A 57,671-nucleotide genomic window follows, 5' to 3' on the forward strand; every position below is an offset into this window, starting at 1 on the left:
ACGCCTTTTTCACGAAAGCGGGCTTCGATTTCCGGGCTGATCCTTGCTTTCACCGCGCGGGTCGAACCAATCGGGGTTTCGCCGCCGGTTTCGGATGGGGTCTGGCAGTAAAAGAACAACCGCAGCGGGAAACGTGGCGAGTACGAATGCTCGTTGTGCGGAAATATCATCTGGTCGGCCGGGTAATCGGTCGAGGTGTAGATGTTGCCGCCAACCCGGGTGCGCGGGGAGGCACGAAACATATACTCCAGCGCCCCAGGGGAGAGTGCGGCGATCACCTGATCAAACTGTTCCACCGACTGCACCGAAAACCCGCGAAACAGCAAGGCGCCGTATTGCAGCAGCTTGCTCTCCAGACTTTCACGTTCACCGGCCGCCCAGGCGGCCAGATCGACACCGCTGACACTCGGCTCAATCACCAACGGCAAGGCATGATCCGGGCTGAGCAGCCGCTCGCTGACCAACTGTTGCGAGACATTCATGGCTTTACGGCGCACGCCGCCAAGAGCGCGAGACGGTGGGGGCACGATAGACATAAAGGCATCCAACTCGGTTAGAGGGTCAAGGAGCGGCGTTTGGCTTGCAGCAACGAGCTGCGGCCGGCTAGCGCACGGGATTGCTGTTGTTCACGCTGGAATTCTTGATCCCAGTTGGCGAGTCGGTCAGCCACTTTCGACAATGGCTGGTCCAGCAGCTTGTGGCTCTCATCCAACAGGCGTGTCCACAGCTGTTGCAGGCGCAGGGCCCGGTTCTGATCGAAGAACTGAGCGCGGAACTTTAGTGTCGCCTCGATACCCTCGCTGCCATGGACCAGGTCAAGCACCAGATGGAAATCTCCCGGCGCTTGCGCCACTTCAAGCCCGGTCATCTGTGCACCGGCGATAGCAGTCGGTGTCACTCGGGAAGGCTGGTAGTTAAGCTTGACTTGAAACAGCGGCGAATGACCGGGACGACGTTGCGGTGCCAGCGCCGAAACCACCAGGTCGAATGGCAGGTCCTGGTGGGCATACGCCAGTCCCGCCTGATCGCGGACCTGCTTGAGCAAGGCTGCGAAAGTCGGATCGCCGCGCAGGTCGCAACGCAAGGTCAGCTGGTTGACGAAGAAGCCAATCACCTCGTTGTGCTCGGCCAATGGACGCCCGCTGACATCAGTACCCAGCAGGAACTGTTGCTGTCCACCTAATTGCTTGAGCACCAGTTGATAGCTCGCCAGCAGCAACATAAACAAGGTCATGCCTTGCTCACGGGCGAGGGCTGAAAGGGTTTCGCAACTGGACTGAGCGAGTATGAAGTTGAGGCTGTGGGCGCCATGGCCCGATCCAGTTCCGCCCAGTTCGATGCTTTGCGGTATATCCGCCAGATGTTCGCGCCAGAAGTCTTGTTCCGCCGCGATCCGTGCGTCGCTCCAGTGTTCGGCTTCCCAAAGGGCGAAATCCAGGTACTGCGGCGGCAACTCGGCAGTGGATGTACCGGCCAGTTCCGCCAGCAGCAGTTGCGCCGAGCGTCCGTCGAAGGCGATGTGATGCAGGCTTAGGAGCAGGTCGTGCTGTTCATCGTCGCGGCTGAGCAATTGCGCGCGTAACAACGGCCCGTGCTCAAGATCAATCGGTGTCGCCTGTTCCCGGGCCAGGCAATCAGTGAGCGCTTGTTGTTGCAGCGCTGCGGGTTGATCGCGCAGGTCGTGCCAATTGAGCGCCACAGCTTCAGTCGGCAAAATCCGTTGCTGCGGACCCTTGACCCCATCGTTATAGACGGTGCGCAATACGCGGTGGCGATTGACCAGCGCATTGAGTCGCGATGCCAGGGTTTCGGTGTCAAGGGCGCCTTGCAGGTTCAGGTGCAATACCAGGTTGTGTTGGGTATCGCCGGGATTCAGTTGGCGCAGGAACCACAGACGGCTTTGGGCAAAGGATTGACGGCCTTGCTCTTGGCTGGCGTGGCGGCGTTCTGGCAAGGTGTTTTCAGGGGGCGACGTGGGTTCGGCGAGGAAGTCCAGCAGTTCCTGCGCCCAGTCGGCCAGGGTTTGCTCGCCGAACAGTTGTTGCGTGTTCAGGTTCCAGCCCAGATCCTTGTGCAAGCGCGCGGTGAAGTCGGCAATGCTGATGGAATCCAGGCCCAAGCCGATCAAACTCTGGTTGAAGTCGACCGCCAGATACGGATTGACCTCGCGCAGTGTCTGTTCCAGCCATTGGCGGCAAACGGGCAGGGCGGGAGTAGACGCATTGGCAACAGACTCGAAAAGCTGTGCAAGGCTGAGGCGCGCGCAAGTGTCCGAGGTTTGGCCGCCGTGCTGGGCAATAATGGACAAGGTGCCCGCGGCCAACTGCTTGCGGGCGCCTTGCCGGGCGATCTTGCCGCTGGTGGTCATCGGGATGGTGCCAGCTTCCACTAACACGATCTGATCGATGCCACATTCGGCGGCGTCACGGACTGCGTTTTGCATCGAAGCAAACAGCGCCGGGTGATGCGCAGGATCGACGAATTTGCGTTGCGGTTCGGCGACAATCACCAGTTTTTCGCGGCCCAGGTGCGGGTCCATCTCTGAGAAAGCGGCAATGCGCCCGGTGCGGATGCCCGGCTCGGCATCGGTAATGGCAAATTCAATATCGTGAGGATAGAGGTTGCGGCCATTAAGAATCAGCAGGTCCTTGAGCCGGCCGCAAATCACCACTTGGCCTTCATGCATAAAGCCCAAGTCGCCGGAGCGCAGATAATGCCCGGATTCACCGATGATGCGCGCTTCAAATGCCTCGCGACTGGCCTCTGGGTTTTTCCAATAGGCTTCAGCATTGCTCGGCCCGCTTAGCCAGACTTCGCCGATGCAATCAGCGTCGCAGCGCTCATGGCTCTGTGGGTTGACGATGGCGATATCGTGCAGGGCTTGCGGATAGCCGCAGGCAACAAATTCCACAGCCGGAGCTTCGCTTGTCGCCAAGGCGACGCGGCCGGTTTCCAGCACGGACTTGTCCAGGCGCAGCACCACGGGCGCGGCATCGGCGGGTGTGGCGCTGACACACAGAGTGGCTTCAGCCTGACCATAACCGGGACTGATCGCCAAGGGGTTAAGGCCGCAAGGGGCGAAGCGCTGGGCGAAGGCTTCCAGTGTAGCGGGGTGAATGGGTTCGGCGCCGTTGATCGCATGTTTCCAAGTGCTGAGGTCAAGCTGAGCGATCAGGTTGTCGCTGACAACACGATTGCACAGTGCATAGGCGAAGTTGGGGGCAAAACTGGCGGTGGCGCGGTAACGGCTCAAGGCCTGCAACCAGGTGGATGGGGCGTTGACAAAGGTTTGTGAGGCCAGCAGATAGCAAGGCATACCGCTATACAGCGGCGCCAACAAACCACCGATCAAACCCATGTCGTGGTACAGCGGCAGCCAGTTGACCATGCCGCCATGTTCATCAAAGCCGTAAGCCTGGCGCATCAGTTCAACATTGGCGATCAGGTTGCGCTGGCGTACTTCGACACCCTTGGGCGTGCCGGTGGAGCCGGAGGTGTATTGCAGGAAGGCGACAGTTGCACCGTCAACATAGGGGCGCTTCCAAGCACTGGCTGGCGGTGTGCCGAGATCCTCGACCGTCAACACATCAATCCGGTTTTCGACCAGCTCCCGCAGGCTCTGGCAGTGATCGGGCGGAGCAAGAATCAGCCCAGGTTCGGCGTCGATCACAACATTGCGCACGCGATCCAAGTGGCGCGGTTTACGCGAAGGTGGCGGAAACAGCGGCACAGCGATCATGCCGGCATACAGGCAGGCGCAAAAGGCGCGGGCGTAGTCGAGGCTGCTGGGCAGCATCAACAATACGCGTTCTCCCGGCGCATAGCGCGACTGCAGCGCAGCTGCCAGAGACTGGCTCTGTTCATGCAACTGGGCAAAGGTCAGGGACTGGCCGATCTCGATACCGTCGGGCAAGAAATGCAAGGCTGCGCGCTCGCCGAAATCTGCAGCATTGTTTTCCTGCACTTCGATCCAATGATTAAAAGAGAACATATGCAATTCACGCCATGGCAACGATGACTTTGCGGTCACCGGTGTAAGGATTACGGCCGTGTGCGACCAATCGATTGTCGAGCATCAGGATGTCGCCGGGCTGCCAGGGGAAGCTGATGGCGGTCTGGCGATACACCTCGCGCACGCTGTCGAGCACTTCGTCAGGGATGGGTGAGCCATCACCGAAATACACGTGACGTGGCAAGTTTTCTTCACCTACGGCTGCGAGCAGACTGGCGCGCACACTGGGCTCGATGGCCGATACGTGGAACAGGTGCGCCTGGTTAAACCAGACCCATTCACCCGTCTCGGGATGCTGCAGCACGGCGGAACAACGCTGGCGGGTGCGCAGTTCGCCGTCGTCTTTCCATTGCCACTCGATGTCGTTATCAAGGCAGTAACGTTCGACCTGAGCGCGATCCTCGGTGTTGAATACTTTCTGCCAGGGCAAATCCAGTGCGCCGCTGTAGTTGCGCACGTACAGCAGATCGCGGCTGGCAAAGAGTTCGCGGATCTCGCTTGGCATGCGCTGATAGACCAAGCGGCTGTCCGCTATAGGCGTTTCGCCACCGGTTTCACTGGCCTTGATGCAATGGAACCAGATGCGCGAAGGCCAAGGCCGGGTGTAGGCCTGCTCGTTGTGCAAGGGGATAAATTGATGAGCCGGATATTCGGTGGAGCTGTACACACCGGCGAAGACCTTGCTGCGCGGCGTGGAGCCAAACTCATAGCTGGCCAGCGGGGCGCCGAAGCTGGCGGCGAAACGCTTGAAATCAATGGGAGTGGGGACGTTAAAACCACGAAACAGCACACCGCCAACGGTGCTCAAACTGTGGTCTAGGGTATTGCGAATCGATGCATCCAGATCCTGAATAGACTGTCCAGCAGTTGCCTGTATCAGTACTGGCAGGCTCGCAACCGTCGCAGTTGTGGATAAAGGTTCGGAACGCCTGCTCAGGTGTTCGATTGAAGTCATCCTCGCGCATCCTTTTTGTCTTATCGCAGTCAGGCACGGTGGCGTTGGCAAACCTAGAAAACTTGGCAGAGGTCGCTACGCTTAATGCGGCTGATATGTATTCTCACCGATCCAGGGTGGCATATTTATTACAAATGAGATTAATTATCAATCTTGTTAGTGTCATTTTTTAGGATTAGACTGGCGACAGCTGGGGGGCATCAGCGTTCAAGACAAAAGAAAAAATACTTATGTTTGCCAAAGGAGAACGGGGCGTGAATTTCAAGAAAAATACAATCGCACTGGCTGTGGGGTCGGCCGTATGCCTGGCCAACAGCGGCGTATGGGCGGCCGAGGAGACTAACTCGGTGGAGTTGGCTCCAGTCACTGTTACAGGTGAAAAAATCAACCGCAGCCTGGAGCAAACCCAGTCGAGCGTGGCGGTGTTTACCGAGCAACAACTGCGCGAGAAGCAGGATCACGACCTGATTGATGTGTTCGCTCGTACACCGGGCGTCTACAACCAGTCCGGTAACGAAAACTGGGGTATCCGTGGCGTACCTGTTTCTGGTTTCGATGACCAGGGGCCAGCCGCTCTAAACGGTGCGGTTTCGGTGTTCGTCGACGGCGCCGTGCAACCGAACCGCACACTGACTCTCAGCCCCGTACCGCTGTGGGATGTGGAGCAAGTCGAAGTGTTTCTCGGCCCGCAGTCCACCACCCAAGGCCGTAACTCCTTGGCCGGCGCGGTCGTTATCCAGACCAAGAACCCAACCTTTGAACCGAGTTTTTCCGCACAAGCCAATGGCGGTAACTATAACGAGCGGGGCGGGGCGGTCGCAGGGGGCGGTTCGATCATTGACGGCAAGATTGCCGGCCGTATCGCCGTCGACTATCAGGAAGGCGATGGTTATATCGAGAACCTGTTCAATGGCGATGATGCCAACAAGACTCGCACCGCAAACACGCGCGGCAAGTTACTGATCTTGCCCAACGATGATACCGACGTGCTGTTGACCTATGCCCACGGTGAAAGCCGCAAGGGCGACAATTCAGTCATCCGTCAGGGCGACAGGGTTCGTTATTACAAAATCGACTCCAACACCGAGGCCTACGACAAGCTCAAGCAAGACACCTTCAGCGCCAAGGTCGATTACCGCCTGGATAATAGCTGGTCCATTACCAGCCTCACGGCCAATACCGATTCGGACTACGACGCTCGCCTGGACTTTGACCAGTCGTCCTCCTCGGACCAATTCGTATTGCGCCAGCAGGAGGGTGGCCTGTTCAGTCAGGAACTGCGCCTGAACTACGATGGCGACACGGTGAAAAGTTTTGCTGGCCTCTATTACGGCCACAACACCAACGACTTCCACGACCGTTTGTTCTTTGGTGATAGATTGTTCGGCGTCGTCAAAGGTGACACCACCATCGAAAACAAGGCCGTGTTTGGTGAAGTCAACTGGACCTTCGTTCCGCGCTGGACCTTGATCACCGGCCTGCGCTACGACCACGAAACCAACGATACCAACGTCAAGCAAGATGACTTCTCCGAGCCAGGCAAAGACAAGCAGACCGCTGATGCAGTCCTGCCGAAACTCGGTCTCGATTATGAGCTGGCTGCCCACCAGTACCTGGGGTTCATGGTGCAGCGCGGCTATCGCGGCGGTGGCGTAAACGTTCGCGCTGGTAGCGGTCACGAAGCCTACGATCCGGAATACACCACCAACTACGAGTTGTCTTACCGGGGTTCGTTCATGAATCAAACCCTGCGTACCCGCGCCAACCTGTACTACACCGAGTGGAAAGACCAGCAGGTCAGCGTGCTCAATCCACAAACCGAGTATCTCGACGTATTCAACGCCGGTCGCAGTGATATCAAGGGCTTGGAAGTTTCTGTCGAAAAAGACTTCGGCGAACAGTTGACCCTCAACGCCGGTGCCTCCATCACCGATGGCGAATACAAGGACTTTGTCACCAGCGACGGCCGCGACATGAGCGGCGAAGACTTTCTGTTTTCGCCTAAGTACAAGATGACCATGGGCGCCACCTATCGCTGGAATGATCGCGTGACCCTGAATACCGACGTTGTCTATCAGAGTACCTCGCCTTCGGAATATGAGTTCGACGCCGCCGGTAAGGTCATTGACGAATACAAGAGCGACAACTATTGGCTGGCTAACGTCAATGCCGAGTACAAAGTCACCAAGAACGTCGCAGTTTCGGGCTACGTGAAAAACGTCTTCGACAAGGAATACATCACCAACAATCGTAATGACGACATCATTGATGCCGGCGCCCCGCGAACGCTGGGTGTGATTCTACGTTACGACATGTAAAACCCTGGACGCGGGGAAGCCAATTCTCCGCGTCCGCTTTCACCGCAGTCTGAATTCCTCTGGATTTCCCCGGCAGCTTTCAAGCTCAATCAGGCTTGCTTTCAGAATCATCATCTCGGTGCGATAGAGCACTGCCGTGCACTTGAACCACTCCCGCCTCAGTGCCAGAAACGATGCGCGCTGTTATGACCATTGCCACCTCGGCTGTTAACCAATCATTCGATCCGATCACAGCCATAGCCAGTCTGTCGGCGAGGGTTGCGCATTCGCCTGTGGTGGGCTTTTAGCGCACTTGATGATGCATAGAAAGCGTTCTATCGAACCCTTGATCTAGATGATTCGGCAGTAGAAGCGGGGGATTCGCGTTAAATTATTATTTAAAACGAATGATAGGTATTATCATTCGCATTAGATTGTGTTTAGATTAGGCATACGCTCGGGCGAACCATCAACTGCCTGCCAAATTAAGGACGCAAATGCCTGCTTCCCCCAATCCTTGGTTTTCGCTGTTGCGCGGCGCATCTGCAGCCAGAATACGACTGTATTGCTTCCCTTATGCAGGGGCCGGGCACACTGTGTATCAGCATTGGCGGACTCAGTTGCCAGCGGAAATCGAGTTGGCCCTGATTAAGCTGCCGGGGCGCGGCGAGCGCTTCGGTGAACATCCGGCCACATCGCTTGATGCGTTGGTCAGCATGCTGGCTCAGGCAATAGAGCATGCAGAGCAGGGGCCAGAACACTTTGCCTTCTTTGGCCACAGCATGGGCGCTCTGTTGGCCTTCGAGACCGCACGAACCCTGCAAAAGCGCGGCTTGTCGCCCAGTACGTTGCTGGTTTCCGCACGCACCGCACCCTCGGTTCATGGCTGGCGTGAGCGCCTGTCCGATCTGCCGGATGCGGCCTTTCTTGAGCATATCCGCAGCATGAATGGCCTGCCTGAAGAGCTGTGCGACAACCCGGAATGGCTGGCGTTATTCCTGCCGATCATTCGCGCCGATTTCGCCCTCTGCGAGAACTACAGTTATCGCCCCGAACAAGCTTTGACTTGTCCGATCAGCGTACTGGCCGGTCGCGACGATGCCAACGTGCCTCTGGCATTGCTTGATGCCTGGGCAATCGAAACCCAGGCGGGCTCTCAGACCCAGCTGTTCGAGGGCGGACACTTCTATCTATTCGAACGCGAGGCAGAACTGCTGAACCTGATTCAACACCAACTCGGCCCACAACGCCGGTCCTGGCATGCGGCTGTGTAAAGCCATGGGCTATCGCCCAGAAATCTTGCCACTCCCAAGGGAAATTTATCGTGGAATCTATCCAGAACCTGCCTCCGTCCAGCGCCACTTTTAACCTTGAACACTTCCGCCAACAAGGCCCGCGCGAGTTAAACAACAACGCTTACTTGCAGCGCCAGGCCGCCCGCGAATCCAATGCGCGCTCTTACCCGCGACGAATCCCGCTGGCGCTAAAGGAAGCCCACGGCCTTTATGTGCAGGACACTCAAGGGCAACTGTTTATGGACTGCCTGGCCGGAGCCGGAACCCTGGCACTTGGGCACAATCATCCGCAGGCTATCGCAGCCATGCGGCAGACTTTGGATTCTGGTTTGCCCCTGCATACCCTGGACCTGACTACGCCAGTCAAAGATAGCTTTGTCGAAACTTTATTCGCTGCCTTGCCCGCCAGCTTTGCCCAGCACGCCCGCATTCAGTTCTGTGGCCCGACCGGGGCCGATGGCATAGAGGCGGCGCTCAAATTGGCTCGTACTGCAACTGGGCGCAACCCGATATTGTCCTTCTCCGGCGGCTACCACGGCATGACCCATGGCGCATTGAGCCTGATGGGCAATCTGGGGCCCAAGCTGGCCTTGGGCGCAGCGATGGCGGAAGTGCAGTTCTTGCCTTATCCCTACGATTATCGCTGCCCCTTTGGCCTGGGTGGCGAGGCTGGGATAGACGCAGGTTTGCACTATATAGAGCAGTTGCTGAGCGACCCGGAATCCGGTGTATTACCCCCGGCAGCCGTGGTCGTCGAAGTCGTCCAGGGGGAGGGCGGTGTGATTCCCGCACCGCTACGCTGGTTGCAAGGCTTGCGCCACCTGACCCGCAAGTACGGGGTCACACTGATCATCGACGAGGTGCAAACGGGCCTGGGTCGAACCGGCAGCCTATTTGCTTTCGAACAAGCCAATATCGAGCCCGATATTCTGGTGCTGTCCAAGGCAATTGGTGGTGGCTTGCCGTTATCCGTACTGGTTTACCGGGAGGAACTGGACAGCTGGAAACCAGGCGCCCATGCAGGCACATTCCGTGGTAATCAAATGGCCATGGCTGCTGGCACAGCAACCTTGCGCCACATTATTAGCGAGAATCTGCCAGTCCATGCAGCCGCTATGGGCGAACGCTTGATAAACCAGCTGCGGCAATTGCAGGCTGACTATTCATGCATCGGTGATGTGCGTGGCCGTGGATTGATGGTTGGTGTAGAAATAATCGCCGCCGCTGATGGCAGTCGTGTGCCGCCGGCAAACTCGGCACTGGCCTCAGCCATACAGCAACAGTGCCTGCGCCTGGGCATCATCCTTGAGCTGGGCGGACGTCACGGTGCTGTGGTGCGTTTCCTGCCGCCGTTATTGATTCAGGCTGAAGAAATAGATTTGCTGGTGGAGCGCTTCCAACAGGCTTTGGATCAGGCGCTGGAAACAACCACGAGCAAAACACTGCAGATGGTTTAGTGTTTATGACAGGCAGCTCATGAGAGCTGCCTGTTGCCAGTCATATCCAAAAGCTACGATTCGCTGATGTACCAGGTTGCCAAGAGTCATCGTTCGCAAGCGGACAGACTCAAGAGCTTGAATCAATTGTTTGTTGTTCTTTAAAAATCAAAACAATGCTTAGCAGCAGACGTGAATTTGGCACGAGAGTGGCCTTCATTGAATATCTGTCACTTCGCATAATGTATATTATGTTAAATCAAGTATTCTGCTGCTATGTCATGACAGCCTTGTAACGACGCCTCCGCCTAGTGTGGCTTTCAGATCAAATACATCCCAGTATGGGTCATCAAGATTTACAGGCTCCGTCGTTCAGCCTTCAAGCTGCGCTGTCATCTCGTTGATGACGATTGCATTGATACCTCGCAGCAGCCGAATCTCGCCGGCTAAGGTAGGCCCAAGTTCAGGTCTGTTACGCAGCAGTTGTTCATTCTCTTGGATGACCTCATCCAACAACTTCGGGGCTTCTATGTCCACGCGCTCTACCAGCTTTTGAATGTTGTCACGCGCAGTTGTTGGCTTGATTCCCATGGATTCGCCAGCACTGACTAATAACGGCACGGAAATATCCAGCAGACGCTGCGCTCCATTAATTGGCCAGGCCAGCTCAGAATGAGCTGGCCACTGATCCTTCTCAAAAGCACGTGTGCCATACACCGCTGTGCACAGCAAGTCGTAGAACGGCGACAAATGCACAGTCTTTGCGGAGAGCAGGAAACTAAGGTTTTTCAGGTGTGCATCTTCATTGCCTACCAGCACGTTAAAGATCAACCATTGGAACAGCCGCAGCCTGGCCAGCGCTGCAGGCCTACACTGGTCGGCCAGATCTGCAATGCGCTCCATGCTTCCAGCGCTGTATTTGAATTCTCTGGAAAGCCCGGTTAATTGGCAGGCGTCGATACAGTGCAGGCGCGCCCATCCGTGCTCTTGTTCAAGCCGGTCAAAACGCGCAATAAGGTACACCGGTTGTGGTACATATAAGCGATGCACGCTAGGTACAGGTAACCCAACCCGCTCAGCCAGCTTCATCACGAACCATTCGTTGATTACGCTGTGTGGCCAGGAATCATCGGGGTGATCGGGCTTGAGTATATGGGTCGATGGCTCGCTCCCGGTTGGCTCAAATATCTGGCCATCTCTGTAAATGACAGCCACCTTGTGTTGCGCGCCCGCCAGGGACATCTTTTTGGCTGCCTGCTCGGCCAGGGGGATTCTAGGCATCGCCGTGATGCGTTTCGACAGTTCGGCGTCGGGCAGCGCCGCCATGCTTCCAGGCCCGGGCTTTTGCCCATGTGGTAAAAGCGTCAGGGAGCCGGCTGACTCAGCGCCGAAATGCTGCAGTAAGGCGAAGGCATCCTCAATTGCAACATGTGCGACTTTGGCGATGAGTTGCCGTTGCCCCTCCTCTGGCAACAGATTATCGAAATACCACTGCACTGGACGAGTCGTCGCACCGTCGCAATGCTCTTCGCTCTGGAGAGGAAGCAGTGGACACAAAGGATGACTAAACGGATCGGCCAGCCACTGTTCGCTGTAGCAAAAGGCCCATAAACCGTTGCTTTCACGCAGTGTGCCGACAAGCGTCTGGTTGATCCAGGCATTAAGTGCACGCTCCATCAGCCCGCCTCAGGCTTATTGAACTGGGCACTAGCTGCGGATTGAGCCGCTTTCTTCTGCGTGTCGGTGAGCACCTTTTGAATATCGTCAGCGAACTGCTCCGGGACCTCGATCGTTATCGACAGACCAAGCCCCTGCATCACTTGAAACAGCTTGCCCCACTGGACTGTTTCACCGCCACGCTCAACTTTTCCGAGGAAGTTTTCCGAGACGCCGATAATGCCTGCCGCATCGTCTTGGCGGATCTGCATGGCCTTGCGGCTGGCTCGTATGAGCCGCCCTACTTGCTCAGCAGATTCGATGTCGATTTTCATTTGAAGAACCTCTGGTCGCAGTCTTCTTACTGGATGCGGAAGGACAAAAAGTCCACACGCTTGTGTGGACTTTAGTCGAGCGGACCGCAGTTTTCAATAATTCCGCACGATCATGAGGTTTTATTTGACTTGCGACCAATAAAAACAATAATCCTCACGAATGTGAGGATTATTTGGCTGAACACTGAAGCAGCTGAATTTAAGCAAACTCAGGCTCCACTGCCCTCTTCGCACCATTACTGCCGCGAAGGCAAGGCACGCAAAAAACAGACGGCGTAGTCAAGCCTAAACCTGTCCATTAAAAGTCCGAAAATCGGGGCGCCTGCGGTCTGCCCGATAGCGATGCAAAGGAATCCAATCATCAGTCCCGTTGTGGGATGCTCAGGTAAAACCGAAACACCCCGAACCAGATAAACACCTGTAAGCATGATGTAGGCCGCCCCGAAAGCACAACTCCCGCACCTGTACCGGAATTAATAACAGTGTTGGTAGCTTCCTATCGCTCTGGTTCGACGACAGCGGCCACTGCGGCTCCCATGGGAGGCGAAGCCAAGCCGGTACATGATCCCACCAGCGTCACGGCACATGCGAGCCAAAGCGGAGATGGAGCCGTTGCAATGCCGGGCATGCCAATCACCGCAACGAGCGCTGCACCGACTGCAACGGCACTAGCAGCGAAGTGCTCAGTTAGATAGGCGGATAGCGATGCAATACGAGAATGGTTTTGCAGCTTGATCAAGTGTAAAAAAATATGACTGCAGCTCGGTGGTTGCCCACGAGTCAATTTTGAGCTTCGCTCAAGCTGGTGCAGGGGTTCAGCCCAAGCCCCTTCTGCAAACTGCAACCTATGTTCCAGTCTTCAATTGATCTGGCCGCTGTTAAATCATCCGAATCAGGTTGGCGATCGAACCTTTTGATTGCTTGAAGCGTCCGAGATAGAGCCTTGCATCGATGCTCAACACAGACCTGAGGTTTCAGTTTGAAAGCTGCCATCGCCAAAAAATATCGCCTGATTATCAAAACCCTTGGCTATGTAGGTTGGTCACTATTTTGGTTGTTGCTTTGGGACATCGCAGTCACTGTCGACTTCATGCTGTTTCTCGACAGCAAGATCAAGTTGCCGTTGATGCCTCTCAGCTTATTAGGCTCTGCACTGGTCGTGCTGATCAGCTTTCGCAACAGCAGTGCCTACAACCGCTGGTGGGAGGCGCGGACCTTGTGGGGCGCCATGGTCAACAGTTCACGCAGTTTTGCTCGCCAGGTTCTGGCGTTGCTGGATGACCTCGGCGATGAGGTCAACCCGATAAAATCAACGTTGCTGCGCCGCCATGTGGCCTATGTGAACTGTTTGGCAGCTCACTTGCGGGGCAAGCCATGCCCCAAAGAGGTCAATGCATTTATTCCTTTTGAAGAGTTTGCCCGCTGTGGCACCACCAACAACTTTGCCAACGATATTCTGAATGGCTCAGCAGCCTTGCTCGCTAAGGAATATAAGGCCGGGCGCCTGGATAGCATTCGCTTGGCGCGTTTGGAGTCGACTCTGGTTGATCTGTCCAACAGCCAAGGCGGAATGGAGCGGATTGCCAATACACCGCTGCCCTACCCTTATGTTTACTTTCCACGGCTGTTTATTTCGCTATTCTGCGTGATAGTGCCAATAGGCTTGGTGGAGTCGTTAGGCTGGTTCACGCCTGTGGCCTCCACTGTGGTGGGATTTATGTTGCTGGCAATTGAACAAATCGGTACTGACTTACAAAGTCCATTTCACAACAGCGAGCACCAGATCCAAATGGAATCCATCTGCGAAACCATTGAGATAAACCTGCAGTCAATGCAGCGTGATGCATTGGCAGGCCGGTATTGCTCGCTCACTGATACAACACTTGCTTAAAAGTCAGGCGGCTAAGGAACCTCTGAAAAACTACTGCGCTCGATATTACTGCGTTAAAAAACTGCTCAAAATGCTCATTTAGGCCAACTAAACTCCGCTTTTTCGCATTTTTTTGCCTTGTACTCTCGTCGCTCGCTACCTTTTTAAGAGGTTCCCTAAAGAGTTAGCGAGACTGAATAACATCCGCGCCCGCTAAGCAACCGCTGAAAACTACGGTGCTGGATATAACTGTGTTGAGGCGAAAACCCAAGGCAGCGATCATTAGCAGGCGTCGCAATAAAAACGCAAGAACCGTTTAATAGTTTCTGGCGATTATCGAACACTTGATTTTATGGCCATAAGGCGCATGTTAATAAAATAAGAGTGCATCCTGACGAACAATTCTTACTGCAGCAAACCACTGAGCCAAAAGAAAAAAACCGCCTGTTAAGGCGGTTAAAAAAACAAAGGATTGATGAACGGAGCACGCTGCACCGCTGATGCAAAGCAGTGCAGGTTCGTAAATTCATCAGCGACAGAATACAGAGCCAAAGAGACAAGCAACCATCATAGTTGCTGATAGTAAATATCATGTTCATCGAATAGATCGATTTTTCAATAAATGCTATTTATTTTCCGTCGCAACGAACGACCCGTAATTATAAAGATCAATGTGCAACTCCCCTGCCTTTTATGCCTAATGATATCAACCGGACCACGGGTGATGTTATGGGCCACACTGTGAACAACTATTAGAAGATCGCTAGGAGCAGCTATGTTCAATAAAACACTCATTGCAATCGCCTGTGCATGCAGCGCGATAGGGACCAGCGCTGCGTACGCCAGCGAGCAATCGGAATCCAAAGGATTTGTCGAAGACAGCAGCCTCAATGTGTTGCTGCGTAACACCTATTTCAATCGGGATTACAAAGACGGGGTCAATGACGCCAAAACCTGGGGCCAAGGCTTTATCGGCACCTTTGAGTCAGGCTTTACCCAGGGAACCGTTGGCGTTGGTGTCGATGCTTTCGGGTTGCTCGGTATCAAACTGGACAGCGGTCGCGGTCGTAACTATGGCGCAATGTTCGACACCTACAGCGACGGTCGCCCGGTTGACGATATCTCGCAAGCTGGCGCTGCAGTCAAACTGCGATTCTCCAACACCGTGATCAAGTATGGTAACCAGTTCCCTTCCCTGCCCGTTCTGGCCTATGACGACAGCCGCTTATTGCCACAGTCTTTCACCGGTACATTGGTGACCAGCAACGAAATTGAAGGCTTGGAACTCAATGCCGGGCGCTTTACCGCTGACAGCCCAATGGCTGACTCGTCACGGGACCCGAATCACTTGAAAAGCATTGATGTTGTCGGCGGCACTTACGCTGTGACCGAGAATATCGTCACATCGCTGTATTACTCCGATGTCGAGGATGAGTTCGAGAAATCCTACGTCAACCTCAACTACAACCTGCCGATCGCGGCTGAGCAGGCATTGAATTTCGATTTCAACCTGTACCACACCAAATACGATGACGGCTCGATTGCCGCCGCCGATTTTGGCGGTGATGGCGATAACGACCGCAATACCATCTGGAGCCTGGCAGCAAAATACAGCATCGGCGCCCACGCATTTATCCTTGCCCATCAGCGCAGCTCTGGCGATGCCGGTTACGCCTATGACTACGGCGATGGCGGTAGCACCATCTATTTGGCCAACTCTTACTACTCTGACTTCAACCTCAAGGACGAAAACTCCTGGCAGGCCAGCTACGAGTTGGACTTCAGCGAGTACGGCGTACCGGGCCTGCGCTATAAGTTTGCCTATGTACGCGGCGATAACATCGACAGCGGCACTGGCAGCGATGGCACTGAGCGTGAAATCTTTAACCAGGTCAGCTACGTGCTCCAAGATGGCCCGGCCAAGGATCTCTCCTTTCGTCTGCGCAACTCTATCTATCGCGCCAGCAACGACGTAGGGCCGGATCTGAACGAGGTTCGTGCCTTCATCGAATACCCGCTTAGCATCCTGTAAATGGTGTTCTGAGCCGTGGTACCCGGGACAGCCTGTTTAGACTTTAGGCTGTGAACTCGTTCCAAACTAAGTCACGAGACTGTACCCGGCATATACTAATGCCCAGTTCGCGGATTTTTCGTCTGCGACTTGGGCATTAGTTTCTTAAACGCTTTCGCTTGTCATCCCACTGGCAACTCACCAGTAACAATAGCTGTCACGATAAATATCCCGAACATCGGTAGCGACCATTTAAAAAACTCTTTCTGGTATTGGCCGAAGGTCATCTCTGTGCGATTCATCAGCAAGAACAGCCACGCCACTGTCGGGCTCGCGTAGCGCAGTGCCTGCCCCATAAACGAAGCGACACCAATCTCGGTCGGACTGATCCCGAACTGATACGCGATTGGGGCTACTACCGGAAGAATGCCAAAATAATAGGCATCCACTGGCAAGGCGTAGCAGGCAATTGCACCCAAGAACGCGAACATCAGCGCTGTGTGGCTACCCATTGACTCAGGGATCATCCCGGCAATGCTTTGGGCAACCGCAGCGGCCATGCCACTGCCGTTAAATACTCCCAAGAAGCAACCAGCGGCCATAATGATCGACGCGACGGCAATGGCGTCACCACCATTTGCAGTAATGCGGTCACGCTGTTCAGTAGCGCTGTAGTTCACTGCCAAAGCGATTGCAGTGCCAAGCATGAAGATGATTGCGCCACTTGCCCAACCGGCTAGCAAAACGACCAGCATTGCGATGGTCAAGGCCAGATTGAACAGGAACAATTTGGGGCGCTTGAATTCCTTGTCGTTCTCTTCGATGACCGTAACCATTTCCTCCACTTGTTGCGGAGTCACAATAGCCCGCTTGCCAGGCACATAGCCGAGACGCTCACGCTCCTTGCGACCCATGAGGTACGCCATGAAGAAAACATAAACGAACGACACCCCAAGAATCGGCAGAATCGCCACGAACAGGCTATTCACCTCTAGGTTGAGTACCGCAGCCGCACGTGCCAGCGGCCCTCCCCAAGGCAGGCAGTTACCCAAGCCACAAGGCAAGATAATGAGCATCGCCAGATTCGAAAGCTTCATTCCCATCTGTTTGTAAAGAGGCAGGAAGGCACTGGTGATGATCAAGATAGTCGTAGTGCCATCACCGTCGAGGGTCACTACAGATGAGGTGAACGCGGTGACCAGAATAATCTTTAGTGGGTCACCGTTAGCCTTGCGTATCAGGAAAGTACACAAGGGGTCGAACAGTCCAACGTTCATCATCAGACTGAAATACAGGATGGCGAAGAGAATCATCACCGTCGGATTAATGGTGCCCAGCGACACCTTCCCCTCTGTATCGGTCGAGTAGAAAAGACCGTTTTTAACCCAGGTGATCAGGGTTTCGATGGGAACGCCGATGGCCAGACAGGTCAAAACGCCAACGACCAATGAAACGACGATAAGGCCTGTAAAAGGTGAAAGCTTTTGCTTAATGACCAAGATCAGAAACGAAACGATCAATAAATAGCCGAGAGCAGTTAGCATCCATGTATCTCCCAATTTTATTTTTATAGGGCGCAAGCAATTGAACTGGAAGCCGAGCAATACGGCTTCCGCAAGGCATTAACTGTGTTTGAGAAGCGCTGTCACCCAGGCGGGTGCCAATTCAGGCAGCGGCTCACCATTGGTGCGGCAGCGGGCATATTGGTCGATGACTTCTCGGCGTTGTGCTTCATAGGCATCCTTCTTCTCCGATGCTTCGAGCACTTCAAGCAAACGGGCACGAGGCACCACAGTCACGCCATCGTAATCGCCAAACACTAAATCACCAGGCGCGACCTCAACACCGGCGCAGAATACAGTGACGTTTATCTTGCCGGGACCTTGCTTGGCCGGGCTGCGCTGCATAAAGCCCTTGGCGTACACCGGAATATTCAGATTCGCTAATGGCACCTTGTCACGCACACAACCATCAATAACCAGACCGTTTAACCCGACCGCTTGGGCCGCGCCTGCCATCAGATCACCAATATAGGCACGGTCACGGCAGTCTTTCCCTGCCACCACTAGCACATAGCCTGGCTGTCCTTGGTAGATGGCCAGGTGAATGGGGAAATTGTCACCCTCTTCGGTATCGACCGTACAAGCCGTGCCAAGCATGATCTTGCCTTCATCCAATGGCATGAGGTTGTTATCCATGCAGCCATTACGCGGGATGCCAAGGCTCTGCATGCCGTCACAAAGTTGTGCCGGGCTGAGCTTGCGAAAGCGGTTCAGGATATCTTCGGGAATTAATTCTGGCAGCGCTAAATAATGCTCTGTATTCACGTTAGGAGACCTCAGATTTACGGGTGAGATGGGCAATGGCATCGCGATAATTCAGGTCACTGCCGCCCGGCCCCAGCAGACTGGCCCAGTCACGCGTGGCGAGCTTTTCCAGTTGATTACGGGTCGCAATGGACATGCTGGCATCAACACCAACGGACTCGAGGGTCGCCACCACATCGTCGAGTTCGGCACCACGACGCTTGGCATGGATCAAGGTGCGGGCGGTGAAGGTCGTGGCCAGTTGTTCAACGGTTTTACCGTTGAGTGAGTCGCCCAGCGAGGCAATTAGGGTATCGAGCACACCGAATCGCTCGGCGCCTTGAAAGGACTCCAAAAGCAGTTGCGGTAGGCCTTTCATAACTACACTCTTGAGCATTTTGATGGCCGACGCTGCACCAGGCGCAGCATCCAGTACGGTAAGGCGCATTCCGCGCGGCGTGAAAGCCTGCTCGAACGCTTGCGCCGCACTCCCCGCCAACAGCATTGGGACACGATGGTTATTGCCAGGCACTGTGCCCATTACCGCGATATCGCAGAAACCGACACCAGCGGCGCGCGGTAATTGCTCGATGGCTTGTTTGACGGCAGGTGCAGCTGAGTTCATGTCAACATAATGTTGCCCCGACTTCAGCAGTGGGAGGATGCGCTCGGCTAATGCAAGTGCACTGGTGGCACTGGTCAGGCAGATGATGAAGCGTGCATCACAGCAGGCTTCTTCCAAGGTATCGAACAAGGTGATCTGTGCCTGTGCAGCTCGCTGTTGGATCAAAGGTCCGGTTTTTGGGTCATCCTTGTAGGCGTCGAATGCCCCAAGACGGATATTTCCTTCTGCGCTCAGGCCCATCGCAATATGGTAAGCAGCTTCGCCGAAACCGATGAATACCAGTTCCATAAATGATCTACCTCTTATTTGATCTTATTTACCATGAGGTAGAGCAAGGCATATGCCAGCGAAATGCATACAGGCTTCGCTGAACCATAAAAAAATAAATAATCTTTTAAAATCAGATATCTATTGAGGCTTTTGAGGTTTGCATATTGTTTGAGCGGAGTAAAAGCGTAGGCTTGGATATTTCATATCACTTCATTTCATTAACCCCCAATGAAACAAATAAGAATTAAATGAAATCTGAAAACCCTGCGTTGTTTCTGAAATCTGTGGCTGATCGTATTGCTGTGATTGCACCTTCCAGCACCATGACAAAGGTGATGCATGACAGCTTGCGGGCACGTCAGTTAACGCTGCCTATAGTCGAAGCAGCCCAAGATGATGCTATTCGAGCTGCGCGACAATTGATCGATAACGGCGCCGTGGTGCTAATCAGTCGTGGCAAGACAGCTCTTATGCTTCGCGAGCATTTTCGCGTCCCGATCGTTGAGGTCAAACACACCTTCTTCGATTGCATCAACACTTACGAAAGAGCTTCGCGAATCTCGACAAAGATTGCATTTCTAGCCACGTCTGAGGGCTATGCCAGAATTCTGGAGAAATCACGCCCTTTTATGCCGGGCGCTTCGATCTGCCTCATCGACCCGCTTGGTAGTACACAAAGTACCGAATCCATGCTTGATGAGTTGCTAGCGCAAGGCATCGAAGTCGCAATTGGCGGGCTATCCCTCGAACAGCCGGTCAAGTCGCGCGGTATGCATTACGTCATGTCAGACTCCGACAGTGACTCTGCTGTCGAGGCCATAGATGAGGCACTTCACCTGTTACAGATAGAAGATGAACGCCAGGTCCAACGTCAGGAGTTGCAACGCCGCTACGAGATGATCCAGTCCATTCTCGATTGCGTAACCGAGGGCATATTCAGCATCGACAGCACGGGCGTGGTGACTCGCATGAATAGTGTCGCCAGAACGTACCTGAGCACAGTCAACTGCGGCGATGCAGTTACCGAGTTGCCGTTTCATAGCTACTTCGAACAGGCACTGCTGCAGGGTAAAGCGGTGCGAGGCGCGCTGATAGAAGTCGGTCGGTTATCCCTGACACTGAGCATTGCGCCGATCATGTTGGACAGCCACGTAATCGGCGCCGTCGCTACATTGCAAAGCCAGACGGATATCAAGGCGATTGAACGGAAAATGCGTCTCGCACTGGCTGGCCAACACATGGCCGACAGCAAGTTTTCCGACATTATTGGCAGCAGCCCGGCGTTGCAAAAGGCCAAACGCCTGGCGATCACCTATGCAGGTGTCGACAGCACCTTGATGATCGAAGGTGAAACGGGCACCGGCAAAGAGCTGTTCGCTCAGGGCATTCACAACGCTTCAAAACGTCGTAATGGCCCTTTCGTTGCAATCAACTGCGCTGCGTTCGCCCCAGGTGTGCTGGAAAGTGAGTTATTCGGCTATGTCAAAGGCGCCTTCACCGGTGCCTCCAACGACGGCCGTGCTGGCGTTTTCGAACTGGCGCATACCGGTACGCTGTTTCTCGATGAGATCAGCGAAACTTCTGTAGATATCCAATTGAAACTCTTGCGCACGCTGCAAGAACGCAAGGTTATCCGCATGGGTGACGACAAGGTTACGCCAGTGGATATCCGCATCATTACAGCAAGCAACAAGCCTTTACCGGCATTAATCGCCAAAGGCCTGTTCCGTGAAGACTTCTACTACCGTATTTGCGTACTGAAACTCAGACTGCCGACCTTAAGCGAGCGCCGCGAGGATATTGCTGACCTGGTACAGCACCTGCTGCAAGACGCACCGGGTGACTTGATTGGCACCTGGCCTGAGTTGCTTCCTAGACTCTGCAATTACGATTGGCCCGGCAATGTTCGCCAGCTCAGTAATATCGTTGAGAGGCTGCGAGTGATGAGTCAGTGCAGCCCATTGACGCCCGATTGGCTGGAGGAAGCGCTTGATGACATCGCGCCTACGCCATCAACCATAGCCCCCACCACTCCAACACAGCGTATTCTCACGGAGAAAGAGATTCTATTCGCCGCGTTGGCTACATCCGCAGGAAATCGCCAAACCGCCGCTGAGCGGCTTGGCATCAGCACCACAACACTCTGGCGACGAATGAAAAAATACCTGGATGAGGATCCAGCCTGCTTTGATTCGGTTCGCTACCCGCAGGGCTAGGCAATGCATCTTAAATATCGCGCCTAGTGACGTCATTACAGTGACGAACCACCGTACTAAGCAACCAAGTCGGTTTCAGGACGTGAAAAGTCGCTCAGGCGCTATTTCCGGCTCACGTCAGTGGCAAGCTTAAAGCCAGCCTCGGACCAGGTGCACTCAAGATACTTGGCCGAAGCACATAGATGGCGATTCTTTTGACCGAATGCCGTGAAAAGGTCAGTTCGCCGTAGCCAATGACTCCGAACGTCTAATCTTTAGGTTAGTGCTGTTCGTGATGCCAAGGTACCTTTGTATGCCTGATGAAGCGTTGCACCTGCCCCTGATCAACCGCGTTTTGGCCCAAGAGAAAGACACGCCGGGCGCTTTGTTACCGATCCTCCATGCGATCCAACAGGGTGCGGGCTACATTCCGAGCATCGCTGTTGCCCATATCGCCAGAGCGCTCAACCTGAGCAAGGCTGAGGTTCAGGGCGTTATCAGCTTCTATCACGACTTCCGCACGACGCCTCCAGCACCGCACACCTTGAGACTGTGCCAGGCCGAATCCTGTCAAAGCATGGGATCTGAACAGTTGGCCGCGCAACTCAAGGAGCGACTATCACTCAATGAGAATGGCGACAGCGCCGACGCTCAGGTCAGTTTGCAGACGGTGTACTGCCTGGGCGCTTGCGCCTGTTCGCCCGCCATGGAAATAGATGGTCGATTGCATGCTCGCCTGACACCAGAGCGCTTGGATGATCTGCTTAGCCGCTGTTTGGAGAGTCAAGCATGCTGAAGCTCTTTATTCCCTGCGATTCACTGGCCCGTGCGGTTGGCGCCGATGAGGTGGCGAACGCCTTGATTCAAGAAGCGCAGCAGCGCGGATTGGCGCTTGAGTTGCAACGCACCAGCTCACGAGGCCTGTACTGGCTTGAACCCATGCTGGAACTCGAAAGCGCCAATGGTCGTCTCGGCTTTGGCCCAGTCACCCGTGCGGATGTGCCCAGCCTGCTGGATGCGTTGAGTGCTGACTCAAACGAACATCCACGGGCATTGGGCCTGGTTGAAGATATTCCCTACCTGAAAAGCCAGCAACGCCTGCTTTTTGCCCGCGCGGGTATCACGCGGCCGCTGTCACTGGATGACTATCTGGCTCACGACGGCTTCAAGGGGCTAGAACAAGCCATCAAGCTCGATGGCGCCGATGTAGTGGCCGTCGTACTGGATTCAGGCCTGCGCGGTCGCGGCGGCGCCGCCTTCCCCGCCGGGATCAAGTGGCGCACAGTGCGCGATGCACAAGCCGCGCAAAAATACATCGTCTGCAACGCCGATGAAGGTGATTCCGGTACTTTTGCCGATCGCATGCTGATGGAAGGCGATCCGTTTCTATTGATTGAAGGCATGACCATTGCTGGCCTCGCCGTTGGCGCGAGCAAGGGTTACATCTATGTGCGCTCGGAGTATCCGGACGCAATCAATACCTTGAATCATGCACTGGAAATCACTCGACTGGCAGGCTACCTGGGCGCGGATATCTTTGCCAGCGCACGGCAGTTCGACATTGAAGTTCGCGTCGGTGCGGGTGCCTATATATGCGGTGAAGAAACCGCTCTGCTTGAGTCGCTTGAAGGTAAGCGCGGCACCGTTCGTCCCAAGCCACCGCTGCCGGCGTTGGAAGGTTTGTTTGGTCTGCCGACGCTGGTCCATAACGTACTGACCCTAACCTCTGTGCCCGTGATCATGGCCCGTGGCGCACAGTTTTATCGCGACTTTGGTATGGGCCGCTCCCTGGGCACAATGCCTTTTCAGCTGGCTGGCAACGTGCGTTATGGCGGCTTGGTGGAACGCGCTTTTGGCCTGAGCCTGCGTGAACTTATCGAAGGTTATGGCGGCGGCACAGCCAGCGGTCGGCCGCTTAAAGCCGCTCAGGTTGGCGGCCCTCTGGGTGCCTGGATACCGCCCGCCCAGTTTGACACACCGCTGGACTATGAAGCCTTGGCCGGCATCGGTGCCATGCTTGGTCATGGGGGTGTTGTGGTCGCTGACGAAAGCCTGAACATGGCGCAAATGGCCAGGTTTGCGTTGCAGTTTTGCGCAGAAGAATCTTGCGGTAAATGCACCCCGTGCAGGATAGGCTCGACCCGAGGTGTTGAAGTGGTTGACCGGCTGATAGCCAGCACGGCACCCGCCGCCCGAGAGGAACAGTCCCAGCTGTTATGGGATCTGTGCGACACCCTTCAATACGGCTCGCTTTGCGCACTCGGCGGGATGACGTCCTACCCCGTGACCAGCGCACTCAAGCACTTCCCCGCCGACTTCGGCTTGGCCACCACGGAGGCCGTCAAATGATTAGCCTGTTCGATCCGAAAACTGATATCGACCTTGGCACGCCTGAGCGCCAAAGCGCTGTAGAAGTCAGTCTGACTATTGACGGTCGCGAGATCCGCGTGCCTGCGGGCACCTCGGTGATGCGCGCTGCGGCACTGCTTGGCAGCCAAATCCCCAAACTCTGCGCCACCGACAGTTTGGAAGCCTTTGGTTCGTGCCGCATGTGCCTGGTGGAAATCGAGGGCATGCGCGGCTACCCCGCTTCATGCACCACGCCGGTGGCCGAAGGAATGCAGGTGCGCACCCAGACCAGCAAACTCGCCGTGCTGCGTCGTAATGTGATGGAACTGTACATCTCTGATCATCCGCTCGATTGCCTGACCTGCTCGGCCAACGGCAACTGCGAACTGCAAACCGTGGCAGGCCAGGTTGGCCTGCGCGAAGTGCGTTACGGCTACGACGGCGCCAATCACCTGGATGACAGCAAAGACCTGTCCAACCCCTACTTTGACTACGATCCGAGCAAGTGCATTGTCTGCAACCGTTGCGTGCGCGCCTGTGAAGAAACCCAGGGCACCTTCGCCTTGACCATCAGCGGCCGTGGCTTTGAATCGCGAGTGGCTGCAGCAGGTGGCGATAACTTCCTTGACTCGGAATGTGTCTCTTGCGGTGCCTGCGTACAGGCTTGTCCAACCGCTACGCTGATGGAAAAAAGCGTGGTGCAACTGGGTCAACCTGAACGCAGCGTGATTACCACCTGTGCTTATTGCGGCGTGGGTTGTTCGTTCCGCGCAGAAATGAAAGGCGATCAACTGGTACGCATGGTTCCGGACAAGAATGGTCATGCCAACCACGGCCATTCTTGCGTCAAAGGGCGCTTCGCCTGGGGCTATGCCACCCACCCGGACCGCATCACCAAACCGATGATCCGCAAACATGTCGACGACCCTTGGCAAGAAGTCAGCTGGGATGAAGCGGTCAATTACGCCGCTAGCGAATTACGCCGCATACAACTTCAATACGGGCGTGACTCCATTGGTGGCATCACCTCCAGCCGCTGCACCAATGAAGAAACCTATCTGGTGCAAAAACTGGTTCGCGCAGCCTTTGGCAATAACAATGTCGACACCTGCGCCCGCGTTTGCCACTCCCCCACCGGCTACGGCTTAAAGCAAACCCTGGGCGAATCAGCTGGCACCCAGAATTTCGACTCGGTGATGCAGGCTGACGTCATTCTGGTGATGGGCGCCAACCCCACCGACGCTCACCCGGTATTCGCATCCCAGCTCAAGCGTCGCCTGCGCCAAGGCGCGCGTCTGATTGTGATTGATCCGCGGCGCATCGACCTGGTTGACTCGGCCCATGCCCGGGCTGAACTGCACCTGCAACTGCGGCCCGGCACCAATGTGGCCATGCTCAATGCGTTGGCCAATGTGATTGTCAGCGAAGGGCTGATCAACCAGCGCTTTATTGAAGAACGCTGCGAGGATGCAGATTTTGCCCGCTGGCGCGATTTTGTCAGCCTGCCGGAGCATGCCCCCGAAGTTTTGGGGCCAGTTTGTGGTGTGCCTGCCGAGCAAATACGCGCAGCTGCCCGCCTCTACGCCACCGGTGGCAATGCAGCGATCTATTATGGCCTGGGCGTTACCGAGCACAGTCAAGGCAGTACGGCGGTGATGGGCATTGCCAACCTGGCGATGGTCACTGGCAACATCGGTCGTGAAGGTGTTGGGGTTAACCCGCTGCGTGGCCAGAACAATGTACAGGGCTCCTGTGACATGGGCTCCTTCCCCCATGAGCTACCCGGATACCGGCATGTCTCCAACGAAACAGTGCGTCATGAGTTTGAAGCAGCCTGGAATGTAAGCCTGCAACCAGACCCGGGTTTGCGCATCCCGAATATGTTCGAAGCCGCCTTGGATGGCAGTTTCAAGGCACTCTACTGCCAAGGCGAAGACATCGCGCAAAGTGATCCGAACACCCAGCACGTAACCGCGGCTTTGTCGTCGATGGAGTGCATTATCGTGCAGGACATTTTCCTCAACGAGACGGCCAAATTCGCCCATGTTTTCCTGCCGGGCAGCTCATTTCTTGAGAAAGACGGTACCTTCACCAACGCCGAGCGCCGGATAAACCGGGTGCGCAAGGTCATGGAGCCGCTGGCTGGCAAAGCAGACTGGGAAGCGACAATGGCCTTGGCCAATGCCTTGGGTTACCCGATGGAGTATTCACACCCGGCAAAAATCATGGACGAGATTGCCCGGCTGACGCCGACATTCTCGCGCGTCAGCTATGCCGAGCTTGATCGTCAAGGAAGTCTGCAGTGGCCGTGCAATGACCAAGCCCCCGCAGGCACACCGACCATGCACATTGACCAGTTTGTGCGCGGCAAGGGCCGCTTTATGCTCACCGGCTACGTGCCTACCGACGAGAAGGTTAACAGCCGCTTCCCGCTTCTGCTCACCACCGGCCGGATTCTGAGCCAATATAACGTCGGCGCTCAGACCCGGCGAACTGACAACATTGCCTGGCATGAAGAAGATCGCCTGGAGATTCATCCAAGCGATGCCGAAAGCCGTGGCATCAATGACGATGACTGGGTTGGGATTGGCAGCCGTGCTGGGCAAACCGTGTTGCGCGCCAAGGTCAGCGAGCGTGTGGCGCCAGGTGTGGTTTACACCACATTCCACTTCCCGGAATCAGGCGCCAATGTGATCACCACTGATAACTCTGACTGGGCCACAAACTGCCCGGAGTACAAGGTCACTGCGGTCGAAGTGTCACGCGTTTATCACCCCTCTGAATGGCAAAAGCGCTATCAGGCGTTCAGTGATGAACAACACCGGTTACTCAAACAGCGTCGCCTTTCCGAGAAAGCTGGAGTGGGTAAATGAGCAGTGAAAACCTGATTAAAATGGCCAATCAGATTGCGCAATTCTTTTCTCATGAAGCAGGTACCGATCAGGCGGCAAGCAGCGTCCGCCAACACCTACAAAGTTTCTGGACACCAGCCATGCGAAATGAGTTGAGTGCTTTACAAGCGCAGAATAACTTGCACCCACTGGTCAAGGCTGCGCTGTCCGAATCAGGGGAATCAAAGCCCTGATTGCCGTCCTGCAAGCAAGTAAACCTGCATCGGTAATCCATAGGCTGCCGATGCAGGTTTTGACTATCAATAAATCGACTCATGGCTTCAGGCAAAGCTGGCGTGCATTGAAATAGCACATCAATAAGCCGCACCGCAGCTCAAACCGCTAAAGGCCCGAAGCTACCGTTGGGCAAATGCAGCAAATTAGTACTGTATAAAAAAACAGCCAGGGTTAAACTGTGGGGATAATTCGCAGCGTTCCCTATCCACTGTGCATGACCCTTGTCCATGCAATCAGCAACCGGCACGGCTATGCAGTCGCTACACGACCCCAGATTTTATTACCTAGCAAATTTCAAGCAGGCGCTGACGTGGCTGCAACAGCGCTATGCCGATTTGCTCGATGAGCCAGAGTCCCGGTTTATCGAGCAGTTTTTGCGAATCGATACTCAGTCACAAGCGTTGCTGGTACGCATGATCATGCGCAAAGGCAGGCATTTTCGCCTCGATAAGCTGAGCTATGACGAAATCTCCTGCAGCCGTTCAGCAGCCCAGCCCTTGCTCGATGCAGGTTGGATAGAACATGACGCAACACTGAACCTGGAAGACTTGTTCAAGTTGCTGCGCAAAGATGAAATTGTTGTGCATCTAGGCAAGCAATTCCTCCTGAAAGCCTCCATGAACAAAGCCCAGATGTTCGAGCGGCTTGCAGATGAACAGCCCGAACCTCGTGCCTTTGCAAGCTGGTGCCCAACCAGTGATCAACAAATACTGTCGCTGACCATCGATCCTTTGTGTCAACGTCTACGGCTGATGTTCTTCGGTAACCTACGCCAGGACTGGTCGGAATTTGTCCTCGCTGAGCTGGGAATCTTCCGTTATGAGCGTGTTGAACTCAGTGCAGACTCCCGCGCCTTTCGCAGCCGGGCAGATGTTGACTGCTATCTGCAACTACATGAATGCCGCGAGCTATTCGAGGCAGGTGAAGCAATTGAACCTATTCTGCAACGAATCAGAACTTTAGCCTGTGACACCACCTTTCTCGCATCGCGGCGCAACAAGCTGTTGTTCGGCATGGGCCAGCACCTTGAGCGTGAGGCGCAGTTCGAAAGCGCATTGGCCTTTTATGCAGATTGTCGCTACGTCGGGGCACGAGTGCGGCAAGTCCGTGTATTGGAACGTCTTGGACGTCAGCAGCAGGCCTATGAATTGGCTAACCAAGCGCTGCAAGCGCCGGAAAATGACGCAGAAGCACAAGCTGTGGCCCGCGCCCTGACGCGCCTGTCCCGCCAACTGGGACAGCCCGTGCCAGCTAAAACCAAATCAATAGGCCAGGCACGGATTGATTTGGTCTTACCCAAGCCAGAGCACGAAAGTGTTGAGTTTGCAGTGGCGCAGCACCTTGACCAGCCTGACGCACCCGTACATTACGTTGAAAATAGCCTGGTCTGCAGCCTGTTTGGACTGCTCTGCTGGCAGGCCATCTTCGCACCGGTGCCGGGTGCTTTTTTCCATCCGTTTCAAACCGGTCCGGTTGATCTGCTCAGCAGCGACTTTTACCCCCAGCGCGAGGCCTTGTTTAGTCGCAGCCTCGAACAGCTGAAATCAGAAGCTTACAAGGACCTGATTCGGCAAAACTACGCAGACAAATTCGCAATTCAGTCGCCCTTTGTGTTTTGGGGCGCATTGGATCAAACCTTGTTGGAGCAAGCCCTTGAATGCCTGCCTGCCGAGCACTTGCTGGCGTGGTTCAAGCGCTTATTGGTCGATATCAAAGCCAATCGTGCGGGCATGCCTGACCTGATCCAATTTTGGCCGACACAAAAGCGCTACCGCATGATTGAGGTCAAGGGGCCAGGTGACCGCTTACAAGACAACCAACGCCGCTGGCTGGCGTTTTGTGCTGAACACCAGATGCCGGTAGATGTTTGCTATGTGCAGTGGGCTGACGCTTGAATTATCAGGTCGCAGTACGCGCCCTCTGTGAATTCACCGCCAAGGTTGGTGATCTCGATTTGCGCTTCACGCCCTCGCCCACGGCGCAAGAAGGCATGACTGGCCATGCCATTGTGGTCGCTAGGCGCGGTCCTGGCTATTTCCCCGAATTACCCTTGAGCGGCGAATATCAAGGGCTACAGGTGCGTGGCCGCGCTGATGGTTACGATCCGGAGCAGAACCTGCTTGAGGAAATCAAAACCCATCGTGGCGATATCAGCCGCATACCTGAAAACCACCGGTTACTGCACTGGGCTCAAGCGAAAGTGTATGGATGGTTGCTCTGTGCCGAGCAAGGGTTGCCGGAAATAAACCTGGCTGTGGTGTATTTCAATGTGCTGACTCAACATGAGACGGCGTTTCACCAAACCCTCAGCGCCGATGAACTGCAGGCCTTCTTTGCCCTGCAATGCAGCCGATACATTCATTGGGCGCAATACGAACAGGCGCATCGCCAGCGTCGCGATCAGTCCTTGCACAACCTCAAGTTTCCGCACGCGCAGTTTCGCAGCGGCCAACGCCAGTTGGCTAATACCGTTTACCGGGCAGCGCGCGACGGCCATTGTTTGATGGCGCAAGCAACCACTGGAATTGGCAAGACCCTGGGCACCCTGTTTCCTCAATTAAAGGCGTTTGCTGAGCAAAAGCTTGATCGTTTGTTCTTTCTCACCGCTAAAACACCGGGCCGGCGTTTAGCCCTGGATGCGCTACACACCTTGCGCAGCCAGGAGACCGCCATGCCGCTGCGTGTGCTTGAGCATGTTGCCCGGGATAAAGCCTGTGAGCATCCTGATAAAGCCTGCCACGGCGAATCTTGCCCGTTGGCCAAGGGCTTTTATGACCGCCTGCCTGCTGCGCGCCAAGCGGCGCTCGAAGGGCAATGGCTCGACCATAAGAATGTGCGCAGCGTTGCGCTAGCGCATCATATTTGTCCGTACTACCTGAGCCAGGAGTTATGTCGCTGGGCTGATGTTGTGGTTTGTGATTACAACTATTACTTCGACATGGGCGGCCTGTTGTATGGCCTGACACTGCTCAATGAATGGCGGGTGACCTTGCTGGTTGATGAAGCGCACAACCTGATTGAGCGGGCGCGCGGCATGTATACCGCAGAGCTCAACCAGCAGCGGTTTGAAGCCGTGCGGTCTATTGCGCCCAAGGTGATGAAAGCCCCGCTCGAACGCATTAGCCGGCACTGGCGTCAGCTGGAGCTTGAGCAACAAGTGGCGTATCAGGTCTATCCGATGGCGCCGGAGTTGTTTGTCATGGCGCTGCAAAAAGCCGTCAGCACCCTTACCGACCATCTCAGCGAACAACCCGCAGGCAACGCCACAGAGCTGCTGCATTTCTATTTGGATGCCATGCTGTTTTGCCGATTGGCCGAAGCCTTTGGCCCCCACTCCTTGTTTGATATAAGCCGCGATGAGCACTCAGGCAAAGTGGTTTCGACCCTCTGTATTCGCAATATCGTGCCTGCGCCGTTCCTGGCACCACGCTTCGAGGATGCACACAGCTGCACGTTATTTTCTGCAACCCTGAGCCCGGCCAACTATTACGCCGACTTGCTCGGCCTGCCAGAAGACACCCCCTGGATCGATGTGGAATCCCCCTTCAGTGCCGAACAACTGCAGGTCCAGGCGATCAGCAATCTATCCACCCGTTACGCCCATCGCGACTACTCCTTGCAGCCGATTGCGGCATTAATCGCCCGCCAATATGGGGAGAACCCCGGCAACTATCTGGCTTTTTTCAGTAGCTACAGTTACCTGCAAGCGGCCATAGACGAACTGCGCCTGGCACATCCCGATATCCCGGTTTGGCAGCAGTCCAGGCAGATGGATGAAGCTGAGCGCCAGGCATTTCTTGATCGTTTTACCACCAGCAGTCGAGGCATCGGTTTTGCGGTCCTGGGCGGTGCATTTGGTGAAGGTATCGACTTACCCGGCGACCGCCTGATTGGCGCATTCATTGCCACCCTTGGCCTGCCGCAAATCAACCCGGTCAATGAACAGGTCAAGCTGCGCATGGAAGCCATGTTCGGCAGCACCAAGGGTTATGGCTACACCTATTTGTATCCGGGTCTGCAAAAAGTCGTTCAGGCGGCAGGCCGGGTTATTCGGACGGTGCAGGATCAAGGCGTGGTCTATTTGATCGATGACCGTTTTAATCAACCCGCCATTCGCAAGCTTCTACCGACCTGGTGGAAGGTCGATCGTTGTCGCTTACCCCTCAATCCAGTGTAGAGCGACTAAGGTTGAAGCGTGCAGCCCGTGGGTTCGAGCCTGGCGCTTAGGTACTCAACAAGTGCCTGCACCTTGGGCAGGTTTTCACGGCTTTTCAGCCACACCAGATTCATCGGTAAGCTATCCGTGGCCAGTTCCGGTAATACCTCGACCAGGGTTCCTGCATCCAGATGACGCTGGGTTAACCAGGTCGGCAGTTGGGCAATGCCAAGCCCGGCAAGCGCTGCCATCACCTCGCCTTCGCCGTCGCCCACGGCAATATGTGCAGGCATGACTCTGCGCTCTATGTCACCCGCCTGGCGGCCCTTGAAAAACCAGGGGCCAACCAGGCCGTCACTCTGGCCGTAGCCAATACACCGATGTTGTTCCAGGTCCAGCGCAGTCAGCGGTGTGCCTTGTGCCTGTAAATACTCAGGTGATGCGCAGAAAATAAGACGCTGGCGGCCGAAGTAGCGATGCCCCAGATTTGCGGCCCAGGCATCCGAACCACCGATACGCACCACGATGTCGATGCCCTCCTGCGCTGGATCGACAAAGCGATCCGAGAAGGACACCTGAGGATGCAACCCGGGATGCTGTTTGACGAAGTCAAGGATCAAGGGCAATACATGCAAGCGGCCGTAAGAGGCAGGCAAGTCGATACGCACCCTACCCTGAGGTTCAAGTTGCTCGGAAGTCAGCACCAGCTCGACTTCTTCCAGGTCGGTCAATACGGCGGTACAGGTGCGATAGAAGGTTTCCCCTGCTTCAGTGAGTGACAAGCGCCGGGTCGTGCGTTGAAACAGGCGCACGCCGAGACGCCCCTCAAGCCGCGCAACACTTTTGCTCACCGCAGAACTGGTCAGGTTAAGGCGCTCAGACGCTGCAGTGAAGCTGCCCAAGTCGGCCACGCTCACGAAAACATCAATCCCTTTAAGCCGTTCAGAAGAAAACATTGCCGCCTCAATTAGTGAATTAAATTCAAATCACTTGGTAATTAATGCCGCAAATATACGCTTAGTTCTCTAATAAGCTAGATCACCTTCGACCAAGGCGGCCAATCAACGTCGCTGTTTGTCCAGCAATCACCGCAAAACCTGGGGTGTTGCAGGATGCATGTCCCATTGGAGTTAGTTAATGCAACCTTCCGCAGTAGCAAGTGCCGCGCAAGCCAATGCCAGTCAGTCGCATACAGGCGTACAGATCCTGATTATGGCGATTGCTGCATTTATCATTGTTACCACCGAGTTTCTGATAGTCGGCTTGCTCCCATCATTGGCGCGTGATCTGAATATATCCATCACCCTGGCCGGCCAGGTGGTGACACTGTTCGCCTTCACCGTAATGCTTTTCGGCCCCGTGCTGACCGCCAAGCTGGCTCATGTTGAACGCAAGAAGCTCTTCAGCATTATTCTCTTGGTGTTTGCCGCATCCAACGTGCTTGCAGCTGTAGCAACCAATATCTGGGTGCTGGCTCTGGCCCGCTTTATCCCCGCGCTGGCCCTGCCGGTTTTCTGGGGTACTGCAAGTGAAACAGCAGGGCAACTGGCCGGCCCGGGCATGGCCGGCAAAGCGGTTGCCAAGGTTTATCTGGGGATAAGCGCTGCCTTGGTATTCGGCGTGCCGCTGGGGACTGTCGCAGCAGATACCGTTGGCTGGCGCGGTAGTTTCTGGATATTGGCCGGGTTTTCCCTGCTGATCGCCCTGCTTATGCACCTGTTAATGCCAAGACTGCCCAGCTCGCCAGAAAAGCACCCAAGTGAAAAGCAGACCCAGATTCTGCGCAATCCTCGTTTTATTGCCCACGTGCTGCTATCGGTCCTGGCCTTTACCGCAATGTTTAGCGCATACACTTATCTCGCCGATGTTCTGCAGCGTCTGGCCGGCATACCGGAAAGCCAGGTCGGTTGGTGGTTAATGGGCTTCGGCGCTGTGGGCATGGTCGGTAATTATCTGGGCGGCAGCATGGTCGACCGCACGCCTCTAGGCGCAATGGTGCTGTTTTTGATCGTGCTGGGCGCTGGCATGCTGGTCGCCATCCCCTTTGCCGCAACGCATTGGGTATTGATCCTGGCTCTGGCGGCCTGGGGTATTGCTTACACGGCGCTCTTCCCTGTGTGTCAGGTCCGGGTCATGCAAGCAGGGGCAAAGGCCCAAGCCTTGGCTGCGACCATGAATATCTCTGCGGCGAATGCAGGCATTGGCTTCGGGGCTATTCTCGGCGGGCTCGGGATCAGCCAGTTTGGTTTGCACGCCTTGGGGATCATCGCCACGCTTATAGCGGCCTGTGGCGTGATTATGGCTTTGTTGATGATGCGCGCTTCTAGCAACCGCTAAGTCAAACCCAGCGCTATGCCCAATACGCTGGGTTTTCTACCACGGCTCGATTATTGGCGAAGGCTTGGGGGATCTGCTCCTTGAGAAACTCGACCCAAGTCCTGACCTTGGCATCGAGAAACCGGCGTGAAGGATAAAGTGCATAAACCCCGCGTTCATGCAGCCGGTGCTTGACCAGAACCCGCACCAATTTGCCCTGTTGAAAGGCTTTGGCCGCAACCAGGTCAGGTAACAGGCAAATACCCATGCCTGCCGCTGCAGCCTGGGCCATCGCCTCGGCAACATTGACTTGAAAGGTTTCGCCGAGGCGGATTGCGCGCTCAACGCCATGGTCATTGAAGGTCCAGCTATCGCCAAAAACCGGATCAATCAAACGCAGGCAACGATGCTCGGCCAGGTCGTCCAGCGTTTTCGGAGTACCACGCTGTTCAAGGTAGGATGGCGCCGCGCAAAGCACGCTGTAGTTACTGCCCAATAACTGCGCCACCAGTTCGGAGTCGGGCAGCTCGCGGGCCATGGTGAACACCACGTCCTGACCGTCATCAATAAGATCCGGATGATGCTGCGACAGGGTCATATCGATGTGCACTTCGGGGAATTGCTCGCAATAGCGCGCGGCCAATGGCGCCAACAGCTGAGTACCAAGCCCGGTAATTGAATGCACTTTCAGTCGCCCGCGTGGCATCAGGTGCGCGCCACTGGCCTCGGCATTGGCGTCTTCTATCTCGTTGAGTATTTGTCGACAGCGCTCAAGGTAACGGCTGCCCACTTCAGTCAGGCGCAAACGCCGTGTGGTGCGCTGGAGCAACCTGGCCTGCAGATGGCTCTCAAGCTCAGAAACCAGGCGCGATACCTGAGCGGTTGAGAGGTCAAGTGCCTGCGCTGCCGCAGTGAAGCTGCCCGAATCCACCACCCGGGCAAATACGCGCATTGCCTGAAAAACATCCATCTACTGTTACCTTTTGCGTAATTGTGCTTTGCGCATTTCGCTTATTTTTACATCAATCCGCAGAAAATATACTAGACCATTTGTTCGACTGGATTTCAGCCTTGCGCTGTATGTCCGCCCATCAAATATATTTTCTTGAGGTAGTGAATGACTCCAGATCAACGATTTGCCCGCTGGGTACAAATCGCAATTGCGGCCTTGACCTGTTGCTTCGTTTATTTTCTGACCGCTGATCTGAGTATGCCTTTGACGCCGCAAGCACAGCTAACCCGTTCGGTGCTGAAGGTCGCCCCGCGGGTGTCGGGACAGGTCAGTGAGCTGGCCGTGGTCAATAATCAGCATGTACAACCAGGCCAGCTGTTATTTCGACTTGACGCCCAGCCCTTTGAAGTGGAAGTCCGCCAAGCCGAATTGGCTGTCGAACAGGCGCAGCAGGACAATATCGAGCTAGATGCCCAACTCAAGGCAGCTAAAGCTGAAGCCAGCGCCGCCAAGGCTAAAGCCAATGACTTGGCAGCGCAAAGCAAGCGCATGCACAGTTTGATCGGTCGCCAGCTGGTCTCGCGCCAGACCTATGACACCCTTGAGGCACAGCGACTTTCAGCGCTGGCACAACTCAGCGCAGCTCAAGCCAAGATCGTGGAGTTGCAAGCTCGACGCGGAACCAACGGCAATGACAACCTGCGTGTTCGCCAAGCACGCAATGCCTTACGCCGGGCTCGCTTGAACCTGGAATACACTGCGGTCCGCGCACAGCGCAGTGGCGTGATCAGCAACCTGCAACTCACCCCCGGAACCTATGTTGCTGCAGGTACGCCTGTTGCGGCGATGGTTGAAGACAGTATCGACATCATTGCTGATTTCCGTGAAAAAGCGCTGCGCTATGTCGAGCCACGAACGCCGGCGGTTGTGGTGTTCGATGCCCGACCTGGCGAGCGTTTCAATGCAAGAGTCAGCCATATCGATGCCGGGGTGCGTGAAGGCCAGATCGAAGCCGATGGCCAGTTAGCTGCTCCGGTGCAATCGGAGCGCTGGGTGCGTGATGCCCAGCGCCAACGTTTGCACCTGCAGCTCGATAAAGCGTTGCCTTTTACCTTACCCACTGGCGCCAAGGCTACTGTTCAGCTAATCCCGCTGGATAATGCCTTCGTCGCAGCAATTGCCTCGTTGCAAATCCGCATGATCAGCTGGCTGCATTATGTCTACTGATGCAGCGATTTCGGGCCACCGACCGCTGAGCGACAATGATCTTCGCCAGTGCCTGCGCATAGCCACAGGCGGCGCCCTGGCCTTGTTGATCTGTAAATTACTGAACCTGCAATATGGCTCGTTCTTTTGTGTTTACCCGATGCTGCTACTTGGCTTGGTTCCCAGGCTAAACGCGCATCTGATCCGCCAGTTCTTTGCCCAGGGAGTGGTCGTCAGCCTCGAGGTCGCCCTGCTTTACGGGCTGTTCGGCGGACGGCCCATGGTCATGGTGCCCTTGGTTTTCTGTCTGTTTTTCTATCGCTTTGCGTTGATGGCCAAAGGTCCTTTGTTTTTGTTCGGTGCACTCGGCTCGGTATTTCTATCCATACAACTGAATTTTGCCAGCTACCCACAAACCAATGTCATCGACATGCTTTGGTATAACAGCTGTGCAATTTTATTGGCCGGTGCAATTGCGGGGCTGATGTTCTATCTATTTCCCGACACTGAGCCACGAGCGCCACGCCAGCCGGTTAGCAAAGACCTGCCCAGTCGCCGTCATGAAGCACTGCTCGGGGCAACGGTAGCTACGCTGTCGTTCATGGTGTTCCAGAGTCTTAATCTGCATGATTCGCTATCCGCCCAGGTTGCCAGCATCCTGGTTCTATTTCCGATGCATTGGAAAGGTGTGCATTTTGCCGGGCGGGTCCGAGCTGTCGGCACATTGCTGGGCTGTGCAATTGCATTGCTGATGATGCTCTTGCTCTACAACCATCATGATGTATTGCCGCTGGTTGTGTTGCTGGTATGGATTGCAGCAATGTTCTGCGCGCGCTGGCATATGCTTGAAAATGGGGTGCCGGGGGTTGGCTTTGGCGCACTCACCACATTGGCCATTTTGTTTGGCCAATCGCTCACGCCCGATCACGACATCATGTATGCAACCCTCTATCGCTTGAGTTCAGTTTGCATTGCTGTATTGCTGACGTTGTTCAGCGTTTTTGTCCTGCATCGCTTGCTCAATTGCTTCGCAGCAACCCGCCACTTTAGCCATTAACTGACTGGCATTTGCCGGCATCAAGGTTTTCCAGGCAAAAAAAAGCCGCTCTGAATGAGCGGCCAAGAAAGACGTCGACAAAGGGGCGGGAGCAAAAACAATCAACGTCTCGAAGTCACTGGATTTCAGCTGTCTTTAGTGGCTTCAGACTCCTGCTTGCTGGCGGTTTGAGATTGCTTGGCTAGCGTCTCGCGCTGAGCATTGCTATTGGCTTGCTCCTGCACTCGTTCATTACGCGCAACAAAGCTGGCAGACTCTTCAGCTTGACTAAATTGCGAGAAAAGCATGGAAAAGGTGAATAACGTGCTGGCAAAAATCAGATATGGCTTCATTTTTGGACCCTCGAACGATAATGCGTCTGAACCGGCAGCCAGTGTATTGAGCGGTGCTAAAGCGAAAAACCAGCAATCCAGCAAATTACTATTACCCCATATGCAACAGTCTACTTAACTGCTCTCTACCCGCACCCGGATCATCTTTTGCCCGCCTAGGCGCTAGCCATATTCATGCATCTCTGAAATATTCAGTTACCTGCGACTGATAGCGTTTTGAAGCTAATGAAACGTTATACTGTTACGTCTTGAATAAGGATGAGATGTAATGTCGCGCAAAATTGCCTGCATGGCTAGGTTAACCATTGGATTGTTCGGCGATGCCAGCTTCGCTGATGAAGATAAAGACCAACTGCAACTTGAGGCGATGACCATCACCTCTGAATTCGACTATGAATCAGCCACAGGTCCAGTAGACGGCTACCAAGCAACCCGCTCTGCAAGCGCCACCAAGACCGATACCGCAATCAGGGATATTCCACAGTCCATTAGCGTGATCCCCAATACGGTGCTTGAAGATCTCAACACTTCTGATGTCGAGCGTGCGCTGGATTTCGCTGGCGGTGTTTCCAAGCAAAATGACTTTGGCGGCCTGACCTTATACGAGTACAGCATTCGCGGCTTTGCCACCTCCGAGTTCTACAAGGATGGCTTCAGTGCCAACCGCGGCTACCCCGCTACACCAGACGCCGCCAATATCGAGCGCATTGAGGTGCTTAAAGGCCCTGCGGCCAGTTTGTATGGCCGTGGGGACCCGGGCGGTACGGTCAATATCGTCACCAAAAAGCCGCAAGCTGAAGCCTTTACCAAGCTACAAACCAGTGCCGGCAGTTGGGATCACTACCGCACGACACTGGACGTCAATACACCGCTTGACCCTCAAGGCGACCTGCTATCGCGGGTCAATGTAGCTGTCGAAGACAACAACAGCTTCCGTGATCATGTCGGCAGCGAGCGGGTATTTATTGCGCCTTCATTGAGCTGGCAGATCGATCCAGATACGCAGCTTTTAGTCGAAACTGAGTTCGTTCGGCACAGTTCAACCTTTGATCGCGGCATTGTTGTGCCTAAAACTAACAAAAGCGGTCTGTCGCGCAGAACCTTTCTCGGTGAACCGAGTGACGGCGACATCGACAATGACAACAACATGATTCAGGCAGCGCTTGAGCATCACCTTGATCAGACCTGGTCGCTGCGCTTAGCCAGTCATTACAAGCAGGGTGAACTGTCCGGGTTTGCCAGTGAGTCCCGCCCATTAAATGCCGACGGCCACACGGTCAACCGCCGCTACCGTGAGCGCGACAACAACTGGCATGACAGCATCACGCAGCTTGAACTGCGTGGTTTATTTGATATCGGCGACTGGCAGCATGAATTGTTGATCGGGACTGAGTACGAAAACTACCGTAAGAATGAGCGCGTAACCACCATCGCTGGTGGTCCTTATGCAATTGATATTTACAACCCGGTGTACGGCCAGCCCAAACCCGACGGCGCTAGCAGCGGGTCTGACTTTTATCAGCTGGTGAAAAGCCAGGCGTTGAACCTGCAAGATCAAATCGTCTTCAGTGAAAAGCTCCGTGGCTTAGTCGGCGCGCGCTTTGAGCACGTAGAGCAACAGATCGACGACTACACAACCAACACCAGCAATGAGCAGCGCCACGATGAAGTCACCTACAGAACAGGCCTGCTTTACCAACTAACCCCTGAAGTAGGCGTATTTGCCAATGCATCCACCTCGTTCAAGCCCAACAATGGTTTGGATGCCAGAGGTAAAGCGTTCGACCCGGAAGAAGGCGTTGGCTATGAAGTGGGTTTCAAGACCGAGCTATTCGATGACCGGCTGAGCGCAACCGTCGCAGCATTTCACATAGAAAAGGAAAATGTGCTTGCGCTCGACCCCAGCACCGACTCAAGTCGGGCGATTGGTAAAGCGCGTAGCCAAGGCATGGATATCCAGTTCGCCGGCCAGTTGAGCGACGCCATGCGGGTGATTGGTGCCTTTGCCTATATCGATCCCGAAGTCACCAAGGGCGATGCCAATATTCCAACCGGCAGCTCGCTGCTTGGCGTGGCGAAACACAGCGGCAGTGTTCTGGCGGTGTATGAGTTTCAAGACGGCCCGCTGCGCGGCTCGGATATTGGCGCGGCCTACAGCTATGTCGGTGATCGGTCTGGCGAAGCCGGTACTGATTTTGAGCTTGACGCTTATCAAACCGTCGACTTGCTCGCGCACTACAAAGCCAGTGAAAACCTCACCGTCGGCCTAAACCTCAACAATATCTTTGATGAAAACTATTACGAACGCTCGTACAGCAGCTACTGGGTTGCTCCCGGCGCGCCACGTAATTTCAGCCTGAGCCTTTCGCTTAACCTCTAACCTTTCAAGGATTTCACATGCATCGCACACTGACCGCCGTATCACTTTCGCTGTTCGGGCTGATCTTCGCCAACGAGGCCATCGCCCATGGCCTGTGGACCGAACAACGTCGCGGCAATATCGAGGTTATTTATGGGCATGGCGCCGAAGATAACGCCTTTAAAGCAAGCAAGATCAGCGGTGCCTGGGCCTACAACACAAAGGGCAAGATGATTCCTGTTACCGTAGAGCGGCTCAGTGATCACGCCCGGCTGAAGCCCTTGAGTCCCCCAGCAGTAATGGCTGTGGCACTGGATAACGGCATGTGGTCACAAACTGCCGACAAACAATGGATCAATCAGGGCCGCTCGAAAGTACCGGGGGCGATTGCCTCACTGCAGACATTCAAATACAGCCTGGCGATCTACCAAGAAGGCGCAAAGCTGCCAGAACTGGATAGTTTGAAACTGGTGATTGTGCCGCAAAAAGATCCGTTGACCGTTGGCCCGGGCAAGCCGCTGCCGGTGATCGTCAAACTCAACGGCAAGCCGTTAGCCGGGGTCAAGCTGATTGGTGATTACCGCAGCGCACCCGATGAGGTCAGCGCTGAAACTGACGCTCAAGGCCGTGCCCAGGTTATCGTCAGGAATGCAGGGTTAAACGTAATCTCCGCAGAGACTACTGTGCCTGTGGCCAATAACCCTGATATCACCGAACAGGGATTATTCACCTCACTGACCTTTGTCGGCGCGCCCCATCACGAATAGTCAGCAGTGATTCTGGCGCCTGATACAGGTGCCAAGATCAGCCTTTAGAGGTAATGACTGACTTCAATCAGGTTGTCGTCAGGGTCACGAAAGTACAGCGACTCAATCGGCCCTGTCGCGCCCGTGCGTTTAACCGGGCCTTCAGTAACAGTGACGCCCTGCTCCGTCAAATGTGCCAGCACCTGGTCGGTTGGCCATTGAGTAATCAAGCACAGGTCGATCGCCCCCGGTGTTGGCCGCTTGGCCTTGGGTTCAAACTCCTTACCCTGTTCATGCAGATTAAATTTCTGTTGGCCGAAGACCAACGCACTGCGCCCTTCCCCGAAGGTTTCATGGCGCATGCCCAGCACTCGGGTGTAGAAATCTACGGTTTTATTGATGCTGGCAACGGTGAAGACCAAATGATCCAGACGTTCAATCACGGTTAATCCCTATCGAGCAGGTGGAACCTAGGCAGTGAGAAATGCCAGCGAATAGCGGCCAGTCGCGTGGCCAGAACCGTCAGCATGGCCACCCCAGTATCGAGCCAGGGCGGCGTGGCTAGCGCCCTGAGCGCGATGAACATCAAGGCACCAGCAATGCACGCCGTGGCATAGATTTCTTTCTTGAAAATCAGCGGTATCTCATTGCAGATGATGTCGCGCATAACACCGCCTGCAACCCCGGTAATAACCCCCATGATCACGGCCGTACTGAGCTGAAGATCATGCTGGAGCGCCACTTCGGTGCCATACACGGTGAATACCGCCAACCCGAATGCATCGGCAATCAGCAGGCCCTTTTCGTGAATCGGTTGCGTGAGCCTGACCCAAACTACAGTGCCAACAGCCGCAATTGATGCCACCAAAATATAGGTGTCATCGCGAATCCAGCTCACAGGATGGTTGCCGAGGATGACGTCACGCAATGTGCCGCCACCCAAAGCGGTGATGATTGCGATCACCAATACACCGAACAGGTCCATTGATTTTCGCCCAGCCATAAGGGCGCCAGTAATAGCAAACACAGCAACGCCGAACAGATCGGCCGCGTAAAACAACTGCGCCATGCTCATTGTGGCAATTACCCGGAGACTGGGGTGCGCATGGTGACAAACTCTTCAGCAGCCGTTGGATGGACGCCAATGGTGTCATCGAAGGTGGCTTTTGTGGCGCCTGCCTTGAGCGCGACTGCCAAGCCCTGGATAATCTCACCGGCGTCCGGGCCAACCATGTGGCAGCCCAGAACCCGATCGGAATCAGCATCAACCACCAGCTTCATCAGGGTGCGCTCGGTCGAGTCGCCCAGTGACAGTTTCATTGGCTTAAAGCGGCTTTCGTAGACCTTAAGACTGTGCCCTGCTTCGCGGGCCTGCTCTTCCGTCATGCCGACGGTGCCAATGTTCGGTAGGCTAAACACCGCCGTTGGAATCATCTGATAGTCAACGCTGCGGTATTCCTCCGCCTTGAACAGCTGTCGTGCAACGGCCATGCCTTCAGACAACGCCACCGGTGTGAGTTGCACGCGACCAATTACATCGCCAATTGCAAACACTGACTGAGCCGTGGTTTTGTAATGCTCATCAACCTCGATATAGCCGCGCTTGTCGAGCTTGACCGAGGTGTTTTCAAGGCCCAGGTTGTCCAGCATTGGGCGTCGGCCCGTGGCATAGAACACACAGTCGGCTTCAAGGGTGCGACCGTCGTTCAAGGTGACCGACAGGCTGCCATCTGACTGCTTTTCGATCTGCTTTATGTCTGCATTGAACTGCAGGTCGATGCCGCTCTTGGTCAGTTCTTCTTGCAAATGCTTGCGCACTGCACCATCAAAACCACGCAGGAATAACTCGCCGCGATAGAGCTGGGTCGTTTGCGCGCCCATGCCATTGAAGATAGAGGCAAACTCAACCGCAATATAGCCACCACCAACCACAATGACGCGCTTGGGCAGTTGCTCGAGGAAAAACACTTCATTGGAGCCGATAGCGTGCTCATGTCCAGGAATTTCTGGAATGCTCGGCCAGCCACCGGTAGCGATCAGAATATTTTTGGCGCTGTAGCGCTTACCGTCCAGCTCCACATGGTGATCATCGAGCATGCGCGCATGCCCTTCAAGCAGGGTAACGCCGCTGTTTTGCAGCAGGTTGCGGTAAACCCCGTTGAGACGATCAATCTCGCGATTCTTGTTGCTGATCAAAGTTGGCCAGTCAAACGATGGCTTGCCAACGTCCCAACCAAAGCCTTTGGCCTGCTCGAACTCATCAGCAAGGTGGGCACCATAGACCAACAACTTCTTGGGCACGCAACCGACGTTAACGCAGGTGCCACCCAAATAACGACTTTCAGCAACCGCTACCTTGGCGCCGTAACCCGCAGAAAATCGAGCTGCACGGACACCGCCCGAACCGGCACCGATTACAAAAAGATCGAAGTCGTAAGTCATGATCACCCTCCTTAGAAAGGCCCAATGATACCTCAGCCAAACGCTGGAATGACGCCAACATGCTGAGAAAATCGGCATTAGTGAGGCTAGAAGGCGTGATTCACCTCTCGCATTAGCTGGGCAAGAGCTGTTGACCAGCACTCCAGCTGGCGACTGCAAAGTTGCTGTAAACACCTAGTCTTAAACAATGCATTGAGGAGGATTTATGCGCCCAACCTTTACCCATATCGCCCTGCATGTTCCCGATCTGGATGCCTGCATTGAGTTCTATCGCGAGTTTTGTGCCATGCGTGTCATTCACCAAAGGGCCGGCAAAGGTTCGCGTATTGTTTGGATGGCCGAGCCCGGAAAAGAGCATCAGTTTATTTTGGTGATGATGCCCGGTGGCCCAAAGCGCCAGTTAGCCGCGACTGACTACTCGCATTTTGGCTTCGCCGTAGAAAGTCGTGAGCAGGTCGACGCACTTGCTGACAGGGCGCGCGCTGCTGGTTGCCTGATATGGGAACCGCGTGACGAACCCTATCCTGTTGGTTATTACTGCGGCGTTGTTGATCCGGGTGGCAACTACATTGAGTTCAGTTATGGCCAGCCGCTTGGACCAGGCTCAGAGCAAATGCCCATACCTTGAGCATAAAAAAACCTCTGCAGTTTGAGCTACAGAGGCTTTTATCCAGGCTTAAACTTCAGTCTGGCGCTGTATATTATTTAGACTTGCCCGTTTTATACAGGTGCTCAAAGCAGAAGTTGGTGGCTTCGATATAGCCTTCAGCACCGCCGCAATCAAAGCGCTGGCCTTTGAATTTGTAGGCCAGCACACAGCCATTCTGGGCCTGCTTCATCAAGGCGTCGGTGATCTGGATTTCACCCCCTTTACCCGGCTCCGTTTGTTCGATCAGATCGAAAATATCGGGAGTCAGAATATAGCGACCAATAATCGCCATATTGGTGGGCGCGTCTTCTTTCTTCGGCTTTTCCACCATGCTGTTTACACGGTAGATGTCATCGCGGATCATTTCGCCGGCGATTACGCCGTACTTGTGCACTTCGTCTTCTGGCACTTCCTGAATCGCAACGATCGAGCAGCGGAACTGGTTGTAGAGCTTGACCATCTGCGCAAGAACGCCATCACCTTCAAGGTTGAGGCACAAGTCATCAGCCAGGACCACGGCGAATGGTTCATCGCCAATCAGTGGCCGGCCGCTGAGGATCGCGTGGCCAAGGCCTTTCATCTCGACTTGGCGAGTGTAGGAAAACGTGCACTCATCGATCAGACGACGAATACCAACCAGGTATTTCTCTTTGTCGGTATCGCGGATCTGGTGCTCAAGTTCATAACTGATATCAAAGTGGTCTTCGAGTGAACGCTTGCCGCGTCCTGTGACCATTGCAATTTCTGACAAGCCAGCGTCTAGCGCCTCTTCGACGCCATACTGGATCAGCGGCTTGTTCACGATCGGCAACATTTCCTTGGGCATGGCTTTGGTGGCCGGGAGAAAACGTGTGCCGTAACCGGCTGCAGGGAACAAGCATTTCTTAATCATGGGACTCCATTTAGAGTTATTAAAAGCACCTTGGGAACCTCTAAAAAAGGTAACAAGCGACGATAGGACAAGGCAAGAAAGTGCAAAAACGACCGGGGTCGCGCTCGACTTTAGTGGCCTAAATGAGCATTTTTAGCACTTTTTTAACGCAGTAATATCTAGCGCAGTAGTTTTTCAGAGGCTCTCTTAGTCTATCAGGCCGCGCTAACCATACAACTGCCTAGCTGTGGCCTGCCGATGCCTCGATATAAAAAACCCAGCTCTGCAAGTTGCTTGGCATCGTAGATATTTCGTCCGTCGAACAGCACGGGCATACGCATGTTGCTGCGAATGCGTGCAAAATCCGGCTGGCGAAATTGCTTCCATTCAGTCACCAGTACGAGTGCATCAGCACCTTGAGCTGCGGTGTAAGGTGAGTCAGTTAGACTCAGTTGCCCGCCCTGCAGTTCCATCGGATAACGCTTGGCTACTGCTGAGGTTGCGACCGGGTCGCAGGCTTTCACCGTTGCCCCTGCGGCCAATAGTGCATCAATGAGTACCAGGCTCGGTGCCTCGCGCAGATCGTCGGTGCCGGGCTTGAAGGATAAGCCCCAGATAGCAATGACACGGCCCTGCATCAACCCAGAAAAATGCTCACGCAAGGCCTGAAAAAGCAGGGTCTTCTGTAAAGCATTCCGAGCCTCAACTGCGCGCAAGATGCCCGGCTCTATGCCCTCTTGCTCAGCAGTGCGAATCAAGGCGCGAACATCCTTTGGGAAGCAAGAGCCGCCGTATCCGCAGCCTGCGTAAATGAAGTGCGTGCCAATACGCTTGTCGCTGCCAATGCCGCGACGCACTTCTTCGATATCCACCCCAAGACGCGAGCAGAGCCCGGCCATCTCGTTGATAAAGGATATCTTGGTGGCCAAAAATGCATTGGCGGCGTATTTAGTGAACTCAGCGGCACGCACGCTCATGCACAGCAAGCGTTCGTGGTTACGGATAAACGGCGCATACAAGCGGCGCAAGGTTTCGGTGTCCTTGGCATCATCACAACCGATAATGACCCGATCTGGTCGCATAAAGTCGTCCAGCGCCGAGCCTTCTTTAAGAAACTCTGGATTGCTAGCCACATTGACCTGGAATTTTTTATCGCGGGCAGCAAGCTGGCGATTGATGCGCTGCGCAACCCGCTCGCCAGTCCCTACCGGCACCGTGGATTTATCGACTATCAAGCAGCGGCTTTGGATATGACGGCCCAGTTCTTCGGCGACGTTGAGCACATGGCACAGGTCAGCTGACCCATCTTCCCCGCTCGGTGTACCCACCGCAATAAAGATCACTTGGGCTTGGCTGATGCCTTCTGCAAAATCCTGGGTAAAACGCAACTGGCCATTGGCCAAATGCGCTGCAATCAATGATTCAAGGCCGGGTTCATATATTGGTACCCGGCCTTGGCTAAGTAGATGGAAACGTTCGCTGTCTCGCTCTATGCAAGTGACTTGATTACCCATTTCAGCAAAGCATGCCGCTGAAACCAGGCCCACATAACCAGCTCCGATCACGCATATTCGCATCGTCATCTCTCCTTAGCAGTCACGACGATTTGAGCGAACTTCAATGGCAACTCTGTGACCGGCATATGTCGTTGCAATGACAGCATGCGTAAAGGGTTGTTGCTGGTTGACCCGGCAGGCAATCCGGTTAAAAAATGTCTATAAATTGATCAAGCTGAACCCTGATGGCGCATTAGTGGCAAAAAGTTCCTTTTGAATTCATTTTTTTGCCAAGTTTTTCACGAAATTTTCATAAAGAAGTCGTATGATCGGAGCAGCTGAAGGATCAGCCCCATCAGCAAAAAGCCCGCTTCGGCGGGCTTTTTGCTAACTATTATTCCCGTCTTGCCATAGGCCGCTGACGTTTTTTGCTCTATTGGCTGCTATACAACCAAACCAGCAAAGTCGCAGACAACGGCAAGAACACCGCCGTCAATGCGCCGAGCAAACTCATGGACAAGGCTGCAAACGCCCCGCACTCCTCGCCCTCTTCAAGTGCCCTGGCGGTTCCAATCGCGTGTGCATTCATACCGTATGTCATGCCCCGTGCCGCAGGATGATCGACCCCGACCCAGCGCAGCATAGTCGGGCCAATCGCTGTACCAACGACCCCTGTGATCATGACAAAGACAGCCGATAACGCAGCAATTCCGCCAATCTGCTCTGCAGCTAACATGGCAATCGGCATGGTGACCGACTTGGTCGCCAAGGTCAGCAATATTTGCAGGTCGGCCCCGAGCAAATGGGCAATAGTGAGCGTCAGCAGCAAGGTGAATACACCACCGATAACAATGGTCAGGATTATTGGCCAGAACAGCAGTCGAATCCGCCTCAGGTTGCGATACAAAGGCACTGCAAGTGCAACAGTAGCTGGGCCAAGCAACAACGCGATCGGCGCTGCACCCTCGCGGTAGGTGTTGTAGTCGATACCCAGCAATAACAGGGTTGTCACCACAATAAACATGGATACCAGTACCGGTTGTAATACCAGCCAACCAGTGCGCCGGTATAGCGCTAACGCCAGTTGAAAAGCGATCAATGTCAGGCCGATCGAAAACAGCGGATGCTGCTGAACCACCAGCCAAGTGCTATCAAAGGATGTACTGCTCATGAGCGATCATCCATGCGGCGCTCAACTTTGCGCGCCAGGGCTTGCATCAACCAGCCGCACATTGGGACGGTTATAAGCAGGGACAGAACCAGCGCTCCAGCAATAGGCAGTAGGTTATCGAGCAGCACCTGGCTGCTGGTGATGATTCCGGTGGCGGGCACGACTAACAACAACGGCAAATATTGCAGAAGCGTATTGGCAGCTGTATTGAGTGACTCATCGACTTTGCCGCGAATCAGGAGAAACGCCAGCAGTAGCAGCAAGCCGATAATCGCCCCCGGCAGCGCTGGCAATAATGCGTGGTTGATGGCAACACCCAGGATCTGAAACACCACCAACCAGGTCAGACCTCTCAATAACACAATGCTCTCCTTATTATTTATGTGCTTTTCACGCCTTCATGAAGCAGCAAAACACCCACTATGACCCAGCCCTGGCCGGCTAACCAGACTCAGAACCAATAAAAACCAGCAGATCAGTTTTTAAGGCTGATGTCGATCTGTACCAGTTATTACCTCAGCTCAAAGAAGCGCAACCCAACGCTTGTCAGGACAGGTTTGTCGCCACAGCCAAGCCATCTGATATGTATTTTATTTAAAAAACTGAGTCTGTTATCAGTACAGAAGTCTCAGGATCATAGCCCTCGCCTGAAATACAGCCTGTGAGGCGCTAGCCATGACTGACCGCATCCCCGCCACAATAATCGACAGCATCGACCCATCTGCACCGCTACGCATTACTCCTGCGCAAGCCGGTGGCGTCATCCATACCCGCAGCTTTACCGGGCTTTACCGTAATTTGCGTCTCTACGGTGCCGGTTTTTTGTGCCTGCTCTACTTCGGTACGGCCTGGTTGAAGTGGGGGGATCGTCAAGCGGTGTTGTGGGATCTTGCCGGTCGAAAATTCTATATTTTCGGCGCTACGTTCTGGCCCCAGGATTTTATTTTGCTCTGCGCCATCTTGATCATCGCCGCTTTCGGGCTGTTCTTTATTACAGTTTTTGCCGGACGCGTCTGGTGTGGCTACAGCTGCCCGCAGAGTGTATTTACCTGGATATTCATGCGCATTGAGCAACTTACCGAGGGCGAGCGTCATCAACGCATGAAGCTGGATGCCGCACCTTTATCTGTAAACAAATTACTGCGGCGCACGGCTAAACACAGCCTGTGGCTGGTGGTTGGCCTGGCAACTGCCTTGACCTTCGTTGGTTACTTCACCCCGATCCGGCAATTGGTCAGCGACAGCCTGCAGTTGAATATCGATGGCTCGACCGCTTTCTGGTTGTTTTTCTTTACCGCCGCCACCTATTTAAATGCGGGCTGGCTGCGTGAAAAAGTCTGCCTGGACATGTGTCCGTACGCGCGCTTTCAAAGCGTCATGTTCGATGACAATACGCTGGTGGTCTCATATGACAGCGCACGGGGCGAGACACGAGGACCAAGACGCAAAGGCATTGATGCCAAACCACAAGGACTGGGTGATTGCATTGACTGCACGATATGCGTTCAGGTTTGCCCCACCGGCATCGATATTCGTGATGGCCTGCAACTCAACTGCCTGAGTTGCGGCGCCTGTATCGACGCCTGTGACACTGTCATGGACAAGATGGGCTATGCTCGCGGCCTGGTGCGCTACAGCTCTGAGCGCGCATTGAAGGGTGCAGTGACCCAACTGCTTCGCCCTCGCCTTGTTGCCTACGCAGCTGTGTTGCTGCTCATGTTTGTCGGCTTCACCTGGGCGCTGCAGACGCGACCGTTGATCTCGCTGGATGTCAGCAAGGACCGCGCAATGTTCCGTGAAAACAGCCAAGGCCAGATCGAAAATATCTACAGTTTGAAAATCATCAATAAAACCCAGCAACCTCAGCGTTACGCTCTCGCGCTCACCAGCAACCCTGCATTTGCCCTGCAAGGCACGCAACAGATCAAGCTCGCTCCTGGGGAGATTATTGATATGCCGGTCAGTGTTGCCTTGCTCAAACCCGAAGCCGTGAAAAGCGCTGAACACCTGAATTTTGTGGTGACCAATATTGAATCGCCAGAGCAGCAGGTCAGCACTGAAAGCACCTTTATTTCGCCCGCAACTCGCTGAGCAATCGCATGCACGGTGCGCTGCCAGTAAAGTATGAAGCATTAACCCCTGGCAATCAGAACACTATGAAACGCTATGAAAAAGTCGCGGACGAAATTGCAGAGCTGATTCGCAGCGCGGTGTTGATACCCGGTGAACGCGTGCCTTCGGTGCGCCACGCCAGCAGGACATTCGGCGTCAGCCCTTCCACGGTATTTCAAGCCTATTACCTGCTTGAAGACCGTGGTCTGATTCAAGCCCGCGCCCGCTCTGGCTACTTTGTCCGGGAACAGGCCCAACAGCCACTCGCCGAACCCGAAGCCAGTCAGCAAAAGGCAAACACCACCAATGTTGAGGTTAGTGACCTGGTTTTTTCGGTGCTTGGCTCACTCAAAGACCCAGACACTGTTCCCTTTGGCTCGGCATTTCCTTCGCCAGACCTTTTCCCACTGGAGCGTCTGGCGCGCTCCATGGCGCAAACCCTGCGCGCGATGCCAGCCAACGCAATAATTGCCGACATGACCGAGGGCAACCCCAACCTGCGCAGGCAAATCGCATTGCGCTACATGCTCAGTGGCGTGATGCTGCCGGTCGAGGAGTTGGTCATCACCAATGGCGCGATGGAGGCACTGAACCTATGCCTGCAATGCGTCACCCAGCCCGGTGACCTGGTTGCCATTGAGGCGCCGACATTCTATGCCACGCTGCAGGTACTGGAGCGCCTGAAGCTGAAAGCGGTTGAAATCCCGGTGCATCCCCGTGAAGGCATCGATCTCGACTGCTTGGCAGAAAGCCTGGCAAACCTGCCGATTAAAGCTTGCTGGTTTATGAGCAGCCTGCAAAACCCGGTTGGTGCAACGATGAGCGACGCTAAAAAACAAGCACTCTATTCGCTGCTAAAACAGCACCAACTGCCCATGATTGAAGATGATGTCTACGCTGAATTAAGTTTCACCGCACGACCGCCTCGCCCGGTGAAAAGCTATGATGACGAAGGACTTGTCATGCACTGCGGATCATTTTCCAAGTGCCTGGCACCCGGCTATCGCATTGGCTGGGTAGCGGCTGGGCGCTATGCCTTGCAAGTCAGCCGACAACGTCTAATGACCACAATCTCGCCCTCAGTGCCAGCCCAGGCAGCACTGGCCGATTATTTGCAACACGGTGGCTATGACCGGCATTTGCGTAAACTCAGGCATAGTCTGGAAACCCAGCAGGATGCGATGCTCGCCGCAGCTGCCCGGCATTTCCCGGCTGCAACCCGCGTCAGTCGCCCGGCTGGCGGTTATTTTCTCTGGTTTGAATTTCCCAGCCAGGTTGATTCGTTGCGGCTGTTTAAGCTGGCTTTGGCCCAAGGCATCAGCTTGGCGCCCGGGCCAATCTTTTCCGCCACTCGCCAGTTCGGCAATTGCGCACGCTTGAACTGCGGGCATCCCTGGACATCACGAAGTGAAGAAGCCATGGCCACGCTCGGCCGGATAATTGCCTCGTTTTAAACACTGCAACAGCACAACAAAAAGCCCCGCCGGTCGAACTGCCCGGCGGGGCTTTTTGGTATCGAATATGGTGCCCCGAGCCGGAATCGAACCGGCAAGACCTTTCGGTCGGCAGATTTTAAGTCTGCTGTGTTTACCAATTTCACCATCGGGGCGGTGTTGGTAGCTTGCGTGGTTGAGGACTATATACAGCCGAGGCAGGCCTCGCAAGCCCCTATTTCACAATAAAAAAGCCTCGTAAATCATTGATCTACGAGGCTTTCTATTTGGAGGCTGAGGTCGGAATCGAACCGGCGTTCACGGATTTGCAATCCGGCCAAAAAACCATGTATTTCATAATCATATCTAAAAATCGTTTCCGCATAAAGAAAATTCTGCCCTACCCCTAAGCCCCTATCCACGGGGGCCATGATCGACAATGCGGAAACGATTTTAGCCCTCCGCTAGCTCTCAATCCGTCCTGTCCCTCAAGCCGATGGCGCTGGTGTTTTTTCCGCCGCTAGCTCCAATTTTTCTAGGTATGTATCTGCGTCAAACGACACTCAATAGCCTGTAGTGACGGTGAGCGTGCACCAGGCTAAGCGTATGCATGCATCTATTAGCGAATAAGCAAATGATCATCGAGAGCCCGCCTAAGCATGAGAGTTAGCGTTTTATGTTGAGGGCTGGGAAAAAGGTAATTTTGGTAATTTATTTTGCATGCTCCATTTAATCCCTTTTAAATCAATAGCTTATATGTATCTATTAAAGGTAATAAAATAGTAATTTATAGGTTAGTCAATTACCTTTTGAGCAGGTCATAATTCACTTTTATAAATTCCTTATAAAACAGTGGCTTACGAAAAAATTACCTTATCAATTACCTTAAATTACCCCTAAAGGTAATTCGTCAAACCCTAGTGCCACGTGGGTTTGAGCTATGCCAAAACCAAACCTAACCAAAATTACCTTTTTCCCAGCCCTCTCCCGAAAATCACTCAATCGTGAGGCTGCGCATAAGGCTGCAAGAAAGGCGTTAGTTGCAGGGTTACGCAGGTATTTCAGAGCTAACTAAAGTCCGTCTAGCGCAGACACAGGGCTGCACGCAGCCCTTTGCAGGGGTGAAGAAAAAACGACCTATCTAGACCGAAGGCGAGGTGGGGGGATGACGGCGCGCGCCAGGTGTTGCTTAGCTTGACTTACGAGCGCTGTTGTATGATTGGATAACTTTGGAAGGGTTGGGGAAAGCAATGGGGCAGGCGAAGGCGCGCGGTAATAAAGAGGAACGAGTACAGCAGGCGCTAGATAGAAAGAAAGAAGAAGAACTTGCGGTAGCAGAGCGTCGACGGGCCGTAGGCCAAACCATCGACCGATTTAAAAAACTATATGCGACAAAAGTTTGTTTAGCTCCGCATACAGATCATGAAGGACCGATTGTATCGGCACACACTCTATCCCGAGAGGCCTTTTTAAGACCGATATCCCGAGACGGTCGTGTTTACGCTATACGTGGAAATATGAGCAGTGATCGCAACAAATTTCCGATGAACCTTGAACTGCAAGGGTTAAGAGACGTTTCTGTTTTCAACGGTTTCTGCCGTACACATGATAGAGATTTATTTGCGAGCATCGAAACTCGTCCGTTTGAATTTAGCCCTGAGCAGTTATTCATGCTCGCATATCGTGCCGTAGCAAGGGAAAGCTATTACAAACGGAAGCAATTTGAGTCATTCCCTTCTGCAGAACAGTTCGCTGCGATGCACGGTATTAAAGAAGAGTTAAATATCAGCGAGGAAGCGGAAAAGTATCTTTCTGAGGTTCTAGAAAGCGCATCAGACATTGAGTCTCTGAAGAGCAAACTTGATGAAATGCTACTAGAAAAAAACTGGGGGAGGCTTATATCTCGGGCTTTGATCTTCCCAGAACCGCCTACTCTGGTAGCGTCCTTCGCGACGGAACCTACCACCGACTTTAACGGCAATCGGCTTCAAGACCTTTCTAACAGGAATGTCAAAGTATCATTTTTAATGGGGTCGATCATTCCACTAAAGAGTGGGTGCGCAGCTATATTTTCATGGCTCGATGATGCTAACGACGCTCCAGTGAGGTTTTTTGAGTCACTAGCTCACTCCGGCTCCCCTGCCAAGGCCATAATACATGCGGCCCTGGATATTAGTGAAAACGTTGCACTATCTCCAAAATGGTATGAGTCGTTACCCCCAAAAGCCCACAGATATATTGAGTCTAGAATATTTAACTTCGAACAAGATGATATTTATGCAACTAAGGGAAATCCTTTAGCGCGCTCTCCAGAGCTTGGCGACTGGGGAGCACCAACTATGTTTGAAAGCCATTGACGATTGATCGACGAAGCATCTTGAATTAGTGTGTCACCATGGAACAGTTGAGTCATATACTGCGCAAGGGGTTACCCTTGCGCAGGTATCTCAAACGCCCTAAACCGCACAACCTCCTCCCCCACCCAGTCGTTGAGCTGTCTGAACTGCTCTTGCAGTGGTTCCAGCTCAAGGCGGGCGTACATTTCCCCGGCTTCTTTCATGGAGCCAAAGCCGCCAGCGTTCTTTGGCACGATGCCCATCAACTGCGGGTACATGCGCAGCGCGGCGAGTACATCGTCACGGGTTTGTTCTTTGATCGAGTTGAACTCATCTTTCGCCGCCACTTCACTGACCGGAATAATCTGCAAGCCTTCCTTTTTGCCACCAGGCGCGTAGACAAACAGGTTGCGGAAATTGCCCGGCCCTTTGGAGTTTTTCAGCGCAGTGCGCAAATCATCGATATCGTTTTGATCCTGTGCCGGGTCGGTCATGTACAAAATAAAGCCTGCGTGACTTCCGTTTTCGTAGTACTTACGCCGAAACAACGTGGCGGACTGATTAAGCAGCGCCGACTGCAGCGCACTCACCCATTCCGGCAAGCCGTAAATCTCCTGGTGCAAATCCATCTCCCTGAGGTGGAATATGCTGCCCGCTTCAAATTCGTGTTCATTCTGGTAACCCTGCACCTGGAAGAACCGATCGTCTTTGCCAACCCGCATGTATTTAGCCAGTGGCGCCTGCAGGGTGATGGCGTTGCCCAGTACAGACACCCGCTTTTCAACATACCCATTGCCCAGCGCTAAATAATCCAGCGCCCACTGGTTAAAGACCTGGCGCGACATTAGCTTGTGCGGGATGAATGACCGGCTCAGCTGATTGCGCTTAAAACGCAGGCCAGAGTCCAGATGAACGCTGGCCTTTACCGAGCGGGCCAAACCGTCCTGGGAAAGCGGCGGCTCATACCAGCGCCCGTTGTACCAACACTCCAGATAATCAAAAATCTCACGCGATGACAGCACCGAAGTGGGCTCACCAAAGCTGAACACCACGCTGCCCTTTGGCTTTTCTGCTTGGGCAGCAGTGATCGCCACCTCAGTACCTGTTGTAGTCATCAAAAAATCTCCATCCGCCCAGTGTTGGCAGCTGTCTGCCCCTCAAGCGGTTCGTTATGCAATGCGTGAAATAAGGCCCAAGCCAGATCGGCATGGCCTGTTGCGTCTGTGCGGCCAGCTGTATAGGTCGATTGTCGACCGCTGGCCGTCATGGTTTTGCGGATGGCCATCAAAGCCTGGGCCATATCCGTCCAACCGGCGTCAAACTCAAGGCGCCCTTTGTGGATCACGTCATAGGCTTTGAGAACCAGCTGGGTTTTAACCTCTGGCGAATAGCTAAACGTTTTCACATTCGGAAAGAACTGCTTTACTAGCTGGGCCACGCCAGAGCCCATGCCGGTGGTATCAATACCGATATACGTCACCCAGTAGCGCTGAGTAATCAGCCGGATAGTTTCGGCCTGCGCGGCAAAGTCCATGCCCCTGATCTGGTGGCGCTCAAGCACCCGAAACTTGCCCCCTGGTACCAGTGGCGGCGCCACAACCACCAAACCAGAACAATCACCTGTTTCTGCGGGGTCATAGCCAACCCAAACCGCTCGATCACCAAAGGGCCGCGCCGCGAATGGTTTGTAGTCCTCGCCCCATTCGTAAAAGGTATCGACCATGCATTTTTGCAGCACGTTAAGCGGGAAGATTGAAGCCCCGTCATCAACAAACTGACACATGAGCAGGTTAGAGAATGCCTCCCCGCTGTACTCAAGGCGCAGCTCATCAATGTCAAAAAGATCGCATCCGCCCTGCTCTGCATCGAGAATGGTGACGATTTGCCGCCAGATTTTGTCCTCGCACAAACGCCCCGGCTGCAACGACTCATGCTTAACATTGATGTTCAGGTGCTGTGCCGTTGGCTTGCCTTTGTTGTGTCGCTCACCTGTCCAAAAGGTGTAGGCCTCATGCCCCATGCTTGAAGGCGTTGAGAAGTAGGTGCGTCGATACTGTTTCTGCATCGCCATGCCGCTGGCGACCTTGTTCAGCTCGTTAAACTTGAACGTCCAGAAGAACTCATCGAAGTAAAAGTTACCGTGGTAGCCCTGAGCGGTGCGGGCATTGGTACCTAGAAAATGCAACTCGGCACCGTTGGCCAGAATGATTGGGTCACCAGTTAACTCAACACCAGTAACCTCACGCGCAAAGGCCTGAATGTATGCCTTGAAAATGTGCGCCTGATTCTTTGAGGCCGACAAAAATATCTGATTGCGCCCGGTCACCAGGGCATCAAGTAACGCCTCACGCGCAAAGTAGTACGTAGCACCGATCTGACGACTTTTTAGAAGTGCCCGAGTGCGCTGATTGCCTGCACGGTACCAATCCAACTGGTAATCAAAACAGCCCTCAACAAACGCCTCGGTGAGCAGCTCAATCATCTGCTCATCAAATTCGTTACGCTTGGGCTTCTTCTTTGCCCCCTCGTTGCGTTTTGCTAACTCTGGGTTCAAATCGGTTTCGGTACCGCCACCCTGATACCTTGCAATTCGTGCCTGGCGCTCCAGCTGGCGATGCAGCAAATCAATCTCTTTGAAATCGCCGCTGGTTTTACCTTCCTTCAAAATCAACTGCACAAGCCGCGCTTCTAACGCCCCGCCAATGCGCTCAACATTGTCTGCCTTGTCCCATTCGTCGCGGGCTTTCCATGAGTGCAGAGTCTTTTCTTTCTCGCCCAAGAACTCGGCAATTTCAGTGACACGCCACCCCGTCCAGTACAGAAACTTTGACTGGCGGCGGTTATCGCGGATAGGAATTTCAACGGCAGCATTCATGGCGCAGATGCTGACGCTCTCGCGCGAGCCTAAGTAGCGGCGCCATCTGTAGCGCCCGCCCCGTACAAGCGCCCCGCATTGCTCGACAGCGCCTAGCTGCCGACCATGCCCTCAACGCAACGGCAGAACGCCGACACCGCATTGAGGAAAGCCCGAATGGCCAGTTCAACCAACCCAGCTGCTAAAAAATTCCGCTCCAACTGGTTCCGCGTCGCTGTTGAAGGTGCCACATCAGACAAACGCAAAATTCAACGCAGCTGGCTTGAGCAAGCCGCTAAAAACTTCAACCGCTCGACCTACGGCGCCCGCGTATGGCTTGAGCACTTTCGCAGCCTGATGCCAGACGGGGCATTCAAAGCCTATGGCGATGTACTCGCGGTAAAAGCCGAAGAAGTTGATATCAACGGCCAGAAAAAATTGGCTCTGTTCGCCCAGATTGAACCGACCGCCGACCTGATCGCGCTCAACAAAGCCAAACAAAAAATCTACACATCCATTGAAATCGACGACAGCTTTGCTGACACCGGCGAGGCTTACATGGTCGGCCTTGCCGTTACCGACTCACCGGCCAGCCTGGGCACCGATGTGCTGGAGTTTTCGGCGCAAAAACCAGACTCAAGCCCATTCAAAGACCGCCACTTCTCCAACACCTCAATGTTCACCGAGTCGCTGGAGGCCGAACTGGTCTTTGAAGAGATTGAAGAAAAACCAAGTATTGGTGCAGCGCTGTTCAGCAAGGTTCAAACCCTGCTCAGCGGCAAGCAGGCCAAGGATGACAACGAGTTTTCAGCAGTTGGTGAGGCTGTTGAGGCGATCGCCCAGCACAGCAAAGAACTCAGCGAACATCTGGCCACTGAGCAAAGCAAGCACGCAGCCCTGAGTGAAAAATTTACCCAACTGAGTACTGCATTCAACGAGCTCAAGCAGCAGCTAAGCACCACTCAACTCTCAAGCCAACCAGCGCGACCTCCGGTTACCGGTGGCAGCGACAGCATTGTGACCGACTGCTGATAAGCCACTGGCAGCAACCACCAACGCCTGTAAACCGAAGGAAACGACCATGCGCAATAACACCAGAGTTTTATTCAATGCCTACCTGCAGCAGCTACAACAGCTGCACGGCATTCCAGATGCCACAACCAAATTCACCGCCGAGCCAAGCGTCACGCAAACCCTTGAAAAACGCATTCAGGAATCCAGCGCGTTCCTGAGCTCGATCAACATGTATGGCGTAAGCGAGCAAGCTGGCGAAAAAATCGGCATGGGCATTGAGGGCACAATTGCCAGCACTACCGATACCACCGCCCAAGACCGCGTGCCGCGCGACCCAACTGCACTCGATGACCGTGGCTACCACTGCACCCAAACCAACTTTGATACCGCCCTGCGTTATCAAAAGCTGGATCAATGGGCCAAGTTCCCCGATTTCCAGGCGAAGATTCGTGACGCCATTATCAAGGCCCAAGCGCTCAACCGCATCATGATTGGCTGGAACGGTTCAAGCCGTGCAGCCACCTCAAACCCACAGACCAACCCATTGCTGCAAGACGTAAACATCGGCTGGCTGCAGAAAATGCGTACCGAAAATGCCGCCCGCGTATTGACCGAGATCGTGGATGGCAGCGGCAAAATTGAAATTGGCGACGGCAAAGACTTCGCCAACATCGATGCCCTGGTATTCAGCATGGTCAATGAGCTTATCGACCCTTGGTATCAGGAAGACTCGGAGCTTGTAGTTATCTGCGGTCGCCACCTGCTTGCAGACAAGTACTTCCCAATCATCAACAAGACCCAAGCACCGACCGAAATGCTCGCAGCGGACATTGTGACCAGTCAAAAGCGCATCGGCAATTTGCCCGCTGTTCGCGTTCCGCACTTCCCCGCAAACGGCCTGTTGGTGACGCGCCTCGATAACCTCTCGCTGTACTGGCAAGAAGGCACCCGCCGCCGCACCGTAGTTGATAACGCCAAGCGTGATCGCATCGAAAACTACGAGTCAGTCAATGAGGCATACGTGATCGAAGACCTGGGCTGCGCAGCACAAGCCGAAAATATCACCCTGAGCTGAGAACAACGACTATGAGCAATCCTTGCCGTCGCCACTTTCAGCGAGTAACCGCCGCCACCGCAGCGGCGGCACTTGCTGGCCCATCACAATCGATGGAGGGCGCAACAGCTTACGAGCTGCAGCTTGCCCAAATGGCCCAAGATCGCCTGCGCCTCAAGAATATCCAAGGTACAGAGGCAAAAATTGCGCTGAAAAAAACCTTGCTGCCAGAGTACGGCCCCTATGTTGAGGGCGTGCTCTCAGCGGGCAATGGTGCTCAAGACGAAGTGCTGGTCACAGTTATGATCTGGCGCATTGACTGCGCAGACTTCGACGGCGCCCTCGAAATCGTCCCCTACGCGCTCAAACACAAAC

General features: G+C 54.4%; 44 protein-coding genes and 1 tRNA gene (2 of these 45 cut by a window edge). 24 read left to right on the forward strand and 21 right to left on the reverse strand.

The window, feature by feature from the left end; genetic code table 11:
* The 3 genes in view from AACY26_RS05410 to AACY26_RS05420 are tightly spaced (at most 17 nt apart) and all read right to left on the reverse strand, a layout consistent with a single transcriptional unit that may run on beyond the window.
* A protein-coding gene (locus AACY26_RS05410; protein WP_339511809.1) for a TauD/TfdA family dioxygenase crosses the window boundary here: on the reverse strand, positions 1–536 show its 5' portion. The gene continues 508 nt to the left of window position 1, outside the view; 536 of the gene's 1,044 nt are visible here — the first part of the coding sequence; it begins with the start codon at positions 534–536; its stop codon lies off the left edge, out of view.
* A 17-nt stretch (positions 537–553) separates the two neighbouring features.
* Complete coding sequence (locus AACY26_RS05415; protein ID WP_339511811.1) at positions 554–3,991, reverse strand: condensation domain-containing protein; 3,438 nt, start codon at positions 3,989–3,991, stop codon at positions 554–556.
* A gap of 7 nt (positions 3,992–3,998) precedes the next feature.
* Complete coding sequence (locus AACY26_RS05420; RefSeq protein ID WP_339511812.1) at positions 3,999–4,967, reverse strand: TauD/TfdA family dioxygenase; 969 nt, start codon at positions 4,965–4,967, stop codon at positions 3,999–4,001.
* A gap of 254 nt (positions 4,968–5,221) precedes the next feature.
* Between AACY26_RS05420 and AACY26_RS05425 the strand changes: the two genes are divergently transcribed.
* The 3 genes from AACY26_RS05425 to AACY26_RS05435 all read left to right on the forward strand — a co-directional run bounded on the left by AACY26_RS05425 (position 5,222) and on the right by AACY26_RS05435 (position 10,016).
* Complete coding sequence (locus AACY26_RS05425; protein WP_339511814.1) at positions 5,222–7,285, forward strand: TonB-dependent receptor; 2,064 nt, start codon at positions 5,222–5,224, stop codon at positions 7,283–7,285.
* Positions 7,286–7,761: 476 nt separating this feature from the next.
* A complete protein-coding gene (locus tag AACY26_RS05430) occupies positions 7,762–8,538 on the forward strand; it encodes a thioesterase II family protein (RefSeq protein WP_339511816.1) in 777 nt (258 codons plus the stop codon).
* A gap of 68 nt (positions 8,539–8,606) precedes the next feature.
* Positions 8,607–10,016, forward strand: a complete 1,410-nt coding sequence (locus AACY26_RS05435; RefSeq protein ID WP_445261288.1) for a diaminobutyrate--2-oxoglutarate transaminase — start codon at positions 8,607–8,609, stop codon at positions 10,014–10,016.
* Between the two features lie 351 nt (positions 10,017–10,367).
* On the opposite strand, the gene AACY26_RS05440 is transcribed toward AACY26_RS05435, so the two are convergent.
* Both AACY26_RS05440 and AACY26_RS05445 read right to left on the reverse strand, forming a co-directional pair.
* Positions 10,368–11,672, reverse strand: coding sequence for a HipA domain-containing protein (locus AACY26_RS05440; protein ID WP_339511820.1), 1,305 nt, complete (start codon positions 11,670–11,672; stop codon positions 10,368–10,370).
* Positions 11,672–11,986, reverse strand: coding sequence for a transcriptional regulator (locus AACY26_RS05445; RefSeq protein WP_339511822.1), 315 nt, complete (start codon positions 11,984–11,986; stop codon positions 11,672–11,674). Before AACY26_RS05445 ends, AACY26_RS05440 begins: the two co-directional genes overlap by 1 nt.
* 979 nt (positions 11,987–12,965) lie before the next feature.
* Here AACY26_RS05445 and AACY26_RS05450 point away from each other — a divergent pair.
* Positions 12,966–13,877 (forward strand): bestrophin family protein, encoded by a 912-nt coding sequence (locus AACY26_RS05450; protein WP_339511824.1) that lies wholly within the window; start codon positions 12,966–12,968, stop codon positions 13,875–13,877.
* Positions 13,878–14,631: 754 nt separating this feature from the next.
* On the forward strand, positions 14,632–15,888 hold the full coding sequence (locus AACY26_RS05455; protein WP_339511826.1) for an OprD family porin: 1,257 nt from the start codon (positions 14,632–14,634) through the stop codon (positions 15,886–15,888).
* Between the two features lie 161 nt (positions 15,889–16,049).
* Here the strand turns inward: AACY26_RS05455 and AACY26_RS05460 are convergent, their stop codons facing one another.
* From AACY26_RS05460 to AACY26_RS05470, 3 genes are read right to left on the reverse strand one after another with little or no spacing between them, the layout of a single operon-like run.
* Positions 16,050–17,471 (reverse strand): CitMHS family transporter, encoded by a 1,422-nt coding sequence (locus AACY26_RS05460; protein ID WP_339511828.1) that lies wholly within the window; start codon positions 17,469–17,471, stop codon positions 16,050–16,052.
* A gap of 18 nt (positions 17,472–17,489) precedes the next feature.
* Positions 17,490–18,194, reverse strand: a complete 705-nt coding sequence (locus tag AACY26_RS05465; RefSeq protein WP_339511830.1) for an RraA family protein — start codon at positions 18,192–18,194, stop codon at positions 17,490–17,492.
* Position 18,195: 1 nt separating this feature from the next.
* The gene (locus tag AACY26_RS05470) at positions 18,196–19,086 is read right to left on the reverse strand and encodes an NAD(P)-dependent oxidoreductase (protein ID WP_339511832.1); all 891 of its coding nucleotides are present in this window, start codon (positions 19,084–19,086) and stop codon (positions 18,196–18,198) included.
* Positions 19,087–19,316: 230 nt separating this feature from the next.
* On the opposite strand from AACY26_RS05470, the gene AACY26_RS05475 reads away from it, so the two are divergent.
* The 7 genes from AACY26_RS05475 to AACY26_RS05505 all read left to right on the forward strand — a co-directional run bounded on the left by AACY26_RS05475 (position 19,317) and on the right by AACY26_RS05505 (position 30,917).
* Complete coding sequence (locus AACY26_RS05475) at positions 19,317–21,284, forward strand: sigma 54-interacting transcriptional regulator (protein WP_339511834.1); 1,968 nt, start codon at positions 19,317–19,319, stop codon at positions 21,282–21,284.
* A 292-nt stretch (positions 21,285–21,576) separates the two neighbouring features.
* Entirely contained in the window at positions 21,577–22,059 is a 483-nt protein-coding gene (locus AACY26_RS05480; RefSeq protein WP_339511836.1) for a formate dehydrogenase subunit gamma, read from the forward strand.
* The gene (locus AACY26_RS05485) at positions 22,053–23,612 is read left to right on the forward strand and encodes a formate dehydrogenase beta subunit (RefSeq protein WP_339511838.1); all 1,560 of its coding nucleotides are present in this window, start codon (positions 22,053–22,055) and stop codon (positions 23,610–23,612) included. The genes AACY26_RS05480 and AACY26_RS05485 overlap by 7 nt, the downstream gene beginning before the upstream one ends.
* A complete protein-coding gene (gene fdhF, locus AACY26_RS05490; RefSeq protein WP_339511840.1) occupies positions 23,609–26,485 on the forward strand; it encodes a formate dehydrogenase subunit alpha in 2,877 nt (958 codons plus the stop codon). Before AACY26_RS05485 ends, fdhF begins: the two co-directional genes overlap by 4 nt.
* Entirely contained in the window at positions 26,482–26,697 is a 216-nt protein-coding gene (locus tag AACY26_RS05495) for a formate dehydrogenase subunit delta (RefSeq protein WP_339511842.1), read from the forward strand. The genes fdhF and AACY26_RS05495 overlap by 4 nt, the downstream gene beginning before the upstream one ends.
* A gap of 270 nt (positions 26,698–26,967) precedes the next feature.
* On the forward strand, positions 26,968–28,635 hold the full coding sequence (locus AACY26_RS05500; protein WP_339511844.1) for a VRR-NUC domain-containing protein: 1,668 nt from the start codon (positions 26,968–26,970) through the stop codon (positions 28,633–28,635).
* Positions 28,632–30,917, forward strand: coding sequence for an ATP-dependent DNA helicase (locus tag AACY26_RS05505; protein ID WP_339511846.1), 2,286 nt, complete (start codon positions 28,632–28,634; stop codon positions 30,915–30,917). The genes AACY26_RS05500 and AACY26_RS05505 overlap by 4 nt, the downstream gene beginning before the upstream one ends.
* A gap of 5 nt (positions 30,918–30,922) precedes the next feature.
* Here the strand turns inward: AACY26_RS05505 and AACY26_RS05510 are convergent, their stop codons facing one another.
* Positions 30,923–31,852 (reverse strand): LysR family transcriptional regulator, encoded by a 930-nt coding sequence (locus tag AACY26_RS05510; protein ID WP_339511848.1) that lies wholly within the window; start codon positions 31,850–31,852, stop codon positions 30,923–30,925.
* A gap of 181 nt (positions 31,853–32,033) precedes the next feature.
* Here AACY26_RS05510 and AACY26_RS05515 point away from each other — a divergent pair, with 181 nt between their 5' ends.
* The gene (locus AACY26_RS05515) at positions 32,034–33,233 is read left to right on the forward strand and encodes an MFS transporter (RefSeq protein ID WP_339511850.1); all 1,200 of its coding nucleotides are present in this window, start codon (positions 32,034–32,036) and stop codon (positions 33,231–33,233) included.
* 13 nt (positions 33,234–33,246) lie between these two features.
* Here AACY26_RS05515 and AACY26_RS05520 read toward each other — a convergent pair whose 3' ends face one another.
* A complete protein-coding gene (locus AACY26_RS05520; RefSeq protein ID WP_339511852.1) occupies positions 33,247–34,182 on the reverse strand; it encodes a LysR family transcriptional regulator in 936 nt (311 codons plus the stop codon).
* Positions 34,183–34,329: 147 nt separating this feature from the next.
* Here AACY26_RS05520 and AACY26_RS05525 point away from each other — a divergent pair, with 147 nt between their 5' ends.
* On the forward strand, positions 34,330–35,391 hold the full coding sequence (locus AACY26_RS05525) for an HlyD family secretion protein (RefSeq protein ID WP_339511854.1): 1,062 nt from the start codon (positions 34,330–34,332) through the stop codon (positions 35,389–35,391).
* Positions 35,381–36,427, forward strand: coding sequence for a DUF2955 domain-containing protein (locus AACY26_RS05530; protein ID WP_339511856.1), 1,047 nt, complete (start codon positions 35,381–35,383; stop codon positions 36,425–36,427). The genes AACY26_RS05525 and AACY26_RS05530 overlap by 11 nt, the downstream gene beginning before the upstream one ends.
* Positions 36,428–36,552: 125 nt before the next feature.
* Here AACY26_RS05530 and AACY26_RS05535 read toward each other — a convergent pair whose 3' ends face one another.
* The gene (locus AACY26_RS05535) at positions 36,553–36,759 is read right to left on the reverse strand and encodes a hypothetical protein (protein ID WP_339511858.1); all 207 of its coding nucleotides are present in this window, start codon (positions 36,757–36,759) and stop codon (positions 36,553–36,555) included.
* Positions 36,760–37,027: 268 nt separating this feature from the next.
* Here AACY26_RS05535 and AACY26_RS05540 point away from each other — a divergent pair, with 268 nt between their 5' ends.
* A complete protein-coding gene (locus AACY26_RS05540; RefSeq protein ID WP_339511860.1) occupies positions 37,028–39,139 on the forward strand; it encodes a TonB-dependent siderophore receptor in 2,112 nt (703 codons plus the stop codon).
* A gap of 17 nt (positions 39,140–39,156) precedes the next feature.
* Positions 39,157–39,885 (forward strand): DUF4198 domain-containing protein, encoded by a 729-nt coding sequence (locus tag AACY26_RS05545; protein ID WP_339511862.1) that lies wholly within the window; start codon positions 39,157–39,159, stop codon positions 39,883–39,885.
* A 44-nt stretch (positions 39,886–39,929) separates the two neighbouring features.
* Here the strand turns inward: AACY26_RS05545 and AACY26_RS05550 are convergent, their stop codons facing one another.
* Genes AACY26_RS05550 through gorA form a run of 3 tightly spaced genes read right to left on the reverse strand, consistent with a single transcriptional unit; the run spans position 39,930 to position 42,306 of the window.
* The gene (locus tag AACY26_RS05550) at positions 39,930–40,307 is read right to left on the reverse strand and encodes a VOC family protein (protein WP_339511864.1); all 378 of its coding nucleotides are present in this window, start codon (positions 40,305–40,307) and stop codon (positions 39,930–39,932) included.
* 2 nt (positions 40,308–40,309) lie between these two features.
* Complete coding sequence (locus tag AACY26_RS05555) at positions 40,310–40,933, reverse strand: trimeric intracellular cation channel family protein (protein WP_339488581.1); 624 nt, start codon at positions 40,931–40,933, stop codon at positions 40,310–40,312.
* A 14-nt stretch (positions 40,934–40,947) separates the two neighbouring features.
* The gene (gorA, locus tag AACY26_RS05560) at positions 40,948–42,306 is read right to left on the reverse strand and encodes a glutathione-disulfide reductase (protein WP_339511866.1); all 1,359 of its coding nucleotides are present in this window, start codon (positions 42,304–42,306) and stop codon (positions 40,948–40,950) included.
* A gap of 205 nt (positions 42,307–42,511) precedes the next feature.
* Between gorA and AACY26_RS05565 the strand changes: the two genes are divergently transcribed.
* Positions 42,512–42,934, forward strand: coding sequence for a VOC family protein (locus AACY26_RS05565; protein ID WP_339511868.1), 423 nt, complete (start codon positions 42,512–42,514; stop codon positions 42,932–42,934).
* A 73-nt stretch (positions 42,935–43,007) separates the two neighbouring features.
* Here the strand turns inward: AACY26_RS05565 and galU are convergent, their stop codons facing one another.
* The 4 genes from galU to AACY26_RS05585 all read right to left on the reverse strand — a co-directional run bounded on the left by galU (position 43,008) and on the right by AACY26_RS05585 (position 46,855).
* Complete coding sequence (gene galU / locus AACY26_RS05570) at positions 43,008–43,847, reverse strand: UTP--glucose-1-phosphate uridylyltransferase GalU (protein ID WP_087516843.1); 840 nt, start codon at positions 43,845–43,847, stop codon at positions 43,008–43,010.
* A 194-nt stretch (positions 43,848–44,041) separates the two neighbouring features.
* Entirely contained in the window at positions 44,042–45,403 is a 1,362-nt protein-coding gene (locus tag AACY26_RS05575) for a UDP-glucose dehydrogenase family protein (RefSeq protein ID WP_339513087.1), read from the reverse strand.
* Between the two features lie 352 nt (positions 45,404–45,755).
* Complete coding sequence (locus AACY26_RS05580; protein ID WP_339511872.1) at positions 45,756–46,493, reverse strand: LrgB family protein; 738 nt, start codon at positions 46,491–46,493, stop codon at positions 45,756–45,758.
* Positions 46,490–46,855, reverse strand: a complete 366-nt coding sequence (locus AACY26_RS05585) for a CidA/LrgA family protein (RefSeq protein WP_339511874.1) — start codon at positions 46,853–46,855, stop codon at positions 46,490–46,492. The genes AACY26_RS05580 and AACY26_RS05585 overlap by 4 nt, the downstream gene beginning before the upstream one ends.
* 313 nt (positions 46,856–47,168) lie before the next feature.
* Here AACY26_RS05585 and ccoG point away from each other — a divergent pair, with 313 nt between their 5' ends.
* Positions 47,169–48,584: a cytochrome c oxidase accessory protein CcoG gene (gene ccoG, locus AACY26_RS05590; protein WP_339511876.1), complete on the forward strand. Its 1,416-nt coding sequence runs from the start codon at positions 47,169–47,171 to the stop codon at positions 48,582–48,584.
* Positions 48,585–48,649: 65 nt separating this feature from the next.
* A complete protein-coding gene (mapR, locus tag AACY26_RS05595) occupies positions 48,650–50,059 on the forward strand; it encodes a GntR family transcriptional regulator MpaR (RefSeq protein ID WP_339511878.1) in 1,410 nt (469 codons plus the stop codon).
* 68 nt (positions 50,060–50,127) lie between these two features.
* Here the strand turns inward: mapR and AACY26_RS05600 are convergent.
* A tRNA-Leu gene (locus AACY26_RS05600) sits at positions 50,128–50,214 on the reverse strand.
* Positions 50,215–51,249: 1,035 nt separating this feature from the next.
* Between AACY26_RS05600 and AACY26_RS05605 the strand changes: the two genes are divergently transcribed.
* Entirely contained in the window at positions 51,250–52,395 is a 1,146-nt protein-coding gene (locus AACY26_RS05605; protein ID WP_339511880.1) for a hypothetical protein, read from the forward strand.
* Positions 52,396–52,466: 71 nt separating this feature from the next.
* On the opposite strand, the gene AACY26_RS05610 is transcribed toward AACY26_RS05605, so the two are convergent.
* The gene (locus tag AACY26_RS05610; protein ID WP_339511882.1) at positions 52,467–53,489 is read right to left on the reverse strand and encodes a phage portal protein; all 1,023 of its coding nucleotides are present in this window, start codon (positions 53,487–53,489) and stop codon (positions 52,467–52,469) included.
* Positions 53,489–55,249 (reverse strand): terminase ATPase subunit family protein, encoded by a 1,761-nt coding sequence (locus AACY26_RS05615; RefSeq protein WP_339511884.1) that lies wholly within the window; start codon positions 55,247–55,249, stop codon positions 53,489–53,491. The genes AACY26_RS05610 and AACY26_RS05615 overlap by 1 nt, the downstream gene beginning before the upstream one ends.
* A gap of 156 nt (positions 55,250–55,405) precedes the next feature.
* Between AACY26_RS05615 and AACY26_RS05620 the strand changes: the two genes are divergently transcribed.
* The 3 genes in view from AACY26_RS05620 to gpM are tightly spaced (at most 49 nt apart) and all read left to right on the forward strand, a layout consistent with a single transcriptional unit that may run on beyond the window.
* Complete coding sequence (locus AACY26_RS05620; RefSeq protein WP_339511886.1) at positions 55,406–56,260, forward strand: GPO family capsid scaffolding protein; 855 nt, start codon at positions 55,406–55,408, stop codon at positions 56,258–56,260.
* A 49-nt stretch (positions 56,261–56,309) separates the two neighbouring features.
* Positions 56,310–57,317 carry a phage major capsid protein, P2 family gene (locus AACY26_RS05625; RefSeq protein WP_339511887.1) on the forward strand — a complete coding sequence of 336 codons (1,008 nt, stop codon included), beginning with the start codon at positions 56,310–56,312 and terminating at the stop codon, positions 57,315–57,317.
* A gap of 11 nt (positions 57,318–57,328) precedes the next feature.
* On the forward strand, positions 57,329–57,671 hold the beginning of the coding sequence (gene gpM / locus AACY26_RS05630; protein ID WP_339511889.1) for a phage terminase small subunit. Its footprint extends 374 nt past the window's final position; 343 of the gene's 717 nt are visible here — the first part of the coding sequence; the start codon lies at positions 57,329–57,331; the stop codon falls past the right edge of the window.

The sequence above is a fragment of the Pseudomonas sp. RL_15y_Pfl2_60 genome (genome assembly GCF_963970595.1).
GTDB lineage: Bacteria > Pseudomonadota > Gammaproteobacteria > Pseudomonadales > Pseudomonadaceae > Aquipseudomonas.

What these genes read in the sequence shown, in the direction of transcription:
- AACY26_RS05540 (WP_339511860.1), top strand. Translation starts at nt 37,028, where the DNA reads ATGTCGCGCAAAATTGCCTGCATGGCTAGGTTAACCATTGGATTGTTC.
- AACY26_RS05620 (WP_339511886.1), top strand. Translation starts at nt 55,406, where the DNA reads ATGGCCAGTTCAACCAACCCAGCTGCTAAAAAATTCCGCTCCAACTGG.
- AACY26_RS05515 (WP_339511850.1), top strand. Translation starts at nt 32,034, where the DNA reads ATGCAACCTTCCGCAGTAGCAAGTGCCGCGCAAGCCAATGCCAGTCAG.
- mapR (WP_339511878.1), top strand. Translation starts at nt 48,650, where the DNA reads ATGAAACGCTATGAAAAAGTCGCGGACGAAATTGCAGAGCTGATTCGC.
- AACY26_RS05615 (WP_339511884.1), bottom strand. Translation starts at nt 55,249, where the DNA reads ATGAATGCTGCCGTTGAAATTCCTATCCGCGATAACCGCCGCCAGTCA.
- AACY26_RS05510 (WP_339511848.1), bottom strand. Translation starts at nt 31,852, where the DNA reads ATGTTTTCTTCTGAACGGCTTAAAGGGATTGATGTTTTCGTGAGCGTG.
- AACY26_RS05475 (WP_339511834.1), top strand. Translation starts at nt 19,317, where the DNA reads ATGAAATCTGAAAACCCTGCGTTGTTTCTGAAATCTGTGGCTGATCGT.
- AACY26_RS05430 (WP_339511816.1), top strand. Translation starts at nt 7,762, where the DNA reads ATGCCTGCTTCCCCCAATCCTTGGTTTTCGCTGTTGCGCGGCGCATCT.
- AACY26_RS05535 (WP_339511858.1), bottom strand. Translation starts at nt 36,759, where the DNA reads ATGAAGCCATATCTGATTTTTGCCAGCACGTTATTCACCTTTTCCATG.
- galU (WP_087516843.1), bottom strand. Translation starts at nt 43,847, where the DNA reads ATGATTAAGAAATGCTTGTTCCCTGCAGCCGGTTACGGCACACGTTTT.
- AACY26_RS05530 (WP_339511856.1), top strand. Translation starts at nt 35,381, where the DNA reads ATGTCTACTGATGCAGCGATTTCGGGCCACCGACCGCTGAGCGACAAT.
- AACY26_RS05525 (WP_339511854.1), top strand. Translation starts at nt 34,330, where the DNA reads ATGACTCCAGATCAACGATTTGCCCGCTGGGTACAAATCGCAATTGCG.
- AACY26_RS05485 (WP_339511838.1), top strand. Translation starts at nt 22,053, where the DNA reads ATGCTGAAGCTCTTTATTCCCTGCGATTCACTGGCCCGTGCGGTTGGC.
- AACY26_RS05545 (WP_339511862.1), top strand. Translation starts at nt 39,157, where the DNA reads ATGCATCGCACACTGACCGCCGTATCACTTTCGCTGTTCGGGCTGATC.
- AACY26_RS05455 (WP_339511826.1), top strand. Translation starts at nt 14,632, where the DNA reads ATGTTCAATAAAACACTCATTGCAATCGCCTGTGCATGCAGCGCGATA.
- AACY26_RS05470 (WP_339511832.1), bottom strand. Translation starts at nt 19,086, where the DNA reads ATGGAACTGGTATTCATCGGTTTCGGCGAAGCTGCTTACCATATTGCG.
- AACY26_RS05480 (WP_339511836.1), top strand. Translation starts at nt 21,577, where the DNA reads ATGCCTGATGAAGCGTTGCACCTGCCCCTGATCAACCGCGTTTTGGCC.
- AACY26_RS05495 (WP_339511842.1), top strand. Translation starts at nt 26,482, where the DNA reads ATGAGCAGTGAAAACCTGATTAAAATGGCCAATCAGATTGCGCAATTC.
- AACY26_RS05565 (WP_339511868.1), top strand. Translation starts at nt 42,512, where the DNA reads ATGCGCCCAACCTTTACCCATATCGCCCTGCATGTTCCCGATCTGGAT.
- AACY26_RS05625 (WP_339511887.1), top strand. Translation starts at nt 56,310, where the DNA reads ATGCGCAATAACACCAGAGTTTTATTCAATGCCTACCTGCAGCAGCTA.
- AACY26_RS05555 (WP_339488581.1), bottom strand. Translation starts at nt 40,933, where the DNA reads ATGGCGCAGTTGTTTTACGCGGCCGATCTGTTCGGCGTTGCTGTGTTT.
- AACY26_RS05415 (WP_339511811.1), bottom strand. Translation starts at nt 3,991, where the DNA reads ATGTTCTCTTTTAATCATTGGATCGAAGTGCAGGAAAACAATGCTGCA.
- AACY26_RS05445 (WP_339511822.1), bottom strand. Translation starts at nt 11,986, where the DNA reads ATGAAAATCGACATCGAATCTGCTGAGCAAGTAGGGCGGCTCATACGA.
- gorA (WP_339511866.1), bottom strand. Translation starts at nt 42,306, where the DNA reads ATGACTTACGACTTCGATCTTTTTGTAATCGGTGCCGGTTCGGGCGGT.
- ccoG (WP_339511876.1), top strand. Translation starts at nt 47,169, where the DNA reads ATGACTGACCGCATCCCCGCCACAATAATCGACAGCATCGACCCATCT.
- AACY26_RS05440 (WP_339511820.1), bottom strand. Translation starts at nt 11,672, where the DNA reads ATGGAGCGTGCACTTAATGCCTGGATCAACCAGACGCTTGTCGGCACA.
- AACY26_RS05580 (WP_339511872.1), bottom strand. Translation starts at nt 46,493, where the DNA reads ATGAGCAGTACATCCTTTGATAGCACTTGGCTGGTGGTTCAGCAGCAT.
- AACY26_RS05420 (WP_339511812.1), bottom strand. Translation starts at nt 4,967, where the DNA reads ATGACTTCAATCGAACACCTGAGCAGGCGTTCCGAACCTTTATCCACA.
- fdhF (WP_339511840.1), top strand. Translation starts at nt 23,609, where the DNA reads ATGATTAGCCTGTTCGATCCGAAAACTGATATCGACCTTGGCACGCCT.
- AACY26_RS05575 (WP_339513087.1), bottom strand. Translation starts at nt 45,403, where the DNA reads ATGCGAATATGCGTGATCGGAGCTGGTTATGTGGGCCTGGTTTCAGCG.
- AACY26_RS05500 (WP_339511844.1), top strand. Translation starts at nt 26,968, where the DNA reads ATGCAATCAGCAACCGGCACGGCTATGCAGTCGCTACACGACCCCAGA.
- AACY26_RS05610 (WP_339511882.1), bottom strand. Translation starts at nt 53,489, where the DNA reads ATGACTACAACAGGTACTGAGGTGGCGATCACTGCTGCCCAAGCAGAA.
- AACY26_RS05520 (WP_339511852.1), bottom strand. Translation starts at nt 34,182, where the DNA reads ATGGATGTTTTTCAGGCAATGCGCGTATTTGCCCGGGTGGTGGATTCG.